Source organism: Bacillus sp. FF-1 (assembly GCF_028548245.1).
Classification (GTDB): domain Bacteria; phylum Bacillota; class Bacilli; order Bacillales; family Bacillaceae_G; genus Bacillus_A; species Bacillus_A paranthracis.
On record NZ_JAQQGG010000003.1, the window covers coordinates 1 to 57,671 of the forward strand.

Annotated in this window: 63 protein-coding genes and 2 pseudogenes (1 of these 65 running past the window's edge); 19 read left to right on the plus strand and 46 right to left on the minus strand. The window is 35.1% G+C overall.

The genetic code is table 11. The annotated features are described in order from the left end of the window. Positions 1-124: 124 nt before the first annotated feature. The 7 genes and pseudogenes from PQF83_RS10305 to ctaB all read right to left on the minus strand — a co-directional run. Positions 125-496 (minus strand): annotated as a pseudogene (locus tag PQF83_RS10305) (nitrilase-related carbon-nitrogen hydrolase); the annotation flags it as partial. A gap of 227 nt (positions 497-723) precedes the next feature. Further along, complete coding sequence (ctaG, locus tag PQF83_RS10310) at positions 724-1,629, minus strand: cytochrome c oxidase assembly factor CtaG (protein WP_000069012.1); 906 nt, start codon at positions 1,627-1,629, stop codon at positions 724-726. A gap of 85 nt (positions 1,630-1,714) precedes the next feature. Then, positions 1,715-2,047, minus strand: a complete 333-nt coding sequence (gene ctaF / locus PQF83_RS10315) for a cytochrome c oxidase subunit IVB (RefSeq protein ID WP_000985699.1) — start codon at positions 2,045-2,047, stop codon at positions 1,715-1,717. A 3-nt stretch (positions 2,048-2,050) separates the two neighbouring features. Continuing rightward, positions 2,051-2,674 (minus strand): cytochrome c oxidase subunit III, encoded by a 624-nt coding sequence (gene ctaE, locus PQF83_RS10320; RefSeq protein WP_000557861.1) that lies wholly within the window; start codon positions 2,672-2,674, stop codon positions 2,051-2,053. Further along, positions 2,674-4,509, minus strand: coding sequence for a cytochrome c oxidase subunit I (gene ctaD / locus PQF83_RS10325; protein ID WP_169509326.1), 1,836 nt, complete (start codon positions 4,507-4,509; stop codon positions 2,674-2,676). Before ctaD ends, ctaE begins: the two co-directional genes overlap by 1 nt. 60 nt (positions 4,510-4,569) lie before the next feature. After that, on the minus strand, positions 4,570-5,619 hold the full coding sequence (gene coxB / locus PQF83_RS10330; RefSeq protein ID WP_000745271.1) for a cytochrome c oxidase subunit II: 1,050 nt from the start codon (positions 5,617-5,619) through the stop codon (positions 4,570-4,572). A gap of 93 nt (positions 5,620-5,712) precedes the next feature. Then, a complete protein-coding gene (ctaB, locus tag PQF83_RS10335; RefSeq protein ID WP_001015058.1) occupies positions 5,713-6,636 on the minus strand; it encodes a protoheme IX farnesyltransferase in 924 nt (307 codons plus the stop codon). 498 nt (positions 6,637-7,134) lie between these two features. On the opposite strand from ctaB, the gene ctaA reads away from it, so the two are divergent. Beyond that, the gene (gene ctaA / locus PQF83_RS10340; protein ID WP_001188736.1) at positions 7,135-8,070 is read left to right on the plus strand and encodes a heme A synthase; all 936 of its coding nucleotides are present in this window, start codon (positions 7,135-7,137) and stop codon (positions 8,068-8,070) included. 79 nt (positions 8,071-8,149) lie between these two features. On the opposite strand, the gene pyc is transcribed toward ctaA, so the two are convergent. The 3 genes from pyc to PQF83_RS10355 all read right to left on the minus strand — a co-directional run bounded on the left by pyc (position 8,150) and on the right by PQF83_RS10355 (position 13,514). Then, positions 8,150-11,596 (minus strand): pyruvate carboxylase, encoded by a 3,447-nt coding sequence (gene pyc, locus PQF83_RS10345; protein WP_000164060.1) that lies wholly within the window; start codon positions 11,594-11,596, stop codon positions 8,150-8,152. Between the two features lie 323 nt (positions 11,597-11,919). Beyond that, positions 11,920-13,101, minus strand: coding sequence for a putative lipid II flippase FtsW (gene ftsW / locus PQF83_RS10350; protein WP_000832781.1), 1,182 nt, complete (start codon positions 13,099-13,101; stop codon positions 11,920-11,922). A 125-nt stretch (positions 13,102-13,226) separates the two neighbouring features. Beyond that, a complete protein-coding gene (locus PQF83_RS10355; RefSeq protein WP_000135695.1) occupies positions 13,227-13,514 on the minus strand; it encodes a YlaN family protein in 288 nt (95 codons plus the stop codon). A gap of 150 nt (positions 13,515-13,664) precedes the next feature. On the opposite strand from PQF83_RS10355, the gene PQF83_RS10360 reads away from it, so the two are divergent. Next, positions 13,665-14,162 carry a hypothetical protein gene (locus PQF83_RS10360; protein WP_001289788.1) on the plus strand — a complete coding sequence of 166 codons (498 nt, stop codon included), beginning with the start codon at positions 13,665-13,667 and terminating at the stop codon, positions 14,160-14,162. Between the two features lie 31 nt (positions 14,163-14,193). Here the strand turns inward: PQF83_RS10360 and PQF83_RS10365 are convergent, their stop codons facing one another. Next, positions 14,194-15,522 (minus strand): PhoH family protein, encoded by a 1,329-nt coding sequence (locus tag PQF83_RS10365; protein WP_000358084.1) that lies wholly within the window; start codon positions 15,520-15,522, stop codon positions 14,194-14,196. A gap of 246 nt (positions 15,523-15,768) precedes the next feature. Then, positions 15,769-16,224 (minus strand): pyridoxamine 5'-phosphate oxidase family protein, encoded by a 456-nt coding sequence (locus PQF83_RS10370; protein ID WP_000024588.1) that lies wholly within the window; start codon positions 16,222-16,224, stop codon positions 15,769-15,771. Positions 16,225-16,369: 145 nt separating this feature from the next. Between PQF83_RS10370 and PQF83_RS10375 the strand changes: the two genes are divergently transcribed. Beyond that, a complete protein-coding gene (locus PQF83_RS10375) occupies positions 16,370-16,570 on the plus strand; it encodes a YlaI family protein (RefSeq protein WP_001995040.1) in 201 nt (66 codons plus the stop codon). Positions 16,571-16,606: 36 nt separating this feature from the next. On the opposite strand, the gene PQF83_RS10380 is transcribed toward PQF83_RS10375, so the two are convergent. The 3 genes from PQF83_RS10380 to typA all read right to left on the minus strand — a co-directional run bounded on the left by PQF83_RS10380 (position 16,607) and on the right by typA (position 19,198). After that, the gene (locus PQF83_RS10380) at positions 16,607-16,882 is read right to left on the minus strand and encodes a hypothetical protein (RefSeq protein ID WP_001258148.1); all 276 of its coding nucleotides are present in this window, start codon (positions 16,880-16,882) and stop codon (positions 16,607-16,609) included. Between the two features lie 11 nt (positions 16,883-16,893). Continuing rightward, positions 16,894-17,196: a YlaH-like family protein gene (locus PQF83_RS10385; protein ID WP_000893666.1), complete on the minus strand. Its 303-nt coding sequence runs from the start codon at positions 17,194-17,196 to the stop codon at positions 16,894-16,896. A gap of 157 nt (positions 17,197-17,353) precedes the next feature. Next, the gene (gene typA / locus PQF83_RS10390; RefSeq protein WP_000914758.1) at positions 17,354-19,198 is read right to left on the minus strand and encodes a translational GTPase TypA; all 1,845 of its coding nucleotides are present in this window, start codon (positions 19,196-19,198) and stop codon (positions 17,354-17,356) included. Positions 19,199-19,338: 140 nt separating this feature from the next. Between typA and PQF83_RS10395 the strand changes: the two genes are divergently transcribed. Further along, positions 19,339-19,518, plus strand: a complete 180-nt coding sequence (locus tag PQF83_RS10395) for a DUF5325 family protein (RefSeq protein ID WP_000400127.1) — start codon at positions 19,339-19,341, stop codon at positions 19,516-19,518. A 104-nt stretch (positions 19,519-19,622) separates the two neighbouring features. On the opposite strand, the gene PQF83_RS10400 is transcribed toward PQF83_RS10395, so the two are convergent. Both PQF83_RS10400 and PQF83_RS10405 read right to left on the minus strand, forming a co-directional pair. Continuing rightward, positions 19,623-20,423 carry an inositol monophosphatase family protein gene (locus tag PQF83_RS10400; RefSeq protein WP_001158690.1) on the minus strand — a complete coding sequence of 267 codons (801 nt, stop codon included), beginning with the start codon at positions 20,421-20,423 and terminating at the stop codon, positions 19,623-19,625. Between the two features lie 88 nt (positions 20,424-20,511). Further along, a complete protein-coding gene (locus PQF83_RS10405) occupies positions 20,512-20,700 on the minus strand; it encodes a hypothetical protein (RefSeq protein ID WP_001250164.1) in 189 nt (62 codons plus the stop codon). 206 nt (positions 20,701-20,906) lie between these two features. On the opposite strand from PQF83_RS10405, the gene PQF83_RS10410 reads away from it, so the two are divergent. Further along, positions 20,907-21,533 (plus strand): YktB family protein, encoded by a 627-nt coding sequence (locus tag PQF83_RS10410; protein ID WP_000175082.1) that lies wholly within the window; start codon positions 20,907-20,909, stop codon positions 21,531-21,533. Positions 21,534-21,614: 81 nt separating this feature from the next. Here PQF83_RS10410 and PQF83_RS10415 read toward each other — a convergent pair whose 3' ends face one another. Beyond that, the gene (locus tag PQF83_RS10415) at positions 21,615-21,884 is read right to left on the minus strand and encodes a UPF0223 family protein (RefSeq protein WP_000456556.1); all 270 of its coding nucleotides are present in this window, start codon (positions 21,882-21,884) and stop codon (positions 21,615-21,617) included. 366 nt (positions 21,885-22,250) lie between these two features. Here PQF83_RS10415 and speA point away from each other — a divergent pair, with 366 nt between their 5' ends. Together speA and PQF83_RS10425 are read left to right on the plus strand one after the other, a co-directional pair. Continuing rightward, complete coding sequence (gene speA, locus PQF83_RS10420) at positions 22,251-23,723, plus strand: arginine decarboxylase (RefSeq protein WP_000084881.1); 1,473 nt, start codon at positions 22,251-22,253, stop codon at positions 23,721-23,723. 75 nt (positions 23,724-23,798) lie between these two features. Then, the gene (locus tag PQF83_RS10425) at positions 23,799-24,629 is read left to right on the plus strand and encodes a protein-glutamine gamma-glutamyltransferase (protein ID WP_000635351.1); all 831 of its coding nucleotides are present in this window, start codon (positions 23,799-23,801) and stop codon (positions 24,627-24,629) included. Between the two features lie 34 nt (positions 24,630-24,663). Here PQF83_RS10425 and PQF83_RS10430 read toward each other — a convergent pair whose 3' ends face one another. From PQF83_RS10430 to PQF83_RS10445, 4 genes are all read right to left on the minus strand, one after another. After that, entirely contained in the window at positions 24,664-24,792 is a 129-nt protein-coding gene (locus PQF83_RS10430) for a GapA-binding peptide SR1P (RefSeq protein WP_000536793.1), read from the minus strand. A 45-nt stretch (positions 24,793-24,837) separates the two neighbouring features. After that, positions 24,838-24,966 carry a GapA-binding peptide SR1P gene (locus PQF83_RS10435; RefSeq protein ID WP_000536805.1) on the minus strand — a complete coding sequence of 43 codons (129 nt, stop codon included), beginning with the start codon at positions 24,964-24,966 and terminating at the stop codon, positions 24,838-24,840. 59 nt (positions 24,967-25,025) lie between these two features. Continuing rightward, positions 25,026-25,154: a GapA-binding peptide SR1P gene (locus PQF83_RS10440; protein ID WP_000536778.1), complete on the minus strand. Its 129-nt coding sequence runs from the start codon at positions 25,152-25,154 to the stop codon at positions 25,026-25,028. Between the two features lie 195 nt (positions 25,155-25,349). Beyond that, entirely contained in the window at positions 25,350-25,646 is a 297-nt protein-coding gene (locus tag PQF83_RS10445) for a DUF3055 domain-containing protein (protein WP_001993838.1), read from the minus strand. A gap of 127 nt (positions 25,647-25,773) precedes the next feature. On the opposite strand from PQF83_RS10445, the gene PQF83_RS10450 reads away from it, so the two are divergent. Next, positions 25,774-26,166, plus strand: coding sequence for a DUF1885 family protein (locus tag PQF83_RS10450; RefSeq protein WP_001163309.1), 393 nt, complete (start codon positions 25,774-25,776; stop codon positions 26,164-26,166). A gap of 1 nt (position 26,167) precedes the next feature. Here PQF83_RS10450 and PQF83_RS10455 read toward each other — a convergent pair whose 3' ends face one another. The 5 genes from PQF83_RS10455 to pdhA form a co-directional block, all read right to left on the minus strand. Continuing rightward, entirely contained in the window at positions 26,168-26,395 is a 228-nt protein-coding gene (locus tag PQF83_RS10455) for a hypothetical protein (RefSeq protein ID WP_001221351.1), read from the minus strand. A 239-nt stretch (positions 26,396-26,634) separates the two neighbouring features. Then, positions 26,635-28,047 (minus strand): dihydrolipoyl dehydrogenase, encoded by a 1,413-nt coding sequence (lpdA, locus tag PQF83_RS10460; protein WP_000260111.1) that lies wholly within the window; start codon positions 28,045-28,047, stop codon positions 26,635-26,637. A gap of 5 nt (positions 28,048-28,052) precedes the next feature. Then, positions 28,053-29,342 carry a pyruvate dehydrogenase complex dihydrolipoyllysine-residue acetyltransferase gene (pdhC, locus tag PQF83_RS10465; RefSeq protein WP_000863427.1) on the minus strand — a complete coding sequence of 430 codons (1,290 nt, stop codon included), beginning with the start codon at positions 29,340-29,342 and terminating at the stop codon, positions 28,053-28,055. Between the two features lie 92 nt (positions 29,343-29,434). Next, complete coding sequence (gene pdhB, locus PQF83_RS10470; RefSeq protein ID WP_000068166.1) at positions 29,435-30,412, minus strand: pyruvate dehydrogenase complex E1 component subunit beta; 978 nt, start codon at positions 30,410-30,412, stop codon at positions 29,435-29,437. A 3-nt stretch (positions 30,413-30,415) separates the two neighbouring features. Continuing rightward, positions 30,416-31,531, minus strand: coding sequence for a pyruvate dehydrogenase E1 component subunit alpha (gene pdhA / locus PQF83_RS10475; RefSeq protein WP_000536893.1), 1,116 nt, complete (start codon positions 31,529-31,531; stop codon positions 30,416-30,418). Between the two features lie 513 nt (positions 31,532-32,044). Here pdhA and PQF83_RS10480 point away from each other — a divergent pair. Continuing rightward, a complete protein-coding gene (locus PQF83_RS10480) occupies positions 32,045-32,191 on the plus strand; it encodes a YjcZ family sporulation protein (RefSeq protein WP_000274562.1) in 147 nt (48 codons plus the stop codon). A gap of 146 nt (positions 32,192-32,337) precedes the next feature. Further along, on the plus strand, positions 32,338-32,892 hold the full coding sequence (def, locus tag PQF83_RS10485) for a peptide deformylase (RefSeq protein WP_000957059.1): 555 nt from the start codon (positions 32,338-32,340) through the stop codon (positions 32,890-32,892). Between the two features lie 60 nt (positions 32,893-32,952). Here def and PQF83_RS10490 read toward each other — a convergent pair whose 3' ends face one another. After that, on the minus strand, positions 32,953-33,726 hold the full coding sequence (locus tag PQF83_RS10490) for a Cof-type HAD-IIB family hydrolase (RefSeq protein WP_000998288.1): 774 nt from the start codon (positions 33,724-33,726) through the stop codon (positions 32,953-32,955). Positions 33,727-34,273: 547 nt separating this feature from the next. Between PQF83_RS10490 and PQF83_RS10495 the strand changes: the two genes are divergently transcribed. Together PQF83_RS10495 and rnjA are read left to right on the plus strand one after the other, a co-directional pair. Continuing rightward, a complete protein-coding gene (locus PQF83_RS10495; RefSeq protein WP_000576444.1) occupies positions 34,274-34,486 on the plus strand; it encodes a DNA-dependent RNA polymerase subunit epsilon in 213 nt (70 codons plus the stop codon). Positions 34,487-34,490: 4 nt separating this feature from the next. Next, on the plus strand, positions 34,491-36,158 hold the full coding sequence (gene rnjA, locus PQF83_RS10500; protein WP_000670368.1) for a ribonuclease J1: 1,668 nt from the start codon (positions 34,491-34,493) through the stop codon (positions 36,156-36,158). Positions 36,159-36,196: 38 nt separating this feature from the next. Here the strand turns inward: rnjA and PQF83_RS10505 are convergent, their stop codons facing one another. The 10 genes from PQF83_RS10505 to PQF83_RS10550 form a co-directional block, all read right to left on the minus strand. Further along, positions 36,197-36,862, minus strand: coding sequence for a potassium channel family protein (locus PQF83_RS10505; RefSeq protein WP_000504032.1), 666 nt, complete (start codon positions 36,860-36,862; stop codon positions 36,197-36,199). Between the two features lie 84 nt (positions 36,863-36,946). Beyond that, positions 36,947-37,813: a hypothetical protein gene (locus PQF83_RS10510; protein WP_001167329.1), complete on the minus strand. Its 867-nt coding sequence runs from the start codon at positions 37,811-37,813 to the stop codon at positions 36,947-36,949. A gap of 241 nt (positions 37,814-38,054) precedes the next feature. After that, positions 38,055-39,185, minus strand: coding sequence for an N-acetyldiaminopimelate deacetylase (locus PQF83_RS10515; RefSeq protein WP_000261642.1), 1,131 nt, complete (start codon positions 39,183-39,185; stop codon positions 38,055-38,057). 61 nt (positions 39,186-39,246) lie between these two features. Then, positions 39,247-39,969, minus strand: a complete 723-nt coding sequence (gene dapD, locus PQF83_RS10520) for a 2,3,4,5-tetrahydropyridine-2,6-dicarboxylate N-acetyltransferase (RefSeq protein WP_000783248.1) — start codon at positions 39,967-39,969, stop codon at positions 39,247-39,249. A 71-nt stretch (positions 39,970-40,040) separates the two neighbouring features. After that, the gene (locus tag PQF83_RS10525; RefSeq protein ID WP_001984809.1) at positions 40,041-40,925 is read right to left on the minus strand and encodes a LysR family transcriptional regulator; all 885 of its coding nucleotides are present in this window, start codon (positions 40,923-40,925) and stop codon (positions 40,041-40,043) included. Between the two features lie 142 nt (positions 40,926-41,067). Then, positions 41,068-41,511 carry a cyclic-di-AMP-binding protein CbpB gene (gene cbpB, locus PQF83_RS10530; protein WP_000623568.1) on the minus strand — a complete coding sequence of 148 codons (444 nt, stop codon included), beginning with the start codon at positions 41,509-41,511 and terminating at the stop codon, positions 41,068-41,070. Positions 41,512-41,681: 170 nt separating this feature from the next. Beyond that, complete coding sequence (gene abbA / locus PQF83_RS10535) at positions 41,682-41,873, minus strand: antirepressor AbbA (protein ID WP_000817428.1); 192 nt, start codon at positions 41,871-41,873, stop codon at positions 41,682-41,684. A 107-nt stretch (positions 41,874-41,980) separates the two neighbouring features. Continuing rightward, entirely contained in the window at positions 41,981-42,499 is a 519-nt protein-coding gene (locus PQF83_RS10540) for a ribonuclease H-like YkuK family protein (RefSeq protein WP_000896651.1), read from the minus strand. Positions 42,500-42,573: 74 nt separating this feature from the next. Then, on the minus strand, positions 42,574-42,723 hold the full coding sequence (locus PQF83_RS10545) for a hypothetical protein (RefSeq protein WP_000440537.1): 150 nt from the start codon (positions 42,721-42,723) through the stop codon (positions 42,574-42,576). Between the two features lie 211 nt (positions 42,724-42,934). Continuing rightward, positions 42,935-43,171 (minus strand): YkuJ family protein, encoded by a 237-nt coding sequence (locus PQF83_RS10550; protein ID WP_000055151.1) that lies wholly within the window; start codon positions 43,169-43,171, stop codon positions 42,935-42,937. 233 nt (positions 43,172-43,404) lie between these two features. Between PQF83_RS10550 and PQF83_RS10555 the strand changes: the two genes are divergently transcribed. After that, a complete protein-coding gene (locus PQF83_RS10555; protein WP_000717880.1) occupies positions 43,405-43,641 on the plus strand; it encodes a glutaredoxin family protein in 237 nt (78 codons plus the stop codon). A gap of 109 nt (positions 43,642-43,750) precedes the next feature. Here the strand turns inward: PQF83_RS10555 and PQF83_RS10560 are convergent, their stop codons facing one another. The 3 genes from PQF83_RS10560 to fadH form a co-directional block, all read right to left on the minus strand. Then, on the minus strand, positions 43,751-44,239 hold the full coding sequence (locus PQF83_RS10560; protein WP_001233820.1) for a DUF3993 domain-containing protein: 489 nt from the start codon (positions 44,237-44,239) through the stop codon (positions 43,751-43,753). A 182-nt stretch (positions 44,240-44,421) separates the two neighbouring features. After that, the gene (locus PQF83_RS10565; RefSeq protein ID WP_000564304.1) at positions 44,422-45,639 is read right to left on the minus strand and encodes an EAL domain-containing protein; all 1,218 of its coding nucleotides are present in this window, start codon (positions 45,637-45,639) and stop codon (positions 44,422-44,424) included. Positions 45,640-45,864: 225 nt separating this feature from the next. Beyond that, on the minus strand, positions 45,865-46,629 hold the full coding sequence (gene fadH, locus PQF83_RS10570) for a 2,4-dienoyl-CoA reductase (RefSeq protein WP_000660909.1): 765 nt from the start codon (positions 46,627-46,629) through the stop codon (positions 45,865-45,867). A 244-nt stretch (positions 46,630-46,873) separates the two neighbouring features. On the opposite strand from fadH, the gene PQF83_RS10575 reads away from it, so the two are divergent. Then, positions 46,874-47,731, plus strand: a complete 858-nt coding sequence (locus PQF83_RS10575; RefSeq protein WP_000724508.1) for a metallophosphoesterase — start codon at positions 46,874-46,876, stop codon at positions 47,729-47,731. A 97-nt stretch (positions 47,732-47,828) separates the two neighbouring features. After that, positions 47,829-48,065, plus strand: a complete 237-nt coding sequence (locus PQF83_RS10580; protein ID WP_000283743.1) for a hypothetical protein — start codon at positions 47,829-47,831, stop codon at positions 48,063-48,065. 173 nt (positions 48,066-48,238) lie between these two features. On the opposite strand, the gene PQF83_RS10585 is transcribed toward PQF83_RS10580, so the two are convergent. Further along, the gene (locus PQF83_RS10585; RefSeq protein WP_000423563.1) at positions 48,239-50,347 is read right to left on the minus strand and encodes a polyphosphate kinase; all 2,109 of its coding nucleotides are present in this window, start codon (positions 50,345-50,347) and stop codon (positions 48,239-48,241) included. A gap of 108 nt (positions 50,348-50,455) precedes the next feature. Continuing rightward, on the minus strand, positions 50,456-51,991 hold the full coding sequence (gene ppx, locus PQF83_RS10590; protein ID WP_000658867.1) for an exopolyphosphatase: 1,536 nt from the start codon (positions 51,989-51,991) through the stop codon (positions 50,456-50,458). Between the two features lie 177 nt (positions 51,992-52,168). On the opposite strand from ppx, the gene PQF83_RS10595 reads away from it, so the two are divergent. Further along, positions 52,169-52,627: a YkyB family protein gene (locus PQF83_RS10595; protein WP_000804868.1), complete on the plus strand. Its 459-nt coding sequence runs from the start codon at positions 52,169-52,171 to the stop codon at positions 52,625-52,627. A 31-nt stretch (positions 52,628-52,658) separates the two neighbouring features. Here the strand turns inward: PQF83_RS10595 and PQF83_RS10600 are convergent, their stop codons facing one another. Both PQF83_RS10600 and PQF83_RS10605 read right to left on the minus strand, forming a co-directional pair. Further along, positions 52,659-53,321: a YkyA family protein gene (locus PQF83_RS10600; protein WP_000922491.1), complete on the minus strand. Its 663-nt coding sequence runs from the start codon at positions 53,319-53,321 to the stop codon at positions 52,659-52,661. 649 nt (positions 53,322-53,970) lie between these two features. After that, positions 53,971-54,612 carry a diguanylate cyclase domain-containing protein gene (locus PQF83_RS10605; RefSeq protein WP_000680837.1) on the minus strand — a complete coding sequence of 214 codons (642 nt, stop codon included), beginning with the start codon at positions 54,610-54,612 and terminating at the stop codon, positions 53,971-53,973. A 164-nt stretch (positions 54,613-54,776) separates the two neighbouring features. On the opposite strand from PQF83_RS10605, the pseudogene PQF83_RS10610 reads away from it, so the two are divergent. Next, a pseudogene (locus tag PQF83_RS10610) lies at positions 54,777-55,022 on the plus strand (hypothetical protein). Here the strand turns inward: PQF83_RS10610 and PQF83_RS10615 are convergent. Beyond that, positions 54,962-55,462 carry a hypothetical protein gene (locus PQF83_RS10615; protein ID WP_000708168.1) on the minus strand — a complete coding sequence of 167 codons (501 nt, stop codon included), beginning with the start codon at positions 55,460-55,462 and terminating at the stop codon, positions 54,962-54,964. The pseudogene PQF83_RS10610 and the gene PQF83_RS10615 overlap by 61 nt on opposite strands. A 425-nt stretch (positions 55,463-55,887) precedes the next feature. On the opposite strand from PQF83_RS10615, the gene PQF83_RS10620 reads away from it, so the two are divergent. Both PQF83_RS10620 and PQF83_RS10625 read left to right on the plus strand, forming a co-directional pair. Beyond that, positions 55,888-57,429 (plus strand): MDR family MFS transporter, encoded by a 1,542-nt coding sequence (locus PQF83_RS10620; RefSeq protein WP_048557615.1) that lies wholly within the window; start codon positions 55,888-55,890, stop codon positions 57,427-57,429. Between the two features lie 199 nt (positions 57,430-57,628). Continuing rightward, positions 57,629-57,671: the beginning of an RNA-guided endonuclease TnpB family protein gene (locus PQF83_RS10625; RefSeq protein WP_002163529.1), read on the plus strand. It continues 746 nt past the right edge of the window; 43 of the gene's 789 nt are visible here — the first part of the coding sequence; the start codon lies at positions 57,629-57,631; its stop codon lies beyond the right edge, outside the window.

Sequence of the window (57,671 nt, forward strand, 5' to 3'; positions counted from 1 at the left end):
GTCGGAGTATTAAAGGAAGCCCTTCAAGGCGTTACCCTATCATTTGACTTCTTGGAATGACAGTTCACTGTTGAACTGTAAGTTCGACAATGCCTAAGCTTTTCACTTAGGAACGTGTCGCACCACCTTGTGGATCAATAATTATTGCTGTATTATACGGTTCTCCACCATCAGGATTTCTTTCCATTATAGAAAAAACACCATATACTTCAGACTCTTTACATGCCTCAGCAAACAAGTCTGTTTCTGGCCCAGGGACCGTACATAAAAACTCTTCTGTAGTCCATTTTTTTGTATTAAGCCCTTGCGTACTATATTCTGGAAATACTATCAATTCCAATCCAGGATACCCTGCTTTAGTTGAATGAATTGTTTTTATGATCTGTTTAATTTGTTTATCAATGTCTGCACGTGACTCTACTACCGGTACTGGATATTGTATTAATGCTGCTAAAAAACCACTAATTGGCTTTACCATACTTCCACTACTCCCCATTTAAATTCCCCCTTAAAATAGTCCTTGTTTTATTAAAGATAACAATATAAATTTGTAACTCTCTAAAAAACTTGTACTACACATGGAATTATTATGCATTAAAGCTAGTAGTAAATCTTATATCCACTTTAGTACATGCCTACACTAACTTAACATAAATAATTAGAAAATTCAATCTATTAAAGTTTAGTAAAACTAAAAAAGTGTATGGAAACCCATACACTTTTTTACTTCGTTTGTAAATACGGCGGCAATTGTTGTAACTGCTCTTTATCCTTTTCACGCTCTCGACGCGCCCATCGAAAGAACACATAACCAATAATTGTACCGTACACTATTTCCTGGACAATTTTCATAATGATGCCGCCTGTTTGTTGGTCTTGTACGATCGGCATCCAGTGTAAAAATTCTGGTCCAGTTATATTTAAATCAGATAAAGTTCCCGCCGGTACACATAGTTCCATCGCCTTCATCCAAGCAGCCGGATCCGTATACGTTGCAAACAACGGCGCCGTTGCAAAAATAATTAACGCGCAAGCTGGCGTTAATAATATACCGTTAGCAAACATATAACCAAGTTTCTTTATATCACTTAACGTTTGATATTCTGGTAATGGATTTAGCATCGGCCACCACATCATGATTGCCGTAAAGAACAATATAGCGAGACAGATAGGATGAGCAATTTGACTTTGTTTTACTGCATCAAAAACAACTGGTAAATGATAAAAAGAAAACAGGCCATTAAATACAAACAATGCAATAAGTGGCTTAGCAAATATCTTTAATATAATTTGAACGAACTTAAAAGAAGTAATATAACGATATAACCAAACTGGTATACCAAGCAACAACAAAGGCGGAACGGCAATATACATAACTGCCATTTCAAACATATGTGCACTAAATATAATATGACCAATTAAATCAATAGGCCCTCCCTTTACAAAATACAAAAGAACAATTCCAGTCGTAAAATAAAAAACTTGCTTCTTACTTACCTTTGTCGCATGTTCAAATCGCATTCTATACGGCCCAATAATTAAAAAATATCCAATGAGGATCGAAAGCATAAATAATAAAAAGATTGGACTCCATAGCGCTTGAAAACCAAATATCCACAAGTTACTCATTTTCACACCTACCTTCTTAAGGTTATCCGTTCACATAATATGAAGAGGGAGCTGTGTCAACACAAGCTCCCTTATTCGTCACTTTTCAAATCCACACAATTGTCATAAAAGCTAAAATTGTAATTAATCCGATCAACAGACCAGAATAAAGAAAGAAACTTGCCGCTTCATGTCCTTTATGACTCATATGCATAAAATAATACAATTGAAAAATTACTTGTACCACCGCTAATAGTAAAATAAATGGTACTGAAAAAGTCGGACTAAAAGTTTTCGGATATGCTACCGCTGCAAATGCAACTAATGTTAAAAAAATCATTAATGCAAATGTAATAACTTGATGCTTCATTTCCTCCGCACTTTTTCTTTTCCGATAAACAAGATCAACTTTAGGATTATTCGTTTGCTTTATCGCCATTGTTTATCCCACCATTCCCATTAAATATACTACAGTGAAAATAAACACCCAAACTACGTCAATAAAGTGCCAATAAATCGATGCAACATAAAACTTCGGTGCATTGTATAAATTTAGACCTCTCTTCGCATTCCTAAAGATTAATGTTAAAATCCAACACAATCCAAACAATACGTGGAGTCCATGTGTACCAACAAGAGCATAAAACGCGGAACCAAATGCGCTACTTCTCATAGTATGCTTAAATTCATGCGTATAATGATAAAACTCATATATCTCAAATCCTAAAAACCCTAAACCTAGCAGCACTGTTACTAGTAGCCAAAGTTGCATTTTCTTAAAATTAAAGTTTTTCATATGATACATCGCATATACGCTCGTTAAGCTACTCGTTAATAAAAGCATCGTCATAATGAAAACGAGTGGCATTTGAAACATCTCTTGAGATGTTGGTCCGCCATTTGTAGAATTCTTTAACGCTAAATATGTGCCAAATAAGGAAGCGAACAATACTGTTTCGCCTCCAAGAAATAACCAAAAACCGACAAACTTATTTTTCCCCTCAAGGGTTGCTTTTTCAGGCTCTGCTGGAAATGTTTCATTCGTTAATTTTTCATCTACATGCATTACGCCTTGCCCCCCTTATCCTCTAAATCTTCTTTATGAATATGATACCCATGATCATCAATTACTGAACGTAGGAACATTGCGCCAAATGTAATGATTAAACCAATAATTGCTACTAATAACCAGAACTTATCTTTTCCGCCCTGCATATACATCGCACCAAATGCCGCTATAAACAATCCGAAAGAAATGACAAATGGTGAAAACGAAGGATTTGGCATATGAATATCACCAACTGGTTCCGCTGCTGTCATCTCTTTATTCCCTTCACGTTTTTCAATCCAAAACGGATCTAATCCACGAACAAATGGTAATTGTTTAAAGTTATATTCTGGTGTCGGTGCTGGCATTGTCCATTCTAATGTACGTGCATCCCACGGATCACGACCAGCTTTTTCTTTTGATACTGTCGTTTTAATTACATTGAATAGAAGAACAATCGTTCCAAGAGCCATAAACACCGCTCCGATGGAACTAATCATATTCCCCATTTCCAACCCTTGCCCTTCAAGATATGTGTAGTAACGGCGTGGCATACCAATCAAGCCAAGGAAATGCTGAATAAAGAACGTTAAATGGAAGCCGATAAAGAATAGCCAGAACGTTATCTTTCCTAATGTTTCATTTAATACTTTATTAAACATCAGTGGCCAATAATAATGAGCTCCTGCAAGTAAACCAAATACAACACCGCCAACGATTACATAATGAAAATGCGCTACTACGAAATAGTTATCATGAAATTGATAATCAGCTGGTGCAGATGCTAGCATAACCCCTGTAACTCCACCCATTACGAATGATGGAATGAAAGCTACTGCCCACATCATTGGTGTCGTAAAACGAATACTTCCGCCCCACATTGTAAAGAGCCAGTTGAATATTTTGATACCAGTTGGAACCGCAATCGCCATTGTTGCGACCGAGAAAATAGCATTAGCAACTGGACCAAGTCCAACAGTAAACATATGGTGCGCCCATACCATAAATCCTAAAAATCCAATTAATACAGTCGCAAACACCATCGATGAATAACCAAACAATCGTTTTTTCGAAAATGTCGCGAAGATTTCTGAGAATATTCCGAAAGCTGGGAGTATAAGAATGTATACTTCTGGATGACCGAAAATCCAGAATAAATGCTCCCATATAATTGTATTCCCGCCCAATGCCGGATTAAAGAAACTTGTTCCAAATAAACGATCTAACATTAAAAGTCCTAATCCTACAGTTAACGGCGGAAAAGCGAATAATATAAGCGAAGATGTTACAAATGTCGTCCATGTAAACATCGGCATACGCATGTACGTCATTCCTGGCGCCCGCATATTAATAATGGTTACAAGGAAGTTAATACCTCCAATTAATGTACCAATACCTGAGATTTGCAAGCCGAGTACATAGAAATCAACACCATGACCTTTAGAGGCTAAAGCTAAAGATGCATAAGATGTCCATCCTGCATCAGGTGCTCCACCTAAAAACCAACTTAAATTTAAAAATACTCCACCAAAGAAAAATAACCAAAATCCGAGTGAATTCAAAAACGGGAACGCTACATCACGTGCACCAATTTGAAGTGGTACAGCGGCGTTCATAAATGCAAACACGAGTGGCATAGCTGCGAGGAAAATCATTGTTGTACCGTGCATCGTTAATACTTGATTATAAGCATCCCCAACAAGAAAAGCGTTGTTAGGAATCGCTAATTGAAGGCGAATAAATAGAGCTTCTATTCCGCCTATTATAAAAAACAATCCACCTGCAATTAAATAGAGAATGGCAATCTTTTTATGGTCTACTGTCGTTAAATAATCCCATATGACAGCACCCATCCCCTGTTTTTTTGCTACAGAACTCACGTTTTCAACCTCCCCTTCGCGAATAATCCCTCTTTACTTTTCAACTTTTAACGTTTGTAAGTATGCATTTAATGCATCAATTTGATCGTCTGTTAAGTTGCCATATTTACCAGTCATTTTATTTCCTGGTTTCATATTTTCAGGATCTTTCAGCCATTTTTTTAAGTTTTCTTCATTGTTTTCAGCAATGCCGGCAACTGTATCGCGATCCGCAAAGTTTGCTAAGTTTGGTGCGATACGAGCGGAAGGTGGTCTACTATCATTAGATCCAACTGCGTGACAACCAATACAGCTTTTATTAAATATTTCTTGGCCTTCTTGCGCCTTTGTTGAAGCTACTTCTTTCTTCCCATCAATTTTCTTCATATCAGCAAGCCACTTTTTGTACTCGCTTTCATCTAAAGCTTTCACTTTAAATTGCATTAAAGAATGTGATGGGCCGCAAAATTCTGTACAAAAACCATTATAAGTGCCCGATTTATCTGCCTTTAACCACATTTTGTTCACATTGTCTGTATTTGTATCCATTTTCCCTGCTAAAGATGGAACCCAAAATGAGTGTTTAATATCGGCACCCTTCAAATTTAAATACACTTTCTTACCTGTGGGGATGACCAAATCTTGCGAAGTTACTATCTTTTCTGATTTATAAGAAAATTCCCACCAATAAAGATTCGCTGTTACATCAACAACGATAGTATCTTTATCAATATTCTTTTTCTCCATCGCACTTACATCAGCAAGTTTGAATGTATATGTAACCGTCGGAACAGCTAAGATTAGCAAAAGAATAATCGGAATAACTGTCCATATAATTTCTAGTTTGTGATTCCCTTCAACTTGCTCCGGAATATAATCTTCCTGACCTTTCTTTTGTCGGAAACGCACAATTACATATAAGAAAATAATAGTAACTACTAGTACTACTCCTACCATGATTGCACTCGCCAGTAGAAGTAGATCATATTGCATTTTTGCTACTTCTCCTTGCGGAATTAAAGTAGATTGAAAGGCTTTACCGCATCCCCCTAACAGTAAAGCCAGCAGTGAAACGAACGAAAGCAGTCGCCACTGTTTCTTCATACAAACAACCCCCACTTTCCTTGTGAATTAGATTGTACTTTATAGTTAAGTAAAGTAAATCTCAACGTAAAGAAATCCAATTATGTCGTTGTCTTAGAAGAATGTAACTACAATCATTGATACAAATAAGATTGTTAAATAATTTAGGGAATAAACAAACATTTGCACAGACCATTTGATGTCATCTTTCTTACGGAAGCCATAAAAACCTAAAACGATCCATCCGATGTTAAGCAGTGTTGCAATTACCATAAATGTTATCCCTAGTCCACTCATATAAAATGGTAGTGGTAATAAACATACTGTCCAAATCATAATTTGGCGTTTCGTAATTTCAAATCCATGAACTACAGGAAGCATTGGAATTCCTGCGTTTCGATATTCATCAACACGTTTCATTGCTAATGCAAGGAAATGTGGGATTTGCCAAATAAACATAATTAAAAATAACATCCAAGCAATTGGATGGCCTAAAGATGGATCGATTGCTGCCCATCCAATTAAAGGTGGAACTGCACCAGATATACTACCTACAACAGTATTTAGTGTATACTTTCTCTTTGTCCATAAACTATATAGAACAACATATGTGAAAGCACCAATAAATCCCATTAAGACTGCCATTGGTGTTGTTAATAATAAAAATACAAAACCAAGAAGTAATATAACTAGTCCAAATGTAAGTGCAAATCCTGGTTTATACTTTCCAGTAACCGTTGGACGGGTCTTTGTTCTTTCCATTAATGGATCGATGTCTCGATCAATGTAGTTGTTTAAACAACATACCCCTGCCATAACTAATCCAGAACCAACGATTGTAAAGAATAACTTATCCAGATTGTCCATTACACTTAATCCATTAAAGTGTAATGCCAACCAAAATCCTGTAAATACAGTAAGTGTATTTGAGTTTACAATCCCCATTTTAACGAGCGCTTTTAAATCTTGTAACCGAGTTGTTTCCGGTACGCTTGTAACAGCAGACTCATCATGCAGCTCACTTGTTGCATGGTTCATCACTTTAACCCCCTCTTAAAACTTTCGTCTTTCTTTTTGCGCCTATTTCAAATTGAAATATTTCGCTTCTATATAGCAATATTATTACAGTAGAAACATTGTTAACCCATTCTACTACTAATCTACGCCCATACTCCAATATATTAAATCATATTTCCCGAACATTTTGTGAAGAAAACATGAACTTTTTGTGTCGAACATAAAAAACTTAATTGTTACTTATCCATATCATAACATGATGTTACCTTCTATAATAAACTTTTTTGTCATATTTAACACGTATTCTTCCCATTTCTTTTCAAAATAGCCTATTTTTCACCTAAAAATTTCCTTATAAACCTTATTTCCACACCCGTTTTCTCTTCCCTGTCTTCCCCCTCCATTTCTTTGCTATTTTATTATTTTTTATATATCATAGGAACTAGCGCGTTTTATTCTATACATAATGGAATGAAAATATTTCGCAATAACTTCATAGCAGAAAGATGGTGAAAGAGATTGCAACGCTTTATTAAATGGTTAGCAGTCATTACGAGTCTTGATTTATTAATAGTTTTATTAGGAGGCGCCTTAGTTACAAAAACAGGCTCTGGCCAAGGATGCGGTAAATCATGGCCACTTTGTAACGGTGAATTTGTTCCATCTAATTTATCAATGGAAACTATTATTGAACTAAGTCATCGCCTTACATCAGGATCAGCAGGAATTCTTGTCACTCTCCTTTGTATTTTGTCCTGGAAATATTATAAACATGTGCGCGAAACAAAAACGTTAGCAATTTTATCCTTCGTATTTTTAGTTGCACAAGCATTAATGGGAGCCGCAGCGGTTGTTTGGGGGCAAATGCCAGCTGTACTTGCTATCCATTTCGGTATTTCCTTAATTTCATTTGCTTCTGTCATTTTATTAACGTGTCTTATCTTTGAAATTGACCAAAAATTCGATGCACGTTCACTTATTATGGACAAAAAAATGAAATTTCATATTTATGGTGTAACAATTTACAGTTATATTGTCGTCTACACAGGGGCTTTAGTACGTCACGAACGAGCTAGCTTAGCCTGTCCAGACTTTCCTTTATGCAGCAAAAATAGACCTATGCCAACTCAATTACATGAATGGGTTCAAATGGGACATAGAGTTGCAGCGATGTTAATTTTCGCTTGGATACTATACGCGATGATTCTCGCTATCCGCCATTACAAACAGCAGCCTGTCGTATACTGGGGATGGATCATCTCATTTATCCTTGTTACACTTCAAGCTATCGTAGGAATTTTAGTCGTATTTACAAATGCTAGTTTATCAATGGCATTATTACATTCCCTATTCATTTCTTGCTTGTTTGCTGTACTATGCTATTTAGTTATGTTAGGTACAAGAAGTAAAGTGAATGCAAAAGAAGCTGCATCAATTTCTAAACAAACAAAATAAATGAAAATACCTTGCCCGAATTGGCAAGGTATTTTTTTCGTAATAAAAAAGAGTTGTGTTTCCACAACTCTTTTTTATTTTAGTGATCTAATTCAATGAGTAAGTCACCCGTTTGAATTGCATCTCCATCGTTAACATATACTTTTTTCACTTTACCATTAAACGGCGCTTGAACTGTCGTTTCCATTTTCATCGCTTCTGTAATTGCCATAGAATCGCCTTTTTTCACTTCATCGCCTTCTTTTACAACTACTTTAATAACCGTTCCTGGCATTGTTGCGCTAATGTGGTTTGGATTTTCACGGTTTCCTTTCACACGTTGTGCAACTGTCGCTTTCACACTTTCGTCTTTCACAACAATCTCACGTGGTTGACCATTAAACTCCAAGTAAAGCACACGATTTCCATCCGGCTGAGGCTCTCCAATTGATACTAGTTTAACCATCAATGTTTTACCTTGTTCAATTTCCACATCGATTTCTTCACCAAGTCTCATACCATAGAAGAATGTCGGTGTATCGAGCACAGATACATTTCCATAAATCTCAGCAACTTTTTCGTAATCCATAAATACTTTTGGATATAATGCATATGCAACTACATCAAACATCGTCACTTCGCGTCCAAGTTTATGGAATAGCTCTTCTTTTAACGCGTCGAAATCTACTGGTTCTAATAATTCACCTGGTCTTACTGTTAATGGTTCTTTCCCTTTTAAAATAATTTCTTGTAACTTTTTCGGGAAACCACCATATGGTTGTCCTAAATCTCCAGAGAACATTTCAACAACAGATCCTGGGAAGTCCATAGAATGTCCACGCTCTAAAACATCTTGTTCTGTTAAGTGATTTTGAACCATGAATAATGCCATATCACCAACAACTTTAGATGATGGTGTTACTTTAACAATATCACCAAACATGTCATTCACACGGCGGTACATTACTTTCACTTCATCGAAACGATCGCCTAAGCCAACCGCTTTCGCTTGTTGTTGTAAATTACTATACTGTCCGCCTGGCATTTCGTGCATATATACCTCTGTATGAGGAGCATTCATACCACTTTCAAACGGTGCGTAGTATTTACGTACATCTTCCCAGTAATGAGATAATTTTTCTAATGAATCTATATTAACATCTGGCTGTCTTTCGTTTCCACCTAACGCATAGTATAGCGTGTTCGCACTTGGTTGTGATGTTTGACCAGCCATAGAACTTACTGCTACATCGACAATGTCAACACCTGCTTCAATTGCCTTCATATACGTTAATATACCATTTCCACTCGTATCGTGTGTGTGCAGGTGAATCGGAATCGATACCGTCTCTTTTAATGCTGAAACTAAATCATATGCTGCATTTGGTTTTAGTAAGCCCGCCATATCTTTAATACCTAAAATGTGAGCTCCTGATGCTTCTAATTCTTTTGCTAAATTTTTATAGTAATTTAAATCATATTTACTACGCAGTGGATCATGAATATCCCCTGTGTAACACATCGTTGCTTCTGCAATTTTACCAGTATCTCGTACAGCATCAATCGCAACTCTCATACCTTCTACCCAGTTTAAGCTATCAAAAATACGGAACACATCAATTCCAGCTTGGGCAGAACACTCCACAAACTTTTGAATTAAATTATCCGGATAGTTTTTGTAACCAACCGCGTTTGAAGAACGAAGTAACATTTGGAATAAAACATTTGGCATTTTTTCACGAAGATCTAGTAATCGTTCCCACGGATCTTCTTTTAAGAAACGATATGCAACATCAAACGTTGCACCGCCCCACATTTCTGCTGAGAATAAGTTCGGTAACATTCTCGCTGTCGGCTCTGCAATTTGGTGTAAATCTTTTGTGCGAATACGCGTTGCAAGTAATGACTGATGCGCATCACGGAACGTTGTATCCGTTAAAAGTACACGTTTTTGATCTTGTACCCATTTTACTAATCCGTCTGCCCCACGCTCATCCAAAATTTGTTTCGTTCCATTTTGGATTGGCTCTGAGTGTAATACATTCGGTATACGAGCATCTGGGAAAATTGGTTTCTCTTTTTTCCCTACCCCCGGGAAGCCATTTACTGTTACTGTCCCGATGTAATTTAACATTTTCGTTCCGCGGTCTTTACGTTTCGGGAACAAGAATAGTTCAGGTGACGCATCAATAAATGAAGTGTCATATTCCCCTGATAAGAAGTTTTTATGTTTTACTACATTCTCTAGGAATGGAATATTCGTTTTAATACCACGGATACGGAATTCCTTTAAGTTACGTTCCATTTTTGCAGCAGCTTGTTCAAAAGTAAGCGCCCATGTTGTAACTTTTACGAGTAAAGAATCATAGTACGGTGTAATAACAGCACCTTGGAAACTATTACCTGTATCAAGACGAACCCCAAATCCACCACCTGATCGATATGCCATAATTTTTCCTGTATCCGGCATGAAATTATTTAGTGGATCCTCGGTCGTTACACGAGATTGTATTGCAAATCCATGTACAACAACTTCCTCTTGCTTTGGAACACCTACCATTTTACTATGTAATGCATGTCCATCAGCTATTAAAATTTGTGATTGAACGATATCGACTCCTGTAATCATTTCTGTAATTGTATGTTCTACTTGAACACGCGGATTCACTTCAATGAAATAGAAATTATCATCTTTTACAAGAAATTCAACTGTTCCTGCGTTTAAATAATTTACATTTTTCGTTAACTTTACAGCAGCATCACAAATACGCTGACGCAAATCATCTGAAAGCGACACACTAGGTGCAATTTCTACTACTTTTTGATGACGACGTTGTACAGAACAGTCTCGCTCGTATAAATGAACAACATTGCCCTCTTCATCTGCTAAAATTTGAACTTCTATATGTTTAGGTTTTTCAACGAATTTTTCTACGTATACTTCATCATTACCAAAGGCTGCTTTTGCTTCTGACTTTGCTCGATTATACGATTCTCTTAATTCTTCACTAGTACGTACAATACGCATACCACGACCGCCCCCGCCAAGGGAAGCTTTAATAATAATCGGGTAATCATACTTTTCAGCAAATTTTTCGACTTCTTCTAATGAATCTACTGGCCCATCACTACCAGGAATAACTGGAATTTGTGCTAGCTGCGCTTGTGTTCTTGCTTTTACTTTATCTCCAAACATATCTAAATGCTTACTTTTTGGACCGATAAAGATAATCCCTTCTTCTTCACAACGTTTTGCGAATTGAATATTTTCTGACAAGAAACCATATCCAGGGTGAATTGCATCTACATGATTACTTTTCGCAATCTCAATAATGCCCTCAATATCTAGATAAGCATCAATTGGCTTTTTTCCTTCCCCAACTAAATAGGATTCATCGGCTTTATAACGATGATAAGAACCACTATCCTCTTTAGAATAGATTGCAACTGTTTTTAATCCCAGTTCCGAACAAGCTCGAAACACACGAATTGCAATCTCTCCACGGTTAGCTACCAATACTTTTTGAATACGTTGCAGCTTTGTCATGATTTTCCCCCTCTACTTTCCTACCACTCTAGAGATAAAATATATACACACCATAAAGAGCGTGAAGTTCTTCACTTTCCACATTATATTATACTTAGAAAGCTTCACTTTATTTTTATCCATCATACCTTATTTTTTAACAAATGATAAGTTTTCTGAGCAATTTGTCTCACAAAAATAGTATAGCATACCTCTTCCTTATGTAACAACCTAATTGTATATCACATTAATTTAAATGTGATATATTTTTTTCGTTAAAAAACAAAATGGTATATCCTATTTAAAAACAAAAAACACATCGCGCTCTAAAGCACAATGTGTTTTTATTTTACAACTACAAGACGTGGTCCATCTTGTTCTCTTTCTTTCATTATCGTATTTTGCTCTTTCTCTTGTCGTTTTACATTGCTGGCTACATTTAACAATATACCCATCGCAATTAAATTAGCCAATAAAGAACTACCACCATAACTAATAAACGGTAAAGGTACCCCTGTAAGCGGTATTAATCCAGACATACCACCGACATTAACAAAAGTTTGTATTCCAATTAAACTTGCAATTCCGATTGCAATTAAACTTCCAAATGGATCTTTACATTTTTGTGCTACTCTAAACGAACGAATAATAATAAGTAATAAACAGATTAAAATAATAGCTACCCCTATAAAACCTAGTTCTTCAGATATAATTGCCATAATAAAATCTGTTTGCGGCTCTGGTAAGTAGCCATACTTTTGTATACTATTCCCTAATCCTCTACCATTTAACCCACCTGAGGCAATTCCAATAAAAGAATTAACTAATTGGAATCCATCATTTTGAGGATCGTTAAACGGGTCAAGAAAAACTGAAAATCGGGCTTTTTGGTAATTATTCAATTTATAATTCCCAATAAAATACAATGCAGGAACCCATACGATAGATGTTAATATAAACCTTTTTATCCACAGGTTAACATTAACTCCTGAACAGAAGAACATAATTAACACTGTTCCACCTATTAATATGTCAGTCCCTAAGTCATTTTGTAATAAAATTAATACCATCGATCCACCCACCACAAATAAGGGGGGGATTATCCCTTGTAAAAAAGGGGTTTGCCTCTCTTGTTTCTTAGCAAAAAAACTTGCTAACGTAATAATTACTGCTATTTTTACAAACTCAGCTGGTTGTATACCTAGTATCCATCCTTTTGCACCATTGATTACCTTACCGAAAAGGAAGGCTGCTGTTAGTAAGCCAATCCCCCCTAACCCCATAGCTGCAAGAACTATTTTCTTCCTCCAAAATTTGTAAGGTACTACAGCGACAATCACTAGCATTACCGTTCCAATAGCAAGAGAAACTAATTGTTTTTTAAAAAAGTGATCTGCCGGCCAGTTATATTTCGATGAAATCGCAACAATGGAACTAGAACTATATACCATTATAACTCCCAGCACACATAAGATAACAAGAGGAAGTAATAATGAATAATCCATTGATTTCCATACTCTTTTCATTTCATTTCCTCTCTCTGTTTCAATTTAATTATTGTTGTATTCCATATGTACATTGATTCTTCCTGCTTTATTATACAAATAAAAAGCTCAAACTTTTTCAGTTTGAGCCCCCTTATTTGAACCCGTTATTGTTGTTTGTTTGTAAATGCTTCATGAAGTGCAGATAACTCACGTTCAAGCTCTCCTAACATTGCTTTCCCTTGTTCTTCTGCAATAAGACCAAGGCGAACTGCAAAATCGACTTCGCGGGATAGTCCAAACATTTGTGTGTCTAACACTTCTTCATATAATGGACATTGCGGCATTGTAAGATGGTCCATTTGCACCTTAATAAGTCTTAAAATCTTCTCCGCATCCGCTTGTAGAAGGGCTAGTGCCTTTTCCTGATGATTTGATACTGTCTCAGACGCCAAATTGATTCCCTCCGTTTCCGTCCTACTCTCTCCTATCTATTAATATTAGCGATAGTTTTAATAAATTGCAATAGAAACATTTTTTGTGACAATAGTGTCTAATACTATTATACTGAAAAGTGGGAGTATAACACAAATGGGGGAACAACAATGAGCGAAATTTTATTTATTAATGGAAAAGTTCGTTTTCCAATCACTATCGATCCAACCGTTTGGATCTTTGATGATCGAAAAGTAGATTTGACAACTTACTTTGATGAAACGAGAGAAAACACTTCAGAACTAGAAGCTTATTTAAAAAACACTTCGGAACATTGGGATCGCGAAATCCGTGATGGTGCTGCTTTCCCGCCGATACAACAAAGTGTAAAGAAATTTAAAAAAGAACAGCTAATTACTGGAACGTTCGGTATACCATTTCAACCTTTTCTTGCTAATGCCGAAATTTCAGATGACGCTACGCAAGTCGAGATCGAAACAGTAGATGATACGATAACGCTTCCATTAGAAACTGTCAAACATGCTATTCTTGGTTTTTCAAAAGAAGGAAAACCATTAAAAGAAGATGGACCTGTTCATTTATATTACAATGATGGATCTAATAGACAAAATCCAATCCGTAACATCCGCAAATTTACAATTATTTAAAGAAAAGGAGTGAGCTTTTGCTCACTCCTTTTTATAGTAAATCTGCGGCTAGTTGAGCTAAATTAGATCGCTCCCCTTTAACAAACTTTACATGACCACTAATACGTTGCTCTTTAAACTTCTCTACAACGTATGTTAAACCGTTATTATATTCATCCAAATACGGATGATCAATTTGCTGAGGATCTCCCATTAATACGATTTTACTTTTTTCTCCTACTCTCGTTAGTATCGTTTTCACTTCATGCTTCGTTAAATTTTGTGCTTCGTCAATTATAATGAATTGATCTGGAATACTTCTCCCGCGTATATACGTAAGAGCTTCTACTTCTATCGAACCCATTCCAGCTAAAATAGCATCTAACTCTCCTGGTTTTTTCGTATTAAATAAATACTCTAGATTATCAAAAATCGGTTGCATCCACGGTCTTAACTTTTCTTCTTTTTCTCCCGGTAAATAACCGATATCTTTCCCAACTGGAACAATTGGCCGTGCAACGAGTAGTTTTTTATATAACCCTAAATCTTCCGTTTGCATGAGCCCCGAAGCTAAAGCTAGTAATGTCTTTCCTGTACCAGCTTTCCCTGTTAGCGTAACTAGTGGAATATCTTCACGAAGCAACAATTCTAATCCCATAATTTGCTGCACATTTCGTGGTCGTATTCCCCATACTTGTTCATTTGGAAAAATAAGTTTCTTTACCTTCTTACCTAAATGATCCACAATGCCTAGTGCTGAACTAGATCCACCTAACGCATCTTTCATTACTACAAACTGATTTGGATAAAAAGGATGATTTGCAATTTCGGATAAAGGCAATTCGCCTTTTTCATAAAAATAATCCAATTGTTCTTTTGATATATATCCTTCTAAAAATCCTGAATATATATTTTCCACTTCAATAACCCGATCACTTAAATAATCTTCCGCCTTTAAACCTATTGCATCTGCTTTTACCCTTACGAGCACGTCTTTACTTACTAAAATAACAGACTTCCCGTCCTCTTTTTCTTGTTCTTCTAAAGATAGATTTTTTGCTACAGCTAAAATTCGATTATCATTTGTTTTTTCTACAAAAATATCTTGTAGTTGGACAAACGAACGATGATTTAATTCAATACGAAATGTACCGCCGTTTTCTAGCGGAATACTTTCATGCAGTTTTCCTATTTCACGAAATTTGTCTATTAACTTAGATACATAACGAGCGTTTCGTCCTACTTCATCCATATAACGTTTTTTCGAATCAACCTCTTCTAATACAACTGCTGGAATCACTACTTCATTGGTTTCAAATGAAAAAATAGATAAAGGATCCTGCAAAAGTACATTCGTATCTAACACATAAATTTTATCCAACCTGTTACCCCCTGACTCCACTTTTAAATTTGTAGAACAAGGGTTTCATCCATAAAATATGGACGAACCATTGTTATAATTATATGTACCGTATAAACGAGGTAGAATCGAAATTTATAGCCATTAAACCTTTTATTTATTTTTTATTCATTTCTATTCAATATATTACTTTTAATTATAATTATTAACATAAAATCACAATAAGTGATTACAAAAGTTAATAACTGACTTTCTTATTTATCACATTTATAATTCTTTCATTCCTGCTAGTACTTGGTTATCGAGCTTTTTAGCTGCACGAAGATCATACGTTTTTTCATATGTTGGCTCAATTGCAAGTTTTGCACCATAAAACATAACATCACGTACTTCTTGTACATTTACTTCTATTACAGTTAATTTTAGAGGAATGCCTTCCATTCTATCAGTCAAAATTTCACCTGCACCACTTATGGAAAATACGGACTCATTCGCCATTATAGTCAATACCACTCCAGTACTATGTCTTATATTTTCCACAATACGTGAACGTTGATCTACTGCAAATCGAATACTAGTTTTACTCACTGCATACACCCAAGAAATAGCACTTACGTTAGGAACTTGTTTTTCAAAATCTGTTGTTGCTACCATAACAATACACTCTTTACGTAACGTTTGTACTAAATCATCTGTTAATGTGGGCTCTACTACATTCGCCATATTTCCACCTCCAAATATACTTCATATATCCTTATCATAACCTATTTTTTGAATTGCGAAAATATTATTTTTTCCCACTATTATTCAAAAACATTACACTTCCATGATATACTTATACTGATAGAATTCGTATTGAGGTGACGAAATGAGAGTCAAATGTATGATTTGTGATAAAAAAGATATGTTAGATGATGAAAATCCTATGGCAAAAAAGCTGCGTAATCGCCCTATTCATACATATATGTGCATGGAATGTTCGGAACGAATTGCTGAACGTACGATGGAACGTCATGCAAGTGGTAATTTCCGATTATATCGTGATAAAAAAGTCGAAGACGATTGGTAAAATATAAATAAGTCCTTTATCAATATGATAAAGGACTTATTTATATTTTTCAGGTTCGCGATTCATTTGATCCAAAAAACAATCAATAGCTTCTAATGGAAACCTTGCAGATTTTCTTTCTCCATTTATTTCATATGTAACTAAATACATTTCCTCGTTCTTCTTAACTTCCACATTTCTCAATTTATGTTCTTCATATATCATATTTTGAAATAACAAATACGTTTCTTTTGCAGCACTATCATCCGGACGTGCTTCGGCAACTGTTTTAATTGTTAACCAATTATATAACGCATCTTGTACGGAACGCATAAAACTCCCCCTCATCCTGCTTTTTGTTGTCTTGCTTGACGTAATCGCAACCTATAAATCCCAAGTACAATTGCTGCTACAACAAGCCCCTCTCCAACAGGTAAAAAAACTGCAAAGAAAGTTAATACTGTACACCCAATCGCTAACGATATATATATCACTATATTTTTTATTATAGATAGTTTTCTTGCAAAACCTAAATTATACACAAGTGCACTTAATATAATAATGACGCCATACAGTAACCACATCCCTAGCTCTGGATTTTCATCGACTTTACATAACTTCGCAAAAAACGACATTCTTTCTAACACCATTTATCCCCCTTCCTCATAAATCAAACCATTTTTCTTTATGTACTTAATACAAGAGTAACCTGTGAAAAAAATACTGTCCACAAAAAGAGTAAATATTCTAAAAAATAAACATAAAAAAACAGCTACCTTAATTAAAGGTAGCTGTTTTACTATTTTACGCTTCTACAGATTTCTTTTTCTTAGCAGCTCTTTCACGTTCGCTCTTATCAAGAATCTTTTTACGTAAACGAATTGATTCTGGAGTTACTTCACAGAACTCGTCATCGTTTAAGTACTCTAATGATTCTTCTAAAGTCATTAAGCGTGGTTTTTTCATTGTTGAAGTTTGATCTTTCGTCGCAGAACGAATGTTAGTTTGTTGTTTCATTTTCACAACGTTAACTGTTAAGTCATTCTCACGAGTGTGTTCTCCGACAATCATACCAGCATATACTTCTGTACCTGGTTCAACGAAGATTACACCACGATCTTCAACTTGCATAATACCGTATTGTGATGCTTTTCCTGTTTCAAGTGAAACTAGAACACCTTGACGACGTCCACCAACTTGTCCAGCGTGTACTGGTTGGTAGCAATCGAATGTATGGTTTAAAATACCGTAACCACGAGTTAATGTTAAGAATTCTGTTGTGTAACCAATTAAACCACGTGCTGGAACCATGAAAGTAAGGCGAACTTGACCGTTTCCGTTATTCACCATATCTAACATTTCACCTTTACGAGCACCCATAGATTCCATAATAGAACCAGTGTATTCTTCAGGTACATCGATTTGTACACGCTCTACAGGCTCACATCTTACGCCATCAACTTCTTTAATAATTACTTCTGGCTTAGATACTTGTAGTTCATAACCTTCACGACGCATGTTTTCAATTAAGATAGATAAATGTAGTTCCCCACGTCCAGATACGATCCATGCATCAGGAGACTCTGTATTATCTACACGTAAACTTACATCTGTTTCTAATTGTGAACGAAGACGCTCTTCGATTTTACGAGATGTAATGTATTTACCTTCACGACCTGCAAATGGACTGTTATTTACAAGGAACGTCATTTGTAGTGTTGGCTCATCAATACGTAATAATGGTAACGCATCTTGATGTTCAACTGGACATACTGTTTCACCAACGTTAATGTCTTCCATACCAGAAACAGCTACTAAGTCTCCAGCTTTTGCTTCTTCAATTTCTTGGCGTTTTAATCCCATGTAACCAAATAATTTTGTTACGCGGAATTGTTTTACGCTTCCGTCTACTTTCATTAAAGCAACTTGTTGTCCAACCTTCATTGTACCGCGGAATACGCGTCCAACTCCAATACGTCCAACATAGTCGTTGTAATCAAGAAGTGCTACTTGGAATTGAAGTGGCTCTTCGCTGTTATCAATTGGTGCAGGAATATGTTCAATAATTGTATCAAATAATGATTTCATATTCTCTTCTTGATTTGCTGGGTTTGAATCTAAGCTTGCTGTTCCGTTCATTGCTGATGCAAATACAACTGGGAACTCTAATTGATCTTCGTTTGCACCAAGTTCGATGAATAAGTCGATTACTTCATCAACTACTTCATCAGGGCGAGCGAAGTCACGGTCAATTTTATTTACTACTACGATTGGAGTTAAGTTTTGATCAAGAGCTTTCTTTAAAACAAATCGTGTTTGTGGCATACAACCTTCATATGCATCAACAACAAGTAAAACACCATCAACCATTTTCATAATACGTTCTACTTCTCCACCGAAGTCAGCGTGACCTGGTGTATCTAAAATGTTAATTCTTTTATCTTCATAGTGAATCGCAGTATTTTTCGCTAAAATTGTAATACCGCGCTCTCTTTCTAGATCATTTGAATCCATTGCGCGCTCTTCAACGTGTTCGTTCGCACGGAAAGTCCCCGCTTGACGTAATAACTGGTCAACAAGTGTTGTTTTACCATGGTCAACGTGGGCAATAATTGCTATATTACGTAAATCTTGTCGTTTTTTCAACATGTCCAACTCCTAATGTCTTTTTAATCCTTCTCTATTATAAGAGCGAAGGGGATACAATAGCAATTAAAATAAAATCAAGAATGAAAATATAGTTGTATTCTTACTTTTGTGAAAGTAAAATGAGATTGGAGGGTGAAGAAATGGAACACATTCAATATCGCTTTTTATTAACTGCAATTATCGGTGTTATTTTCTTAATTGGTATCGGCATTATGATTGCTGAAAATAGTCCAATCGGTATTATTATTTGCATTATCGGCACATTTGTTACAGTTGGATACGGTTTTGTAACAAAAAGAAAAATGCGTAAATCGCAATAACGTCAAAAAGTAAGAAGCCTGTATACAGCCTCTTACTTTTTTTGTTACTTGGATATAAAGTGAAACTTTAATCAGTGGTTTTTTTCTTCATCCCCCACTGATTATCAGCCCTCACCAATCGGGATAAACGATAACACTTCTTCATACACCCCTGGCTTCGCAACTAATACGCTACTCTTCTCTACGATAGAAAGTGGCGCTCCGGAGAATGTTGTTACCTTGCCTCCAACTTCCTCTACAATTATCTGTCCCCCACCAAAGTCCCATGGTGATAATCTAGGTGTTACATATGCATCGATTCTTCCAGTTGCAACGTATACCATCTCTAATGCTGCACAGCCATATGATCTCGTGCCTCTTGCTTTCTTAACAAGTGCCATCATACTTTCCATATTAAGCAATGGATTGTCGGTAAGCCATATCGCATTTAAAGCTACAATACCTTGCTCTACATTACCTTTTTCTAATAAAGGTATCGGTACTTCATTACAAAATGCTCCAGCCCCTTTTAACGCATGATATAATTCATCATGAACTGGATCATAAATAAGTCCAATCTTTCCGATACCGTTCTCATAAATTCCAATTGAAATTGCAAAATTTCTTTTTTGGTGAACAAAGTTCATCGTGCCGTCAATTGGATCAATTAACCAAACAACCCCGTCAGAAGAAGTTACCTCGTCTCCATAGCCCTCTTCACCTAAAATATGATGATGTGGGAATGTTTCTTTAATTTTCCCAATTAAAAACTGTTCTATTTCTCGGTCCATATTTGTTACTAAATCAGCTGCATTTGATTTTGTTTCTATAATAAGTGCTTTTTTCATTGATGCCATTAAATGCTCTCCCGCATCCCGAATCCACTGTTTGGCGTGTGCATCGATGTCTTTCCATACTTCTTGCATGTTTAAACACTCCGATCTATACTGTTCACAGAAAAAACGAACCCTTTATAAGGTTCGCACCAACTAATTTTTTATACATATACTATTATTACGCTTCTAAACGAATCATTTCAAGTCTTAACACTTCTAACTTTTGTACACACTCTTCTTTTTTCTGTTTATCATCTTCCATCATCGCATCATATAAAGTTGCTAATTCATAATCTAGCTCCAAACGTAGCACCGGTATTCTCTTTTCAGCATCTGTTCTCTTTAACGCATTAATCACCTGTCTCATATTATTTGCCTCCTCCCAATATTCGTCTGCCCTCGGACTAGAATTAATTAAATTTTCTGATTTTTTGTTTTATACTATACTATGTTGGATAAATCATCTATGCAACAAAATTATATTTTTTTATTTAAATTTTTTTGTGCTGTTTTTTTTATGAATAGTACAAGCTATGCTAAAATAAAAGCAAAATAGGAGTTGGAGGAACAATCATGACACTACAAACATTCAAATCAACTGATTTTGAGGTCTTTACAGTTGATGGTCTCGAAGAACGAATGAGTGCAATTAAAACGAACATTCATCCTAAGCTAGAAGCTTTAGGGGAACAGTTTGCAGCGTATTTATCCAAACAAACTGATGAGAACTTTTTTTATCATGTAGCAAAACACGCACGTCGCAAAGTCAATCCACCAAACGATACTTGGGTTGCTTTTTCAACAAATAAACGCGGATATAAAATGCTACCACATTTCCAAATTGGATTATGGGGTACTCATGCCTTCATATACTTTGGTTTAATCTATGAGTGTCCACAAAAAGTGGAGACGGCTCACGCCTTCTTAGAACATATAAATGATTTAAAAACAAATATTCCAAATGACTTCGTTTGGTCCATTGACCATACTAAACCAAGTGTAAAATTACATAAAACACTTGAAACAAATGATTTACAAAAGATGATTGAACGTCTAGCTACTGTAAAAAAAGCAGAATTATTAGTTGGTATTCATATATCACCAGAGGAGTTTTCAGCAATGACCAACGAACAATTCCTTGCTAAGATTGAATCTACGATGCAATCACTCCTTCCTTTATATGCACTTTGTAATCGATAGTAGAAAACGGACAATTTATATTGTCCGTTTTTAGTTGTTATCACATTATATCACTTCAGTTTTTATTTTTCAAAATATTTTTTACATTTTCACAAGCTTTTCTTCTTCAATTTCTTTAGCCTTCTGAATCGCACGGTATATAGAATATCCACTTACTTCTTGAAACTCTTTATCAATTTTCTTTTCTTCTGCTTTCGATGGAACAATCTCTTTAAAACGACGATATAAACCCATTAATTCTTCTCTTACAATTCCTTTTTCATATGCTTTCTCAATCGCTTCATAAAACTTCACAATTGTAACCATTTCCTCATTTGACCAATCATAATCTAACGGATATTGATATTCCATTTCGCACCTCATTTATCATTTCTTCTTATTTCAATACGCTATCTTAAAGTGATTTTTTCTACTTCACTATAGTCACTTTGCATTATACACTATTTATTCATTTTAATGGAATTGCCTTCCACTAGAAGTTAGTAGGCAGCTACTATTTAACATACTCACCGTAAAAATATTTTTTGCTATACATCTATAATTATTGGTGATATAATGCTTTTGTTTTATAGGAAATAAAGTGAAGCTCCCATCTCAAAAAAGCTTTTGTGAATGGCAGAAAAACAAGTCTCATTCTAAAAAAGAACTTAACTTTTTTAGAACAAGATTATATAAAACAAACTCTAATAAATATAAAAAAAAGAAGGGGTGTATAGATTGTCCCAATACGAAACACCATTGTTTACCGCTTTAGTTGAGCACAGTAAGCGAAATCCAATTCAATTCCATATTCCAGGTCATAAAAAAGGGCAAGGCATGGATCCTGAATTTCGCGAATTTATTGGGCATAATGCATTAGCAATTGATTTAATTAACATTGCGCCGCTCGATGATTTACATCATCCAAAAGGTATGATTAAAGAAGCACAAGATTTAGCAGCCGCTGCATTTGGTGCGGATCATACTTTCTTTTCTATTCAAGGTACAAGTGGCGCAATAATGACAATGGTGATGAGCGTTTGCGGTCCTGGTGACAAAATACTAGTGCCACGAAACGTGCATAAATCAGTAATGTCAGCTATTATTTTCTCAGGTGCAAAACCTATTTTCATGCATCCTGAAATCGATCCAAAACTTGGTATTTCACATGGAATCACAATCCAATCTGTCAAAAAAGCACTTGAAGAGCACTCAGATGCGAAAGGCTTACTTGTTATTAATCCAACATACTTTGGCTTTGCTGCGGACTTAGAACAGATTGTACAATTAGCACATTCTTACGATATCCCTGTACTCGTTGATGAGGCTCATGGTGTTCATATTCATTTTCACGATGAACTGCCGATGTCAGCGATGCAAGCCGGTGCAGATATGGCAGCAACGAGTGTTCACAAATTAGGTGGATCTTTAACGCAAAGTTCTATTCTTAATGTAAAAGAAGGCCTTGTGAACGTAAAACATGTTCAATCTATTATTAGCATGCTTACGACTACATCAACGTCTTACATCTTGTTAGCCTCCCTAGATGTTGCTAGAAAACGTCTTGCTACAGAAGGAAAGGCGCTCATAGAACAAACAATACAATTAGCGGAACAAGTTCGTAATGCTATAAATGATATTGAACATCTTTACTGTCCAGGGAAAGAAATGCTAGGTACGGATGCTACTTTTAACTATGATCCTACAAAGATAATTGTATCTGTAAAAGATTTAGGTATTACAGGCCATCAGGCTGAAGTATGGCTTAGAGAGCAATATAACATTGAAGTAGAACTCTCAGATTTATACAACATACTATGTCTTGTCACTTTTGGGGATACAGAAAGTGAAACGAATACACTTATTGCGGCATTACAAGATTTATCAGCAACATTTAAAAATAAAGCTGATAAAGGTGTTCAAGTGCAAGTAGAAATTCCAGAAATACCTGTGTTAGCACTTTCTCCTCGAGATGCTTTTTATTCGGAAACAGAAGTCATCCCATTTGAAAATGCAGCAGGTCGTATTATAGCTGATTTCGTTATGGTTTATCCGCCAGGGATTCCAATCTTTACTCCGGGGGAAATTATTACACAAGATAACTTAGATTATATTCGTAAAAACTTAGAAGCAGGTTTACCTGTACAAGGTCCTGAAGATATGACATTACAAACATTACGCGTGATTAAAGAGTACAAGCCTATCAGTTGATAGGCTTTTCTTTCACCCTTTTGGCCTTTTCTCATACGATATTATGTAATGTAACGTATAGGTGGGGATACTATTATGATTGTAATAGGCCGTTCTATTGTACATCCTTATATCACAAATGAATATGAGCCATTTGCAAATGAGAAACAACAAATTTTATCTATAATGGCAGGAAATCAAGAAATCTATTCCTTCCGAACATCTGGTGAACTCAGCTTTGATCTAAATTTGCGTGTTAATATTATTACTTCTGCATTAGAACTTTTTCAAAGTGGTTTTCAGTTTCGTACATTTCAACAATCTTTTTGTAACCCTCAGTATTGGAAAAGAACATCTCTTGGAGGATTCGAGCTCCTTCCAAACATACCCCCTTCCATTGCCATACAAGATATTTTCAAAAACGGAAAACTATATGGAACTGAATGTGCCACCGCTATGATCATTATTTTTTACAAAGCTTTACTAGCATTATATGAGGAAGAAACTTTCAACCGTCTCTTTGCAAACCTTTTACTTTATACGTGGGACTACGATCAAGATTTAAAGCTCATAACAAAGACAGGTGGTGATCTTGTCCCAGGTGATCTCGTTTACTTTAAAAATCCACAAGTGAATCCAGCTACAATCGAGTGGCAAGGAGAAAATACTATCTATCTAGGAAATTTCTTTTTTTATGGGCATGGCGTAGGTGTAAAAACAAAAGAAGAAATTATATACGCATTAAATGAGCGACGAGTCCCTTACGCTTTCATTTCCGCTTTCTTAACCGATACTATTACCCGTATTGATAGCCGTCTCATGAGCTACCATGCTTCTCCTAGCACACCACAGACATCCATAGGATTTATTCCGATTAGAGATGATGCAATTGTTGCAACAGTTGGCAACACAACTACAGTTTATTAAAAAAAGCACCTACATATGTAGGCGCTTTTTTTATTTAAGCTTTTGAATGTTCTTTATGGTCACAGTCGCAATGAGATCCACATTTCCCGTATAGTACTGTTGATTTTTCATCTTCAAAATGTCCGATTGTTCCTTCACATACTTGGCATACGATTGTTCCCATTTTTCATTTCCCCCTGAGTTTTAATAGTAATCTATTTATTTATCATTAAGCTTTCGCATTATCTCTACTAGCACAGTCACAATTTGTTCCGCATTTTCCGTAAAGCACTGTCGTTTTTTCATCTTCAAAATGTCCGATTGTTCCTTCACATACTTGGCATACGATTGTTCCCATTTTTCATTTCCCCCTAAGTTTATGGTCCTAAAAACTTTCAGCTGTCCATTTCCTATCAATTATTGGGCTTTTGTATGCTCTGTGTGATCACATCCGCAAGATCCACATTTCCCGTAAAGTACTGTTACTTTCTCATCCTCGAAGTGTGCAATTGTACCTTCACAATCTTGACATACGATTGTTCCCATTTTTCATTTCCCCCTAAGTTTATAATCCCAAAAACTTTTTGTAACCGCTTAACTTTCTGTCTTTATTTTAATATGTTATACTTTTTACGTCAATAGGTTTTTAGTATAACACATTAAATATTTTAAATTTAAATTAGTATGCGATATTCAAATAAAAAAACAGCCATATTTATACGTACGACTGTTTTACATTATTTATTCTTCGTATTCCGCATGCAAAGATGTAGATGGAACTAGAAATGAGAAAAACTGAGATAACTCAGCTGCTTCCTCTTCTGAGCCTAATTTGAAAACTTCCTGTAAATGTTGAACATTCTCGACATCATCTCGTCCAAGTAAAGTAGACCTTCCTGTTTGCATGCAAACAATAAGTGGCTTTCCAAAGAACATATTTGTATAAATAACACCAAAATCATAACGATTATCATGTGTCATAAACCCCAAAAATCGTACCTTCACACTTTCATGCTCATCATACAATTTTTCAAACATCGGTTTCCACCTTTCTACATCACCTTTCATTAGTATATTAAACAAAAAAAGGAATACTCCTTTTAATTGTCAAAAAATTCAGTAGGATGTAGAATGAGAGTATTCTACTAAGTTAGGGGGAACTTATATGCAACATGCCTTTATTACGCTTGTACCTAAATCCAATCAACAATCTGTTTCAATAGATGATATAAAACAACTTTTTCATTATTATAAAACAGTTACTTCCAAAACCGGTGTTCAAATTAATTACGCTTATACAAATACCGCTTTTCCGTATGAAATTTTAGATACATCAGCAACAACATTCAAACTACAATCTACTCACGATCGATATGACTCCATTTATGTTGGTGTCGGTATAGAAAAGGAACAAACTTATATTCAAGTTTCTTTACCACCTAATGCAACATTTGGTGATAAAGGAAAAGCAAATGAATTTTGCCGTTTTCTAGCGAAGAAATTAGAAGGAGAGTTAAAATTATTTAATGGAAGAACAATGTATTTCTATAAACGTTAATTTAAAAAATAGAAAATATAATTAAGAAAAGTATGCAATTTGAACACGTAAGGAATAATGCCTGCTTTCTAATTTGCAATACAAAATATGCGATCACATATGCTAAATAAAGAAATACAAAAAATAGAATAACTTTATAATGCAACTTATCACCATTTGACAATGATAATACAACGGAAAAACCACTCCATAATAAAAAATGATAAAATATAACATGTAATATTCTCATGGAACCTTCTCCTTTGACATGCTCTATTTTATTAATATATGGTATTAAGTTTGAATCAATTACATATTACACGAAAGCATATATATGGCTTTTGGATTTATATATGTTTTAACAATTCAATTAAATTATTATATATTCATTCGACAAGTACGTATAAAGACCTTGCAAGCCACTTTTATTATAAAATAAAAAATAGCCCCTCTCTTTAAATAAGAGAGGGGCTATTTTCATTACTTAAATTATTTTACAATGTGAATTGGCATTCCAAGAGCAACTTCAGCTGCTTCCATTGTGATTTCACCTAATGTTGGGTGAGCGTGGATTGTTTGAGCGATATCTTCTGCTGTCATTCCAGCTTCGATAGCTAAACCAATCTCAGAAATAATATCAGAAGCGCCTGCACCTGCAACTTGAGCACCTACAAGAAGACCATCTTCTTTACGTGTTACAAGTTGTAAGAAACCGTCAGTGCTGTTTAATGATAATGCACGACCGTTAGCAGCGAATGGGAACTTAGATACAGTTACAGTCATTCCAGCTTCTTCAGCTTGTTTCTTAGTGTAACCAACAGATGCTAATTCTGGATCAGTGAAGCATACTGCAGGAATTCCGATGTAATCGATAGCTGACGCATGACCACTAATTGCTTCTACAGCTACTTTACCTTCGTAAGAAGCTTTGTGAGCTAATGGTGGTCCAGGAACGATATCACCGATTGCATAGATGTTTGGTACATTTGTACGACATTGCTCATCGATTTCGATGATGCCGCGGTCAGTCATTTTAACTCCAACTTGCTCAAGACCGATTTCTTGAGTGTTTGGACGACGACCTACAGTTACTAATACGTAATCTGCTTCTACAGTTTGGATTTCACCTTTAACTTCGAAGCTAACTTTTACGCCAGTTTCTGTTTCTTCAACGCCTTTAGCCATAGCTTTTGTATGGATTGTTACGTTACCTTTTTTCTGTAGAGCACGTTTAACAACAGAGCTCATAGCTTTTTCGAAACCAGCTAAGATTTCGTCGCCAGCTTCTACTACAGTAACTTCTGTACCGAAGTTAGCATATGCAGTACCTAATTCCATACCGATGTAACCGCCGCCGATTACAACAAGTTTTTTAGGAATTTCAGGTAAGCTTAAAGCACCTGTAGAGTTGATAACACGTTTAGAGTATTTGAATCCTGGAATTTCGATTGGTGTAGAACCAGTTGCAAGAACAGCATTTTTAAACGTATAAGTTTGAGCTGCATCTTCAGTCATTACGCGTAATGTGTTAGCATCTACGAAGTAAGCTTCACCGCGAATGATTTCAACTTTGTTACCTTTAAGAAGGCCTTCAACACCGCCAGTTAATTTCTTAACTACGCCGTTTTTCCATTCTTGAACTTTTGTAAAGTCAACTTTTACGTTCTCTGCAGTGATACCCATGTCATCAGAATGCATTGCATTCTCATAACGATGACCTGCATTGATTAACGCTTTTGAAGGAATACATCCAACGTTTAAGCATACGCCACCAAGGTTAGCTTTTTCAATAATCGCTACCTTTTGACCTAATTGTGCTGCACGAATTGCCGCAACGTATCCACCAGGACCTGCACCAACAACGACTGTATCTAATTCAATTGGGAAATCTCCTACTACCATTGTTATTACGCCTCCATTACTAATAATTGTGGGTCATTCAATAGACGTTTAATTTGGTTTAATGCTTTTTGAGCAGTTGCGCCGTCAATTAAACGATGGTCAAAGCTTAGAGATAATGCTAATACTGGAGCTGCAACGATCTCACCGTTTTTCACAACTGGTTTCTCAGCGATACGGCCGATACCAAGGATTGCTACTTCTGGGTGGTTGATAACTGGAGTGAACCATTGTCCACCTGCAGAACCAATGTTTGTAATTGTGCAAGAAGCGCCTTTCATTTCAGCAGGAGCTAAACGACCTTCACGTGCTTTACCAGCAAGATCATTGATCTCGTTAGAAATTGTGAAGATAGACTTGCGATCTGTATCTTTAACAACTGGTACTAATAGACCTTTGTCTGTATCAGCTGCGATACCGATGTTGAAGTAATGTTTATGAACTACTTCTTGAGAAGCATCATCTAAAGAAGTGTTTAACATTGGGTATTCACGTAATGCAGATGTTAAAGCTTTAACAACGTATGGAAGGTAAGTTAATTTAATACCTTTGTCAGCTGCCACAGCTTTGAACTTCTTACGATGAGCAACAAGTTCAGTTACATCTACTTCATCCATTAATGTTACGTGAGGAGCTGTATGTTTAGAGTTAACCATTGCTTTCGCAATTGCTTTACGGATACCACTCATTTTCTCACGAGTTTCTGGATATTCACCAGCTGGGATTGGTTGTGCTTTTGGTGCTTCTTCTTTCGCTGCTGCTGGAGTAGCTTCTACTGCTGCTGGAGCCTCAGTTGCTGCTACTGCTTGTCCACCATTTGCAAATGCATCGATGTCAGCTTTTACGATACGACCGTTCTTACCAGAACCAGCTACTTTATGAATGTCTACGCCGTTTTCACGAGCATATTTACGAACAGATGGCATAGCGATTACGCGCTCATTTACTACTTCTGCAGTTGCTGCTGGAGTAGCTTCAGCTTTAGGAGCTTCTTCTTTTGCTTCTTCAGCTTTAGGAGCTTCGTCATGATCGTCGCCTTTAAATTTAAGGTTTTCGTATCCAGGAGCATCAAATTTAATTAATGTATCTCCAACTACTGCAACCGTACCTTCTTCTACAAGTACTTCAAGTACTTTACCTTTAACAGGAGAAGGAATTTCTACTACTGCTTTATCATTTTGTACTTCAAGAAGTACGTCGTCTTCGTTTACTTCGTCGCCTGGTTTAATAAACCATTTTACGATTTCACCTTCGTGGATACCTTCACCGATATCTGGTAGTTTAAATTCAAATGCCACGGAATTCAGCCCCCTGATTCATTTCTTTATTATGGAATATGGCAAAAGAAATCAGCATGTGCTGATTTCTTTTGCACATGAATAAGTAAAAATTAGAAGTTCATTACTTTGTTAACAGCTTCAACAATATCTTTATGGTTTGGTAACCATACGCTCTCAGCTTGAGAGAATGGGAATACTGTATCAGCAGCTGCAACACGTACAACTGGAGCTTCTAAGTTTAAAATTGCACGGTCGTTAATTTCCGCTACAACGTTAGCTGCAATACCAGCTTGTTTTTGAGCTTCTTGAACTACAACTACGCGGCCTGTTTTTTCAACAGAAGCGATGATTGTTTCGATATCTAATGGTTGAACTGTACGTAAGTCAACAACTTCTAAAGAGATACCTTCTTTTTCAAGTTCTTCAGCAGCTTTTAATGCAGCGTGAACCATAGCACCGTAAGCGATAACAGATACATCTGTACCTTCACGTTTGATGTCAGCTTTGCCTAAATCAATTGTGTATTCACCTTCTGGTACATCTTGACGGAATGAACGGTACAATTTCATATGCTCTAAGTAGATAACTGGATCGTTGTCACGAATCGCAGAGATTAAAAGACCTTTTGCATCGTATGGAGTAGATGGAATAACAACTTTTAGACCAGGTTGTTGAGCCACTAAACCTTCTAAGCTATCAGCATGTAGTTCAGGAGTATGAACACCACCACCGAATGGAGAACGAACTGTTACTGGAGCAGTCCAACGTCCACCAGAACGGTAACGCATACGAGCTAATTGACCAGAAATTGAATCCATTACTTCATAAACGAAACCGAAGAATTGGATTTCTGGAACTGGACGGAATCCTTCAAGTGCAAGTCCAACTGCAAGTCCACCAATACCAGACTCTGCAAGTGGAGTATCCATTACACGGTCTTCACCGAATTCAGCTTGTAAACCTTCAGTAGCACGGAATACACCGCCGTTTACACCAACGTCTTCACCAAACACAAGTACGTTAGGGTCATTTTTCATTTCAACGCGTAAAGCATCAGTGATTGCTTGAATCATTGTCATTTGAGCCATGGCTTACTTCGACTCCTTTTCTTTGTAAATTTCATATTGTTCAGCTAAGTTGTAAGGCATTTTTTCGTACATGATTTCCATTAAATCAGTAACTTTTTGTTTTGGAGCTTGGTCAGCCTTAGCAATTGCTTGTTTGATATCTTCTTTTGCTTCTTCGATTACTTTCTCTTCAACTTCTTGAGACCATAGGCCTTTGTTTTCTAAGAATGCACGGAAGCGTACGATTGGATCTTTTTGTTCCCATTCGTTCTCGATATCTTTTGTACGGTAACGAGTTGGGTCATCACCAGCCATTGTATGTGGACCGTAACGGAATGTTAAAGTCTCGATTAAAGTAGGACCTTCACCATTTACTGCACGCTCACGAGCGAAAGCAGTTGCTGCGTATACAGCTAATGGATCCATACCGTCTACTTGAATTCCGTAAATACCTGCTGCTACTGCTTTTTGTGCTACAGTTTTAGCTGCAGATTGCTTTTCTACTGGAGTAGAGATTGCATAACGGTTGTTTTGTACAACGAAGATTGCTGGAGCTTTGAATGCACCCGCAAAGTTCATACCTTCGTAGAAGTCACCTTGTGAAGCACCACCGTCACCAGTGTAAGTAATTGCAACAGATTTTTTACCACGTAATTTCATACCTAACGCAACACCAGCAGTTTGGATGATTTGCGCACCGATGATGATTTGTGGAGCAAGTGCATTTACGTTCTCAGGCATTTGGTTACCCATGAAATGTCCACGAGAGAATAAGAATGCTTGGTATAATGGTAAACCGTGCCATACTAATTGTGGCACATCACGATATCCTGGTAAGATGAAATCTTCTGCTTCAAGTGCGAAATGACTTGCTAATTGAGAAGCCTCTTGTCCAGCTGTTGGTGCGTAGAAACCTAAACGTCCTTGACGGTTTAAAGAAATAGAACGTTGATCTAGTACGCGAGTATACACCATACGGCGCATTAATTCTTTTAATTGATCATCAGATAATTCAGGCATAGCTGCTTCATTCACAACTTCGCCTTTTTCATTTAAAATTTGTAATGTTTCAAATTGAGCTGCGATAGCTTTCATTTGCTCATCAACATTAAATAGGGTCTTTTTTGTTTTAGTACCCATTCCGTTCACCTCTTCCTCTCTTGAACCATATTCTGAAACGCTTTCACTATCTATTAGCTAGATGGAAACCGCAACAATGTAAACCAACAAATTTATTTGTCGGTTGAGAATAATTTTGTGTACCTAACAATCTGTACTAATGTTTTTTCAGAAACATATTAATACAATCTTGATCACGTTTTTTAGTTTACAACTATTCTAATTACGATGTCAATTACTTTGAATACGTTTTTTTATAAATAATCTGCAGGTTTCTCCTACACAAACGTGTTTTTATTTTTCACATCTGTATTAGTAAGCATTAACCTACTGTTATATTATTCCCTTTTTAACTTGTTTTTTCTCTTAGAATAATATGTAAACGATTTAATTCCCTTTAGTTTTTCTCTCTTCTTAGCAAAAATATACAAACTCTTCTTCCTTTTATAGGTAATTACCCATACATTTCTACTCTTCCCTCCATACATTATAGTAACCGCAGTATTAGCGGGAAATGATAAAGGAGGTCATCTCATGTACGGATATTCATATTGCTATCCAACTTGTTCATATCCTTCCTACGGTTATGGCGGTTCTTGTGGTGGGTCTGGACGCGGCTTCGCCTTAATCGTTGTGTTGTTTATTCTTTTAATTATCGTTGGTGCTGCTTGCATTCGCTAATGTAAAATGAAACAACTATGGAAAGAAAGAGACGGCTCTGCCGTCTCTTTCTTTTTATTCCTACATAACCGATCTATCTTCCCCTTACTTGCCGATGACTTTTTCCATCTCCTTTGGTAGACTAAAAAGGAAAGGAGAGATTACATATGCTTACAATGAAAGATGTAATTCGCGAAGGAGATCCTATTTTGCGAAACGTTGCAGAAGAGGTAGTACTACCAGCGAGCGAAGAAGATACAAATACTCTTAAGGAAATGATTGAATTTGTAATAAATAGCCAAGATCCTGAAATGGCTGAAAAATATAGTTTACGCCCTGGAATCGGATTAGCGGCTCCGCAAATCGGTATTTCAAAAAGAATGATTGCGGTTCATGTAACAGATACGGACGGTACGTTATATAGTCATGCATTATTTAATCCAAAAATCATTAGCCATTCTGTTGAACGTACATATTTACAAAGTGGTGAAGGCTGTCTATCAGTAGACCGTGAAGTACCTGGTTATGTCCCTCGTTATACAAGAATTACAGTGAAAGCAACTTCTATTAACGGCGAAGAAGTAAAGTTACGTTTAAAAGGGTTACCAGCAATTGTATTTCAACATGAAATTGACCATTTAAATGGTGTTATGTTCTATGATCACATTAATAAAGAAAATCCATTTGCCGCTCCTGACGATTCAAAACCTCTAGAGCGATAGTAAAAAAGGCGGAATATACTCCTCCGCCTTTTTACTATATGAAATAGATTCCATATTCACTTATAGCAATCCAGCCCATTTTAAACCATGATATATACCGTCTTCACTAACATCCTTTGTCACATGATTTGCAAGTTTTTTCAAGTCTTCATGACCATTCCCCATCACAATACCTGTCCCAACTGCTTCAATCATTTCTAAATCATTTAAGCCATCCCCAAATGCATACACTTGTTCACGGTTAAATCCTAGCTTTTCAATGAATTTCTCAATCCCTTTTGCCTTAGAACCACCATTTGGAATAATATCCATTGAATACGCATGCCAGCGAATAAAATGAAAGTCTGGGTACTGATTTATAAACTTTTCTTCTTCATTTACTTCACAGAAAAGAAGTGTTTGATAAATATTACGCTTCTCATAAAAATCAGGTTCATATGCCGGATGCTCAAAATGTAAACTGCCAAACCCTTCTTTCACATAATCATGATATTCCACTGATGCTCTCATTTCTTGATGATCAAGATATACAAGTGGATATCCTTCTTGTTTTGCAAACTGAGTAAACTTATGTAGAGCAGCTGGATGTAATGGGTTATTAAATACTACCTCATCTTCAAATACAACGTACTGTCCATTAAAGCTAACATAATTGTGGATATTAAGTTCCTTACGAATATCTTCGAACATAAATGGCGCACGTCCTGTCGCAATTGCTACATGCACGCCTTTTTCTTGTAACTGCCTTACTGCGTCTCGCGTAGATTGCGGAATCTTCTTATCATGATCTAATAATGTCCCATCAATATCAAAAAAGACAATTTTATCATTCATTTGTCAAAATCCTTTCTGTTACTCTATATTCCTATTTTGATTATCGCTTTTCAAATACTAAAAAAAAGTATAACATATTAAACATCTGTGAAGAAAGCGTTCACTTTCTGACCTTATTTATGAAACCTGCATATATATATTAGTAAAAAATGTGGATACTTGTTCGTATGAATTTTCTTTTCTATTCTTTCTCATACTATAGCTATAACTAACGGCTACTAATCGTTACTATAGAATAACTTTCTCTGTATGAGAAAAGACAAGATTCAACATTCACTTTTGTCCTCTTTCTTATATCAGAGACGGCGTTTTCACTAGTAATATGCATGTTTAAAATAAGGAAAGGAAGGAGTAATCATGCTGAAGAAGCTGAAGAAAAAGCTGAAGCGTTATTTAAAAGATCTAGTCCGTAAAAAGACGATCGCTTAAATTGTGCCCATTTCGGGCTTTTTCTTCATTCTCATTCGAAAAAACATGAAAATCGTGACTGTTTGCTTTATAATAAGTAACAGATAATGCAAAACATAGACAAGGAGAGGTTTTCCAAATGATTTTTAAAGTATTTTATCAAGAAAAAATGACTGAGGTTCCAGTACGTGAAAATACAAAAGTTTTATATTTAGAGGCTACGTCTGAGAAGGATGTTCGTACAAAATTAAATAAGTTCGCATATAATATCGAATTCGTTCAGTCTGTGACTGGCAATCATCTTGAATATGAAAAAGAAAACGCTGATTTAACATTAGCGGAAATCGTATAGTCATATGAAATTTCTAAAGAATGATCAAGCAGCCGTTTTTGCTTTAGGTGGTCTTGGTGAAATCGGTAAAAATACATATGCTGTTCAATTTCAAGATGAAATTATTATAATTGACGCTGGAATTAAGTTTCCAGAAGACGAACTCCTCGGAATCGATTATGTAATACCAGATTACACTTATTTTGTGCGAAACGAAGATAAAATTAAAGGGCTATTCATTACACATGGTCACGAAGATCATATCGGTGGAATTCCTTACTTATTACGTCAAGTGAACATTCCGATTTATGGCGGAAAATTAGCAATTGCACTAATCAAAAACAAATTAGAAGAGCACGGATTACTTCGTAAAGCAAAGCTTTATGAAATTCAAGAAGATGATGTTATTAAATTTAAAAAGACATCTGTTTCCTTCTTCCGTACAACTCACAGTATCCCAGATTCATACGGAGTTGTTGTGAAAACACCTCAAGGACAAGTGGTTCATACTGGAGATTTCAAATTTGACTTCACACCGGTTGGTGAACCAGCGGACTTAACAAAAATGGCTGAAATCGGAAAAGACGGTGTACTTTGTCTCTTATCTGACAGTACAAACAGTGAAGTTCCAAACTTTACAATGTCTGAGCGCCGTGTTGGTGATAGTATTCAAGATATTTTCCGCAAAGTAGAAGGTCGTATTATCTTCGCAACCTTTGCATCAAATATCCATCGCTTGCAACAAGTCGTTGAAGCGGCTGTTGAAAACAATCGTAAAGTGGCTGTATTTGGCCGAAGTATGGAGGCAGCGATTGAAATCGGACAAAACCTCGGTTATATTCGCTGTCCGAAAGATACATTCATAGATGCATCTCAATTAAATCGTCTACCGGCTAATAAAGTTGTTATTTTATGTACAGGTAGTCAAGGGGAGCCAATGGCAGCACTTTCACGTATTGCTAATGGTACCCATCGTCAAATTCAAATTATTCCTGGCGACACAGTTGTGTTCTCTTCTTCACCAATCCCTGGTAATACAATTAGTGTAAGCCGTACAATTAATATGTTGTACCGTGCTGGTGCTGATGTAATCCACGGAAAACTGTCAAACATTCATACGAGTGGACACGGTGGACAAGAAGAACAAAAACTAATGCTTCGTCTAATTAAACCGAAGTATTTCATGCCAATTCATGGTGAATATCGTATGCAACGTATGCATATGAAATTAGCAAATGATTGTGGTATTCCAGAAGAAAACTGTTTCATTATGGATAATGGTGATGTTCTTGCCTTACGTTCAGATGAAGCAAGTGTAGCTGGTAAAATACCATCTGGATCTGTTTATATTGACGGAAATGGTATTGGAGATATCGGTAATATCGTATTACGCGATCGTCGTATCCTTTCTGAAGAAGGACTTGTTATTGTCGTTGTAAGCATTGATATGAAAGAATTTAAAGTTGCAGCAGGGCCTGATATTATCTCACGTGGTTTCGTTTATATGCGCGAAAGTAGTGATTTAATTAATGATGCTCAAACATTAATTACAACTCATTTAGAAAAAGTAATGGAACGTAAAACAACGCAATGGTCTGAAATTAAAAATGAAATTACAGATACATTAGCACCATTCCTATATGAGAAAACGAAACGTCGCCCAATGATTTTACCAATCATTATGGAGATATAAGAAAAAGGACAATACCTTTATGGTATTGTCCTTTTCTCTTATCTTAAAAAGTGCTTGAAACGATCTACTTCATCGTCATGACCAATTACAATTAATATATCTCCCGCTTGAATGTTTTCCGTAGCTCGAGGAGATACAATAACTTCTTTACCACGTTTAATCGCTACAATATTCAATCCAAACTTCGCACGAATATCTAATTCGATTAAAGAATGACCATCGATTTTTTTATTTGCAATAATCTCTACAATACTATGCTCATCTGAAAGCTCAAGATAGTCTAATACATTACTTGATGCAATATTATTAGCAATCCTTTTTCCCATATCACGCTCTGGGTGCACAATGTGATCTGCTCCTATTTTACTTAATACTTTTTCATGGTAATCATTTTGAGCTTTTACAGTAATATTTTTTACACCTAACTCTTTCAGAATTAACGTTGTTAAAATACTTGAATTCAAATTGTCCCCAATCGCAACGACTACATGATCAAAATTACGAATACCAAGACTTTTTAATACCATCTCATCTGTTGAATCTGCAATTACAGCATGTGAAGCTATATTTGCAAACTCATTAATTTTATCCTCATCTGAGTCAATTGCCATTACTTCCATACCTAATTGAGCAAGTTCCCGGCAAATACTTCCACCAAAACGCCCAAGCCCAATGACAGCAAATTCTTTCTCTTTTTCACCCACAGGAATTCCTCCAATAACATCGAATACTATGTATTTTTATTGTAACATACTTTAGATTTGCTACAAAAACCTGTATATCATTCTTTATTTTTGTTTTTGCATATAAAAATACTGTTGTAAATAAAATGCGATACTGAAAATTAACATACCAAATACAAATATGTTTCCAAATGAACTAAACGTTTCAAAAACGAATAATAACGTTTCTTGTCCGAAGAAAGCAAATAATAGTTGTGTGAATGCGAATAGCAATGCCAATATATAATGGTGTTGATGAAATAAATAATGCGTTGCACCTAAAAAAGCGATAAACGAAAGAATGAAAATCCACCAATTTTCTAAAAACAGTTGCCAATTCGTAAATTGATACCCATTTACTAATATCGCAATAATTGCTATAACCGCCATCGTTGGCACACTCCATAACAATGCACGACCTCTAAAGAAATGCGTACCTTTTACATCTCCCTTTTCATTTGCAATGTATGTTAGCACAACAGTACTTATATACAACACAGAGAGAATTGTTAAAACAATTATGAGCCAAAAATGCAACTGATAATATTCATGTTCTATATTTGTCACGATAGCAGCTAGCATACACGGTATTAGCATTCCCGTCCAACCATCTACTTTTCTCTCATTCCAAAATACCGTATTACCAATACGAATTCCTAATAGCATAAAAATAATGATACCTAGTACAAATAATGTAGTCTTATTTCCTACTAAGCTCGTTGAAAAAGCAATTAATCCAATAAATAAAAAAAGAACAAACCCATTCATAATTTCTAGTACAGGTGATAAATACCTTTTCACCCAGTTGTATGTCTCTTCATATTCATTATTATTCGCTAAACGGTAGGCATAAAAACTTATCCCAAAATAAACCGCCGCAATAATAACATATGTATATAAAACAAAACATAAAATCGCACTGCTAATCTGCACGTAATTCCCCACCCTTTTTTCTACGTTTCACCTTGATTTTACACACTTTCCACACGAATTGTAAACATATATAAGCTAGTTAACTAATCATCTTCTCAATAAGCGATAATGAATAATGAGCAGCGGCTCAAAACCACTGCTCATTATTTTATCCATTTGTATGCCGATGTGTATTCAAAACAAATATGAAAGATGTTTTCACCTTGGAACTAACGAATACCCACCAAGTTGGCGAGCAAATTTACTTTCTAGTTCCCTTCCATTTTACATATTGATCTAAAAATACGATAGCTTTCTCAATAGCCTCTTCATCTGGCTTTAATTTTGCATGATGTAAACCATATTCTGAATTTACCCCAAGCCAAAACATAAATCCAGGAATCTCTTGAAGCATATAACCAAAATCTTCACCTGTCATTGCCTCAGTACATGTAATTACTTTCATATCAGTTTGTTCACTTACAAATTGCATAAACTCTCTCGTTAATGCTTCATGATTGTATACTTGATGATACATCGCTCCGTAGTCAATAACGGCTTCACATTGGAAGGAAGCTTCTATACCTGCAACAATTGCCTCAATCCTACTTTTAACACGGCTCATCGATTCCACTGATAACGTTCGGATCGTTCCCTCTAATCGAGACTTTTCTGCTATGATATTTTGAACTGTACCGCCTGTTATTTTTCCGATTGTAATTACTGCACTATCAAGTGGGTTTACATTACGACTAATAACAGACTGAAGCTGTGTAACAAGGTGACTAGCTGCGACAATCATATCATTTGCAGTATGAGGATAAGCTGCATGTCCACCTTTCCCCTTTAAATCAACATATAACTCTGATGTATTTGCAAATAATAGCCCCTCTTTTGTAGCAATTGTCCCTACAGGGTATTCAGGTGCAATATGAAGGCCGAGAATAATATTTGGCTTCCATTCTTTTAACTCTTCACTCTCTAACATAGGAAGAGCCCCTCCAGGCCCTTCTTCAGCTGGTTGGAATAGAAATACAAGGTCATCATCTATTCTTTCTGTTACAGCTGCTGTTAGGAGGCCTAAACCGATTGTCGTATGTAAGTCATGTCCACATGCATGCATCATTCCTTCATGAACAGAAGCGAACTCATATCCAGTTTCCTCTGTAATTGGTAAACCGTCTATATCTGCGCGATAACCTATAACTTTTTCTGGATTCCTTCCCTTTACTTTAACAATAACACCTGTTCTCCACACTTTCACTTCCACATGTTCATTCAAAAGCGTTCCTATGTAATCTAAAATATACTGTTGTGTTTTCCACTCTTTAAATCCAATTTCCGGTATTTTATGTAAGTCTCTACGAATTTGAACGAATTTGCTTACTACCATTTTTGCACCTCTATCTATAAAAAGCGTAAGAGCCTGTTTATGCTCTTACGCTTTTTTGTTTTTATTTCTCTGGGTTTAATTGACGAAGTTCTTGTTTAATTTCAGTTTTTGCTTTTGTCTTCTCATCAATCTCTTTAATTACACGTGCTGGAGTACCTGCTACAACTGTATATGGAGGTACATCTTCTGTTACAACAGCTCCTGCTGCTACAACTGCACCTTTACCTACTGTAACTCCCTCTAACACAACTACGTTAGCACCAATAACAACATCGTCTTCAACGATAACTGGTTTTGCTGAAGGTGGCTCAATAACACCTGCAAGTACTGCGCCTGCACCTACGTGACAGTTCTTACCAACAGTTGCACGTCCACCAAGTACCGCGTTCATGTCGATCATAGACCCTTCACCAATTACAGCACCGATATTAATTGTTGCATTCATCATAATAACAGCGTTGTCGCCGATTTCAACGTGGTCACGAATAATCGCACCTGGCTCAATACGAGCTTTAATACCTTTTAAATCAAGCATTGGAATTGCAGAATTACGACGGTCATTTTCAACAACGTAATCAACAATGTACTTGCTATTTTCATCTAGAATTGTCTTAATTTCAGACCATTCTCCAAATAATACACCAGACTTTTTATTTACAAATGCTTGTACCGTTTCAGGGAATGTTACTTCTTTTAAATCCCCTTTTATGTATACCTTTACAGGAGTTTTCTTTTCACTTTTTTGAATAAACGAAATAATTTCGTTAGCGTCCATCATTTTCATTCTTGTTGCCTCCTAAATCCATTTATAATGTTACTCTACCAAACGATAGGGCGAGTAGCAAGATAATAATCCTATTTTTCCATTTGAATTTCTTCTATAATTTCTAAAAATGCTTGTACTTGCTTCAATTGTCTAGCTGATTCACTCGTCAATAACCATGTTTCTCTCGTTAATTGGACAGGTGTTTTATACATATTTTCCTGTACTTCTTTTAGAACAGTAGAAGGTAAAAGAGCATAACCTATACCATTTAAAACGAGTTGTTTGCAAGTCTCAATTTGATCAACGACAATCGTTCTCTTAGGTGGATTAGAAAATAAACCATACCACCAATTTTGTATTTGTCCATAATAAGTCGAATCACTTTTAAATTGAATAAATGGTCTATTTGTTTCTTTTAACATCGAAATATCTTTTATTTCTTTATCCACTAAATAAAGTTCATCTTCAAATAATTGTTGCTTCTGGCCTTTATATTCTTGTGTTCCTCTCAATATAGCAACATGCACGTCTCCTTCATAAAATTGCTTTTGCACCTCACTACTCCAGCCAGTAAACAGCGATATTTTTACAGAAGGATATTTATGTACAAACTTCTTCAAAACAGGAGGAAGCCAATATTGACCAATAACTGATGCGACAGCTATTTTTAACGTCCCGTGAGTTTCTGTTCTAAAAACAGCTAGTTCACTTTTAATATCCTCTTCCCTTTGTAGCATTTCTTTTGCGTAATTTGCAACTTTTTCCCCTTCAGGTGTAATTGTCAATCCTTTTTGCGAGCGAATAAAAAACTTCATTCCCCATTGTTTCTCCATAGATTGTAATCGTTGACTAAGCGCAGGTTGTGAAACAAATAAACGTTCCGCCGCTTTTCTCATATTTGATTCCTGTGCTAACACAACCATCATTTGAAAATCATCAATTTGCAACTTTCTCCCTCTTTCCTTAGCTTCCATACACCTTATCTCAATAAGCTTTTCATCCGTAATTTAACTACATACGCTTATATTTTTTATCTTTTTAAATATAATACATACACAACTGATATGCACGAAAAAAAAGTGACTTCTTCGGTTCTATGAAGTCACTTTTCTCACATTATCGATTATGTTGCCTTACTTTTTTATTCAACAATTTTAAAATCGCTCGACGTGTTAAAATCCCCTCAAAATACCCATCTTCATTGACAGCGCAAATAAATGGATGATCAATAGTCATTTCTAATGCTTTTGCAAACGAATCTTCTAACTTAAGAACCGGAATATCTTTCTTCATTACTTGCTCTACTTTCATCTCTTCAAGTCTTTCAAACTCAATGCGTTCTAGCCCTAACATACCGTCTAAAATCATAGCAGTACTAATTAACCCGTGCAATTTGTACATCGGGTCCAAAACAGGTATCGCCGAATATCCAGATTTCACAAGTACGAGTAAAGCATGCTCTAAACCATTCCCTATTTGAACGTGTGCTACTTTTTCTGATGAAATCATTAAATCTTTTACAAAAATTTGTTGAAACTCGTCTTTTGGAATACTAATCATATTACATCCCCCATTTTCCCTTTTTCCTGCTTATAATCACCGGCTCTATTCACATTTTATGACAGCGTTTTCATATTATTATTTTGTCCTTACATTCTTTCAGTAAAAAACAAAATTACACAGCTATTTTAGCATATAACACAAAAAAAAGACTACCATTCCGGTAGCGCTTAATACCCTTTATTTTTTAATCTGTAAAATAACCTTGTGATTTTTTTATATTGCATCACGTCTGTCTTTTTTAAACCATTCTCGATATCTGTAAGTTCCACAGCTAAAATTTCACTCGCATAATTTTGCTGAAATAAAATATCTAGTAACAAACTTTCCTCTTCTTCCGTTAAAACAAAATCCCTTTTCATATACCCCTCTCCTTATACTCACATCGTTACCATTATTATATAAAATTTTCAGCCTATTTAATAGATGTAATATTCAGTTTTTAGTAGAAGAAATATATAAATTGTTTTTATTTCGTATATCGATTCGCATAACTAAACGCCGCATAAGCATCTGGCTTAATTTTTGCAGTTAATCCCATCGCTTGAATTTTCGCTGTCATATCTAGAATAAATTCTTTTGTTAAACCATCATTTCCGATATCTAAGTGAATCTCCATTATAAAACCAGCCCCATCTTGAGCATATGGATGCAATAAATCCCATATTGTTTGTATATGATTTGGAGTAAATAGGCATGCAATTTCTTGACTAAACTGCGTCTCTAAATATATTTTCTCACGTAAAGTTTCTGGCTTATCTTTTACTGATTGATGGTGTAAACACCCCCAGGCTCCTTTTCCAACGCGATGAATATGAATTGCCGTAATAAACCTCGTATCCTTTTGATGTGCTTGTGAGTCTGTCCCAATGGATAAACGATATAAATTTCGCGGATCCTTTTCAATAAAGTTACAAATACGGGTAAAGACCATATCAAAATTTAAATGTCTCTCTGAAACATTATAAAATTTATGTTCACCGGCCACATAGTCACGTCCTTTCAATTAGACAGACTTTTCGTATTCTCATTGTATGGGACAAAAACAAAAATTATAACTCCCTACCCTTTATTCGTTTCAATATTCCGAATTACATAATGGCAAACTTGGCACGTATAAATTACGTTTTGATTCGATTGAGCCGTTAGTACATGAATAATCTCAGCAGAATTGTGACAATTAGGACAAATCACAACTGGTAAACGTTCCATATAACACACCTCCTCACTATTTTCATCCCGCTATTTACTATCCGTCCTCAATTGGTGATGGATAATAAGCTGTATAGGACGAAGAAACCCTACTAATTACACTTTCACTTTATTACCATTGTAGGAAAAATGAAAAATCCTTATACATATATACTAAAAGTAATAGAACTAAAAAAGGTGTTGCCCCATGGCAACACCTTTTTTATATGTATCAAGAAATGATATCGTAAATCTCAATTGCAACCATGTCGATATTATCGAATTGATACACTTGAGGTTTTTCACCTTGTTGATACACTTCTAACTCATACATTTCACTTTTATCGAAAAATTTCACGCTACATTTGCGCTCACCGTTCACTTCAAAATAGCGTTGTGCTACTTCACCGCTTTCAGCTTGTTCTTGTAGACTAACAAGTCGAGTTAAAATTCCTTGGAGTAGAGACATGAAATCTCTCCTTTCTCTGATCTTCCTACCAATAGGTTTTACAGCTATACTCATTCTATCCGTCATAACAGAAAAAATGTTCCACACTCTAGGATAAAGGTTATTGGCCAGAAACTCAACTAAAAATTTGTCGAAATACGAAGGAAAAAACAGAAAGAACATCTTTTCCCTTCTTTATTGCGATTTTTATACTGGAAGAATATAATAAAAAACAATAAAAAGGAGGAATTGCAATGAAAAAAATTGAGGTTTACACACAACCTGATTGTCCGCCATGTGTTATTGTGAAAGAATTTTTAAAGCATAATAACGTTGTATACGAAGAGTTTGACGTAAAAAAAGACGCCGCTGCTCGCAATCGTCTTTTATATGACTATGATTCTTATTCAACTCCGACGGTTGTAATTGATGGAGAAGTTGTTGCTGGTTTTCAAATTGAAAAATTACAACAACTTCTTAATATAGAATAGGAATAGGTAAAGACCTATTCCTATTTTTATCCTGATATATTTTGGAAGTATGCATCTGATTGTGGCAAGTTCATATTAAACGGGATATGCCCCTGATTAAAGTTTCACTTTATAATTGTTGTAACCTTTTTATTTCAGTTAAAAGTTCTTGACTTTCATGATATCCAGCCAATTTCCACTTCCCTTGATCTCTTTGCAATGTTACAATTTGATATTGTCCACTTTTCGCCCGCTCATAAACATATAAAATTTTATGCTCTTCATCATATGACATTTTCGTTTCTGAATTAAAAGAAAATGGCGCTTCTTTTGCTGGAAGTAAATATTCACCACTTTGTTTATCACTTCTACTATTTTCATCTGTAAATACTTGAAGGAAATTCTCTGTAAAATATGGTGATAACGTTTCTATCATCTTATTCATCGGCAAACGCTTCCCACGAATTGAAAATTGGCTTTCATAGCCTTTTTGTATCGTTACAAACACTTCTTTCCGATCGACTTTCACTTCCTCTTTTCCTAAAACAGTTGTAACACTATAACCAACTAGAAAGGCAACGCATACAAATAGAACTAACCATATTCCATATTTTCTCATTTTTTCACCTTCCTTTTAAGAAAACTTGTCTTTGTAGTATTCATTGTAACAATGATTATGCAAAGAAAGGGCTGGTTTCGTTCGTAAAATCTTTACAACGATAGACAGCATTTTCGGCACCATTTTCACTATTACCAATTTATGATAAAAACAAACAAAAAATGCACGAATCTCTTCGTGCATTAAAATAAAACATCTTCTTCATATAAATATTCATACGATAAATCTATAAATAAAAAGTTTTCATCATCAATCGGGAAAGAAAATGTTCGTACCATCTCACCGGTTTCAATATCAGCATATAAATCTGAAAGTCTTGCCTTATTCTCAAAACGCATTTTCATAATATTCTCTAGAAAATACGGGCGCCAACTCCAGTTCTTCATATAATACTCAGGCATCACAATCCATTCCCCATCTTTTTTCATAACGTTTCCTGATTGTTGGAAACCATCTTCGTTACAAATAAATATACGAAAACTACATTGTGATACACTTTGGCTAAATTGTAATAACCAATCATTTATATCTTCATTCTTTTTCTGTTTGGCTAAAACATCGCCAATTCGATCACGTAACATTTCTGTTAAATTATAAATCTTTTGTAGTTTTTTCTTCTCATGTTGAATAAATTGATGACACTCATTACCAAGTCGTTCTTTCAAAACGTTCGTTTCAATAAAATCAGGTAAGCATTCTTTCAAATAATTCCCTTGATAGTACCTACCACCGTTTTTCCATGCATATTGTAATTGATAAAAAGCATCTATTTCTTCATATAACAATGTCGCACCAATTCTTCTAGCAAGTAATGATAAAGAATATAAAATATCTTGATAAGATTGTAAAAGTGCAGTTTGCCTTAAATTTGTTAAATCTACTTTTAAAATATCAGGTGCTAACACGCTAATACGTTCTAAATTACTTGTACCTGTTCCGACTTTATTAATCGAAATTTGAATACCATATGTACGATAATACATAAGCAAATGATTAAATTGCTCTATATCTTCTTTACATTCATGTTCTGTAATCTCTAAAACAATGTTTTTCAAATTTAAACCTTGTTTTTCATACATCAATAAAAGTTGAAGCAAACTTTCATCATCATCGTTCATTAATACGTTAGCATTTCGATGTATAAATAATAATAGTTTTTGATCACTTTCTAAATAACGATTTAAAGCTTTTTCTACTATAATGTTATCCGCTTCTAGTTGAAACTCACTTGGAATAGAGTCATCATGAAAGAAAGAAGCTAAACTTTGTATGCCCTCTTCTGTTTGAATACGCCCTACTACTTCATATCCAATTACAGTATGTTCATCAGCACTAAAAATTGCTTGATAATAAGGAAGGACTTTATCCAAGTTACTCATTACATCTAATGCATCTATCAACGTGCTTCCCTCCCTTTACTTTTCAAAAATTATAACATGATATTTACGGAAAAATAATAAAAAATCCCTTCAGTTTTCCTGAAGGGATTAGAGGGGTAAAATGCTAAGGGGAATTAGCAATTCTACTATGAAGAAAAAAGAGGTCTTAAATATAACGTATATATGACCTCTTGTAAACACTTTTCTTTCATATGTCACAATTCCGTCACATTTTTCTTATCCCTTTTAAAATGGATATTGATGTAAATGTTGTCCTCCATCCATTGTCATGCACGTTCCATTTATGTACGCAGCTTCATCTGAACATAAATAATAAGCTAGACCTGCAATTTCTTCTGGCGTACCCAGTCTTCCAAGCGGAACACTTTGTATCGTACGCTTAGCCATTTCTTCTGAAATCCATAATTTATCAGCACCGCCCGTACGTTCAATTGGTCCTGGCGCAATAGCGTTAACTCGGATTCCATATTTACGTCCCCACTCAACAGCGAGTGTTTTCGTCATTGCTAATACTCCAGCCTTCGCTGCAGCCGAATGAATAACTCCCGGACCTGCATCCCACGCATATGTTGCTACCATGTTAATGATATTTCCTTTTATACCTTTTTCAATCCAATATTTTCCGACAGCCTGGCTACAGTAAAATGTACCGTTTAACACAATATTAATAACCGAATTCCAGCCGTTCACGGATAAATCTTCTGCTGGACAAATAAAGTTTCCAGCTGCATTATTTATTAAAATATCAATTCGTCCAAACTTCTCATCAATCTGTTCAATCATTTTCTGAATATCATCCGTATTTCTTACATCCATTTGTACCGGTAATATTTGTCCTGGAAATTGTTCAATTTCCAATTTTGTTTCCTCTAGTTTTTCCTTTGTACGTCCTGTAATAACAACTCGTGCCCCTTCTTTTGCAAAACGAGTCGCCATTCCTTTTCCCATTCCACTCGATCCACCTGTTATAATAACTACTTTTTCTTTCATATATATCCCCTCCAAAAAATGAATACACATTCATTTTATCATTTTATTTAATAGAAATCTTTATATTTTTAAACTTTTCTGATATTTTAACGTAAAGAGATTTCTTTTCATTCGTTTTTTCGTAATCAATACTACTTTTTTATTATTTAAAATATATTTCAAATAAACTGAAAAGGAGGTTTGAGTAACCTGTAAATAGAGCGAACATATATGATATAAGTCAAATAGGTATACTCATATTTTTATGAAGAAAATTACAAGAAGAGATTTTTTAAAAACTGGAATGCGAACTTGTCTATATTCATTTATAACGACTAGCATCGGATACTATTACGCTAAATATATTGAGCCTCATCTACTCTCTTTTACAGAACATACACTGAAATCACAACTCATACCAAAAAGTTTTCATGGTATGAAGATTCTTCAATTCAGCGATTTACATCTCGGATACTATTTCTCTCTCCACCATTTATCTAAAATCGTTTCTAAAATTAATGCTGTAAAACCCGACATTGTTCTTTTTACTGGCGATCTCATTGATAATTATCAAACATATACTGACACTCCTTTCGTTGCATCCATTTTAAAAAATATACAAGCTCCCTTCGGTAAATTTTCTATTTATGGTAACCATGATCACGGCGGATATGGAACGGAGTACTACGAACACATCATGCGTGAATCTGGATTTGAACTATTACTAAATAGCGAAAAGAAAATCCGTCTGCTGGATAATAGTGAGATTTCCATTTTCGGTCTTGATGATATACTATTAGGCAAACCAAAAATAAAGGAGACACTACAGCGCGCTCGGAAAAACACTTATAACATTGTTCTTGTTCACGAACCAGATATTGCACCGCAAATCGCTAACTATCCAGTTAACTTACAGCTTTCTGGTCATAGTCATGGCGGACAAGTACAAATTCCTTTTTTGGGCGCTATTATTACCCCAGCACTTGCTAAAAACTATGTAGAAGGTTTCTATACGATCCAAGATTTAGCTCTCTATGTCAACCGAGGCCTCGGAAGAACTCGTGTCCCCTTCCGATTTATGTCAAAACCTGAAATTACGATTTTCACGCTCCAACATTCGTAATCATTCGCCTATTTTCTTACATATCCTTTCTTGTACGCGCTCATCCACGTTTCATTTACCATATGATAAAAGTGAGTCCAATAAAGGAGGTTTGTTCATGTATCCATATTATCAACCAATCCCAGTCCGTTCAGCACCTATTGGTCCAGTAGGCGACTCACGCTTCTTTCCATTTTTTGGAGTTCCATTTCTAGCTGGTATTGCTGGTGGACTGCTTGGCGGGGCATTAGCTTTCGGTCCTAGACCATATTACCCACCATATCCACCACCTTTTCCACCGCCAGCACCTTACCCTTGTTATGGTGGACCTTGTCAACAGCCATACTATTATTAATGTACCGCAACAATTCTACCAATGTTATTCCCTCTCTTAACCGATTCATAATCCATTAACATGCTTACAATAAAAACTATTCTCTCTACGCATGCTTCTATTTTGAGAACATACAATAAGTAGAGAACAAAGTAAAAACCTCTTTTTAAAAAGAGGTTTTTACTTTGTTCTCATTATTCGGCATCTGTGTTTTGATACGCCATCTTAAATAACTTCACTTGGCTATCAATCTCTTCTGCCCCATTATTAATAACATAATAATAGTCACCGTCTTTATTTTGTTCACGTGTTTTCACATTATCAGCTAAAGTAAGCTGTAAAATCGCCTTAATTCGTGCCTTCATTTCAATATCTAATATCGGGAAAGATATTTCTACACGTTTCTCCATATTTCTTGTCATCCAGTCAGCTGAAGATAAATATATTTTCTCTTCTCCATTATGATGGAAATAATAAATACGGCTATGTTCTAAATATCTCCCGACAACACTAACTACCCGAATATTTTCACTTACATTTGGAATACCAGGTCGTAGGCAGCATGTTCCTCGAACGATGAGCTCTACCTTTACTCCAGCTTGTGATGCTTCATACATTTTTTTAATGAGTGGTTTATCAGTTAACGAATTCATTTTAGCAATGATATATCCATTTCCATATTGCCTATGATAACGAATTTCTTCATCTATTAAATCGATAAATTGCTCTCTTATATCAAATGGCGCAACCGATAAATGATGAAAATGCGGTTTTGTTGTATAACCACTCAAATAATTAAAGAAATTTGTTGCATCGACCCCAAAGTCTTTTCGCGATGTAATATAGCCAAAATCGGTATATAGCTTTGCGGTTGCATCATTATAATTTCCAGTCCCAAGATGTACGAACCTTTCGATTTTTCCGTTTTTTCTTCTTACAACTAGTGTAATTTTACTATGTGTTTTCAAATGACTTACACCGTAAATAACATGACATCCCGCCTGTTCTAATTCTTTAGCCCAATGCACATTATTTTCTTCATCAAATCTTGCCTTTAATTCAACTAATACTGTCACTTGCTTCCCTTTTTCAGCCGCTACCTTTAGCGCCTGAATAATTGGAGAATCACCACTTACTCGATATAATGTTTGTTTAATTGCAAGTACATTCGGATCGTCTGCCGCATCACGAACAAAATCAACTACTGGCTGAAACGATTCAAAGGGATGATGTAATAAAATATCATGCTCAATCGCTTTTTCAAATACATCTTCTGCATCCCCTAAGTCTTGAGGCCGTTGCGGAATAAGAGCCGGATATACTAGATGCTCATATAAAGGAGCTAGTTTTTTATATAAAGAAAATAGACATGTTAAATCTAACGGTCCATCCATTATATACACATCTTCATCCTTTACTTCCAACACCTCATATAATAATGCTAATACTCTTTCATCAATATGCTCTTTGCCAACTTCTAAACGTACAGCAGCTCCCCACTTACGCTTTTTTAATTCTTTTTCAATTACCTTTAATAAATCTCTCGCACCTTCTTCGTGAATTGTTAAATCCGCATTGCGTGTAATACGGAAACGAGTAACAGATGATACTTTATATCCTGTAAATAATTTATGAGTAAAACTACTAATTACGTCTTCTAATAAAATAAATTTATGCTTTTGTCCTTCACTCGGTAAAAATATAAAACGTTCCAGTAGTGAAGGAACTTGTACAATTCCTAACTTCGTGCGGTTTTCTTCTTCCACTTGTTTCTCATCATATAAAAGAGTAGCTAAATTTAAACTTTTATTTAATAACATCGGAAATGGACGATATGCATCGATAGCAACAGGTGTTAAGACTGGGAAAATTTGTTCATCAAAATACTCTTCTATAAATTCTCTCTGTTCTTTCGTCAAATCATGGAATGTTAAACGCTCAATCCCCTCTAACTCCAGCGCTGGCAACACATAATTTTTAAACGTACCATACTGTACGGTCATTAATTCATGTGCTTTTATCGCAATTTTATTTAGTTGCTTTTTTGGTGTTAAGCCGGCCTTATTTTCTGGTTGGTTAAAACCGGCACTCACTTGATCCTTCAATCCTGCCACGCGTACCATAAAGAATTCATCTAAATTTGAGCTAAAAATGCTAATAAACTTTAATCTTTCTAAGAGTGGATTCGTTTCATCTTGTGCTTCTTGTAGTACACGTTCATTAAATGCTAACCAACTTAACTCTCGATTGTTGTAATAAGCTGTATCATTTAAATTTACTATATTCCCCTTCGATAATTCCATTCTCTTCACACTTCCCCTTGAAACTTTTTTACTATAATTTAGTTACTTTCATTTTAGCAAATTACAATATTATAAAGTGTAAATTTTTTGTAAAGACATCCGTACAACTCAATGCTTTAATTTAAATAATAAGTTAATATTTGTTTTCAATACTCTTTCTAGCTGTTTCTTCTGCTTTTCAGCTTGCACTTTTTCCGCTAACGCCGATTGTTCACATACAATTTCAAATGTTAATCCTTCTTTACTTTCTGTTATAGATATTGATTCAACAAGCGATCTTTGTCTTATATTTAAAGCTGCTGAAAATTGTAAAACAGCCCCTAAAAGGCGAATTTTCTTTTGTTCATTTTTATCAAACCATCCTTCAAATGGTGACAAATGTTGTTTGAATAACATTTTTGATTTATAAGACGCAATAAGCGCTAATCTTACTCGCTCTTTGTGCATCATACCATCAATTGTTTTATTCGCTAATAAATAAAACGTATGTAAGCGGCTCGCTTCTTCGTCTATATATTTGCCTATATTAAATACTTTCGCTGCTTGATGGAATACTTCCCAGTCTTTTACTGACATAGAAATCAGCCCTGTTTGTTCAAGTTGTTGACAAATCAATCTTCCATGTTTAATAAGCTGCATTACAAATTCCATATCCATTTCATATTCATGTGATAATAAATACAAACTTTCTTCGACCACGTTCGGATAATATGAAATCCCCAAATCTTTTGTCAACTCTTCATAGAAAACACCTTCTCGTAATCCTTTTCTACTTAATACAAATGATGGCGCCTCTATAACATTAACAAGCGTATGAAATACTTCGACTGCTGGAACAATTGTATCTGCTCGATCTTTTGCCAATCCTTCCAATTTTTGAAGTTCTATGAACGACAATGCTTCTAATTCTTCTTTCACATTTTTAATATCTTCTTCTTTCATCTTATATAAATGTACCCCTGCTATAGGATAACAAATTAAATTTTGATGAATTTTCACTAAGTTCCTCGCACTACCACCAATTGCAATAAGAGGCAACTTCTTATCAATTAACCATGGTAATGTTCGAAATTGATATTCTAAGTACGTTCGAATCTTTTCCAACTCTTCTTCAGTAGGTATGTCCTCTTTAATAAACTGCTTTAAAGAAAGTGCTCCAAAAGGAAAGCTATGATACTCTAAAATCTCTCTATTTCGAAAGTATGTAACTTCCGTACTTCCTCCACCAATATCTACTGTAATTCCTTCAGAGAACGAAGTTGAATTCATAACTGCTAAATAGCCGTAACGTGCTTCTTCATATTCTGATAATACTCTAAGAGTAAAGTCTGTTTGTCCTTCAACAAGTTTTTTAATTTCCTCTTGATTCTCAGCCTGCCTAATTGTTGCTGTTGCAACACAAAGTACATGGCGCAACTGATGGAATCGTGTACTTTCTTGAAATTGAAATAATGTTTGTAACAATACCTCTATTCCTTCTTCAATCAACACACCATCGACTAAGTAATTCCTTAACCTTGCAACCACTTTCGTATTTTCAATCTCTTTATAAAAACCTCCGTTTTGCTTTTCATAAATAACTAAACGCATTGTATTAGATCCAATATCTATAATGGCATATTGCTGTTTTAATATTTCTTTCAAACTTCTCACTCTTTCATTATCAAATTTCTAAAACACATTCTATTACTATTATACAAAATAGTTGTTTTTTGTAACAATATTGCTTTAATATTGAAAATATATACAATCACTTTTTGCATATAATAAAAATCGCTTTTACTTATGGTATAATAATGAAAAATTGAAAGGAGATTTAATATGAAACCTTCACAACCACAATCTCAATTACAAAACCAACATTCTATTAATCGACTAGCTCAATCTATTTTCGTTGTGAATCGTCATGCTAAAGCTGCAACTAATCCGAAGTATTTATACTGGTTAAAAAAGACAGCTTTAGAACGCTTAATTACTGAAAAAAAAGCTATTAAAGAAGGATTACATTTCTCTAGAAATCCACGTTTTAGCCAACAACAATCTGATGTTCTTATACGTTTAGGTGATTACTTTTTCCATATTCCTCCTACAAAAGAAGATTTTCGAATCCTACCACATCTCGGTCATCTTGAATCCTCCTATCGAAATCCGAAAACAACCTTATCTTTAACAGTAGCAAAAAAAACACTTCAAGATTATATTGGTCCTGAAGCGCTAAAACAAGAAAAGAAATTAAGTGAACCTGTCCCATGGTATAGTCGTACCTATACAAAAAAATAAAACAGTTTGGCCAATTGTAGGCCAAACTGTTTTATTTTTTCTCTTCTTTAATTTTAATATTTGCTTGTTTATAAAAAGCAATTTTTTCTGTATTATAAGACTTCGTAAATTCATTAAACTTGTCTTTTTCTGATTCAATATCTTTATAAGACTGATTTACTACTTTTACTTTTTCACTAATATCTTTTAATTTCGTACCTTTATCTTGTAACATTGTATATAATTCTTTTTCTTGTTTTAACGATTTATTATAGCTATCATACATTTTGTTAAATGAATCATGTCGTTTCTCATATGTGCTTTTCACTTTATCCGCTTGATCTTTCAATTTCTTATCTTCAATTTTCTTCACATATTTATCTGCCGATTTCACTTCTTCTTGTGCCTTATTTAAAGATTCTTTTTCTTTTTTAAGCACTTTTTCTCGTTCATCTGTATTTTTCACTGCTTGGTTTAGTTTTTCCTTAACAGTTTGATTATTATCTTTTCCTTCTTGAACAATCTGGTTATATAATTCTTGTCCCTCTTTCTCTAAAGTTTCAAGTTTTTTTGCATCTTCAAACATTGTTTTTTCTTGCTTTGCAGCATTTTCAAATGCAACATATAATTCCTCTTCTGGTTTCGGTCCGAAACAACCCGCTAGTAAAGTCATTGATAATGCAGTTACAATTGCTAATTTACTATATTTCAACATCTTTTTCCTCCTACTTATATACGATCATCGTGTAAAAAGCTATGAAATTATATAACCTTCTATAAACTCCACACTCGCACCTTTTTCACGAAAATCATTCATATTGTTTATAATGCTTGTACAAATTGTATTACTTGAAATTACATTTTCCGTTTTTGAACTAAATAGTAGTTCCATATCCATCTTTTACTTGGCACTTTTTAAAACCTATTGATATTATGTATTACACAAAAGTACAACGGAATTCATCACAACCATAATAATTTGAAGAACAACAGTAATCATTCACCTGATAAAAGATGTTCGTTGTTCTCACACGTCTATCATTCTATCATTCCCTTTCCCGCTTTCTATCAAATAATCTCTTCGTTCATTTTACACAGTATAAATGCTATCTTGCAACAACTTACAATTATTCTTGCCATTCCCTAAAAAGGAAAAGTGTAGAGTATACTTTCCTCTACACTTTTAAAATGAAACACATTGTGCAAAATGCATTGACACATCCATCATAATTATATGCCTATTTCATATATTTTTAAAGACTTTTATTACAAAAAAAGTTCTTTTTGTAATAAAAGTCAAAAAAATGTTACAATAAAAACTTCTTCATATCATATTTCTTCAAATCAAAATTTCACTTATTTTTTTACAAATTTCTATGCTGGTACAATTGATTTTGTGCCTTTCTTAACAATTCTTCAAACGTTTTTCCTTCTATAGGATAACTAGCAGCCCCAAATAATAGAGTCATACTTACCAAACCATTTTCTATTTCACTTTCAATATTTTTCATTAATCGGTTTGTTATTGTCGACTTTTCATGTCCGTTATCAATCGCCACAATCACATACTTATTTTCATCCCACTTCGTAACGACATCGCCTTTACGAATTGTCTTTACAATCGTGCTCTCCAATTTTTGTACTAACACCTCCAATTTTTTTTCTTGCACTGTTTCTTTTAGTCCTTTCCATTCTTTCACAGAAAGAATGTACACTGTAATATTATGAGAATCTCGTTCTGATAAAGCAGCTACTTTCTCAAAAAAATCAACTACAAAATCATTACTTGCCATTCCTCCTACTTCCGTATCCATACGCCCACTCGCTTTTTTATCATACCAATGTCCAAAATAATAGCTGAGTATCATTTGCAATATATAAATAATAAAGACGGTATAAAATGATCGCGAATCCAGTTTTGTAATTACATCCTGAAGCGCAATCCATTCTGTAACTGCCACTGTATTCCCAAGTAATAATCCACTAATTTTCCCTTTATGTTTCATACTTCACCTCCCTTCTATACCAATATATGTTTCTATAACAATTATGTTTTTCTACAAAATAAAAAATGTACATATTGAGTGTACATTTCCGCTTAAGCTTGTCTACCATTTCTATTCTATTTCATATATATGCCATGCATCATTTTAGAAATATGGTGACCTACATGCTACAAAAGAAAAATCTATCAGATATTATACGTTTACTATCGGGGTTTCTGTAGTCGCTAAAATTACTATTTAATTCTTTCGGAGTAAACTTCATTACATACAATCAAATCGACGCTATTGTAAATATGGATCGAACAAAAAAGGGAATCAAAAAGGAACCTTTCATACAGGTTCCTTTTTATCATTGCCGTACAACAACTTCATTTGTTTGCAACGGACCATATGATACTCCGTTATATTGAAATGTATATGTAGCCTGAAATAGTGTGTTTTTGAGTTCTTTATCTTTATTTGCTTTTATTTTACAAATTAATTCTACCTTCTCATTTGGTAATAAATTATCAATTCTCCACCTTACAAGCTGGAACAGAAACTCGCTCATCCCCTTATCAACCTTTAATGAATTTGGAATATAGGCAAAATAATCTCGAATCATATGACTTACTACAACTCGTGAAATCATTTCCATTCCTTTATTTTCAACTTCAATTCGAATAATAAGTATGTCGTTTACATCATAGGTCAGTTCATATGAAAATTTTTCTTTATACATACTACGGATTTGTAATGTAACTGCTACGTTAGGACATTCATTTTCCTTTTTTGAGCCATCAATCCATAATACCGGTTGTAGCGGTATTGAACGCCTTCCTTGATCCGGAATTCGTTTCCATATTTTCATAATAATATTCACCCCATTTCAGATGCATCATATCCATACGACCTTATTCTGCCTCTCTACACAATATTAATAAAGCTCGTTACAAACGATATATAGTTATTACTCTTCCTTTTATCCTATTCGACAAAGTAAAGAAAAAACCATTTTTCATCTGTTAACAGCAGGTATTCTTACTGAAATATTTTTTTACAATTTCCTTCATTGACTTTTTACCAATACTAAGTATTACTCACTCTTTCGCTGTCCATACAACAGAATATTTTGACGGAAGAAAAAGTTTGCCTTTTAGTCAAACTTGACTATAATATTCTTTATGGCTTTGTCAGTGCACTTGTGTAAATTGATTTTTAAAAATATATTTATAATTTTTATGCGCTGCACTCAAAACTTAATATAGTTTACTTATTATTAAAGGAGGGTTATCTTTGGAATCTCAATTATCAAAAAAAGACTCCAGCAAGACAAAATTTGTTGTTGCGGGTTTACTACTTGGTATTTTAATGGCGGCAATGGATAATACAATCGTTGCAACAGCAATGGCAACAATCGTTGGAGACCTAGGAGGATTTGACAAGTTCGTTTGGGTCACGTCTGCATATATGGTAGCAACAATGGCAGGAATGCCTATCTTCGGAAAACTTTCTGATATGTACGGACGGAAACGCTTTTATATTGGTGGCCTTATTCTTTTCTTGTTCGGTTCTGCACTTTGTGGAACAGCATCTAGTATTGAGCAATTAAGTATTTATAGAGCAATTCAAGGAATTGGTGGCGGAGCTCTTATGCCTATCGCCTTCACTATTATGTACGACATATTCCCACCAGAAAAGCGCGGAAAAATGACAGGGCTATTCGGTGCTGTTTTCGGAACATCTAGTGTATTCGGCCCTTTATTAGGTGCTTATATTACAGACTATATAAGTTGGCACTGGGTCTTCTATATTAATATTCCATTAGGACTTATCTCCTTCTTCTTCATTACGAAATATTATAGTGAATCTCTAGAATTTAGAAAACAAAAAATTGATTGGGCTGGCGCTATTACACTTGTTATTAGTATCGTTTGCTTAATGTTCGCATTAGAACTTGGTGGTAAAGAATACGCATGGGATTCCACTGTAATTATCGGCTTATTTACAACAGTTGTTATTATGCTTATTATTTTCTTCTTCGTAGAACGAAAAGCAACCGAGCCTATCATTTCTTTCCATCTATTTAAAAAACCTTTATTCGCAGCTAGCCAAGGTGTTGCCTTTTTCTATGGTGCCGCTTTTATCATCTGTACAGTTTATATCCCAATCTTCGTTCAAGGTGTTCTCGGTGGTTCAGCCTCAAATGCTGGATTAATTTTAACACCTATGATGATTGGCTCTGTAATTGGAAGTCAAACGGGTGGACAGTTAGCTTCTCGAACAAGTTATCGTAACATTATGATGGCATCTGGAGTTTTCTTCGTTCTTGGCATTTATTTACTAAGCACTTTAACAATGGACACACCTCGCCTACTCGTAACACTATTTATGGTTCTCGCTGGACTTGGTGTTGGTTTCTCATTCTCAGTTTTAAGTATGTCTTCGATTCACAAATTAGAAATGAGAGACCGTGGTTCTGCTACATCAACAAACTCATTTTTCCGTTCACTCGGTATGACTCTTGGTGTAACGATTTTCGGTACAATTCAAAATCATATTTTTACAGATAAACTAAACACTCTCTTCCCACCCGAACTAGCAAAATTAGCTCCAAAGGGTGGAGACACAAGTTTCTTATTATCACCAAGTGCTACCGATAAAATACCAACTGAAATATTAACTGGTATTAAAGAAGCTCTAGCTACATCTATTGCCAGTACATTCTTCTGGGCACTGATCCCGGCTGTACTAAGTATTATTTGCATTTTACTTATGGGAAATGAGCGTCTTTTTACAGGACCAAAAACGAAACAAAAACAAAAGCAGGTAAGTTAGTATAGAAAAAAGAAACGGCATACCCTTTATGAAAAAGGGTATGCCGTTTATAATATATAAAGTAAATCTTTGATCAGTAAGGAACCATTCCTACTGGTTATTATCCCTCACCAATCGGGATCAAGTTTCTATATACAGGAGAAAGAAACAGTAAACAAAAACATAGACAAAAGTGTGCATATATAGCAAAAAAGTAATTATGAAACAATATAAACCAAAAGAATTTTCAGAAATGCTTAATG

Bases quoted from the DNA above. Each gene is read 5' to 3' on its own strand.
- ctaG (WP_000069012.1), bottom strand. From the start codon at position 1,629: ATGAGTAACTTGTGGATATTTGGTTTTCAAGCGCTATGGAGTCCAATC.
- ctaF (WP_000985699.1), bottom strand. From the start codon at position 2,047: ATGGCGATAAAGCAAACGAATAATCCTAAAGTTGATCTTGTTTATCGG.
- ctaE (WP_000557861.1), bottom strand. From the start codon at position 2,674: ATGCATGTAGATGAAAAATTAACGAATGAAACATTTCCAGCAGAGCCT.
- ctaD (WP_169509326.1), bottom strand. From the start codon at position 4,509: ATGGGTGCTGTCATATGGGATTATTTAACGACAGTAGACCATAAAAAG.
- coxB (WP_000745271.1), bottom strand. From the start codon at position 5,619: ATGAAGAAACAGTGGCGACTGCTTTCGTTCGTTTCACTGCTGGCTTTA.
- ctaB (WP_001015058.1), bottom strand. From the start codon at position 6,636: ATGAACCATGCAACAAGTGAGCTGCATGATGAGTCTGCTGTTACAAGC.
- pyc (WP_000164060.1), bottom strand. From the start codon at position 11,596: ATGACAAAGCTGCAACGTATTCAAAAAGTATTGGTAGCTAACCGTGGA.
- ftsW (WP_000832781.1), bottom strand. From the start codon at position 13,101: ATGAAAAGAGTATGGAAATCAATGGATTATTCATTATTACTTCCTCTT.
- PQF83_RS10360 (WP_001289788.1), top strand. From the start codon at position 13,665: ATGAGCGAAATTTTATTTATTAATGGAAAAGTTCGTTTTCCAATCACT.
- PQF83_RS10370 (WP_000024588.1), bottom strand. From the start codon at position 16,224: ATGGCGAATGTAGTAGAGCCCACATTAACAGATGATTTAGTACAAACG.
- PQF83_RS10375 (WP_001995040.1), top strand. From the start codon at position 16,370: ATGAGAGTCAAATGTATGATTTGTGATAAAAAAGATATGTTAGATGAT.
- PQF83_RS10380 (WP_001258148.1), bottom strand. From the start codon at position 16,882: ATGCGTTCCGTACAAGATGCGTTATATAATTGGTTAACAATTAAAACA.
- typA (WP_000914758.1), bottom strand. From the start codon at position 19,198: ATGTTGAAAAAACGACAAGATTTACGTAATATAGCAATTATTGCCCAC.
- PQF83_RS10395 (WP_000400127.1), top strand. From the start codon at position 19,339: ATGGAACACATTCAATATCGCTTTTTATTAACTGCAATTATCGGTGTT.
- PQF83_RS10400 (WP_001158690.1), bottom strand. From the start codon at position 20,423: ATGCAAGAAGTATGGAAAGACATCGATGCACACGCCAAACAGTGGATT.
- PQF83_RS10405 (WP_001250164.1), bottom strand. From the start codon at position 20,700: ATGAGACAGGTGATTAATGCGTTAAAGAGAACAGATGCTGAAAAGAGA.
- PQF83_RS10410 (WP_000175082.1), top strand. From the start codon at position 20,907: ATGACACTACAAACATTCAAATCAACTGATTTTGAGGTCTTTACAGTT.
- PQF83_RS10415 (WP_000456556.1), bottom strand. From the start codon at position 21,884: ATGGAATATCAATATCCGTTAGATTATGATTGGTCAAATGAGGAAATG.
- PQF83_RS10425 (WP_000635351.1), top strand. From the start codon at position 23,799: ATGATTGTAATAGGCCGTTCTATTGTACATCCTTATATCACAAATGAA.
- PQF83_RS10430 (WP_000536793.1), bottom strand. From the start codon at position 24,792: ATGGGAACAATCGTATGCCAAGTATGTGAAGGAACAATCGGACATTTT.
- PQF83_RS10435 (WP_000536805.1), bottom strand. From the start codon at position 24,966: ATGGGAACAATCGTATGCCAAGTATGTGAAGGAACAATCGGACATTTT.
- PQF83_RS10440 (WP_000536778.1), bottom strand. From the start codon at position 25,154: ATGGGAACAATCGTATGTCAAGATTGTGAAGGTACAATTGCACACTTC.
- PQF83_RS10445 (WP_001993838.1), bottom strand. From the start codon at position 25,646: ATGTTTGAAAAATTGTATGATGAGCATGAAAGTGTGAAGGTACGATTT.
- PQF83_RS10450 (WP_001163309.1), top strand. From the start codon at position 25,774: ATGCAACATGCCTTTATTACGCTTGTACCTAAATCCAATCAACAATCT.
- PQF83_RS10455 (WP_001221351.1), bottom strand. From the start codon at position 26,395: ATGAGAATATTACATGTTATATTTTATCATTTTTTATTATGGAGTGGT.
- lpdA (WP_000260111.1), bottom strand. From the start codon at position 28,047: ATGGTAGTAGGAGATTTCCCAATTGAATTAGATACAGTCGTTGTTGGT.
- pdhB (WP_000068166.1), bottom strand. From the start codon at position 30,412: ATGGCTCAAATGACAATGATTCAAGCAATCACTGATGCTTTACGCGTT.
- pdhA (WP_000536893.1), bottom strand. From the start codon at position 31,531: ATGGGTACTAAAACAAAAAAGACCCTATTTAATGTTGATGAGCAAATG.
- PQF83_RS10480 (WP_000274562.1), top strand. From the start codon at position 32,045: ATGTACGGATATTCATATTGCTATCCAACTTGTTCATATCCTTCCTAC.
- def (WP_000957059.1), top strand. From the start codon at position 32,338: ATGCTTACAATGAAAGATGTAATTCGCGAAGGAGATCCTATTTTGCGA.
- PQF83_RS10490 (WP_000998288.1), bottom strand. From the start codon at position 33,726: ATGAATGATAAAATTGTCTTTTTTGATATTGATGGGACATTATTAGAT.
- PQF83_RS10495 (WP_000576444.1), top strand. From the start codon at position 34,274: ATGATTTTTAAAGTATTTTATCAAGAAAAAATGACTGAGGTTCCAGTA.
- rnjA (WP_000670368.1), top strand. From the start codon at position 34,491: ATGAAATTTCTAAAGAATGATCAAGCAGCCGTTTTTGCTTTAGGTGGT.
- PQF83_RS10515 (WP_000261642.1), bottom strand. From the start codon at position 39,185: ATGGTAGTAAGCAAATTCGTTCAAATTCGTAGAGACTTACATAAAATA.
- dapD (WP_000783248.1), bottom strand. From the start codon at position 39,969: ATGAAAATGATGGACGCTAACGAAATTATTTCGTTTATTCAAAAAAGT.
- PQF83_RS10525 (WP_001984809.1), bottom strand. From the start codon at position 40,925: ATGGAAGCTAAGGAAAGAGGGAGAAAGTTGCAAATTGATGATTTTCAA.
- cbpB (WP_000623568.1), bottom strand. From the start codon at position 41,511: ATGATTAGTATTCCAAAAGACGAGTTTCAACAAATTTTTGTAAAAGAT.
- abbA (WP_000817428.1), bottom strand. From the start codon at position 41,873: ATGAAAAGGGATTTTGTTTTAACGGAAGAAGAGGAAAGTTTGTTACTA.
- PQF83_RS10545 (WP_000440537.1), bottom strand. From the start codon at position 42,723: ATGGAACGTTTACCAGTTGTGATTTGTCCTAATTGTCACAATTCTGCT.
- PQF83_RS10550 (WP_000055151.1), bottom strand. From the start codon at position 43,171: ATGTCTCTACTCCAAGGAATTTTAACTCGACTTGTTAGTCTACAAGAA.
- PQF83_RS10555 (WP_000717880.1), top strand. From the start codon at position 43,405: ATGAAAAAAATTGAGGTTTACACACAACCTGATTGTCCGCCATGTGTT.
- PQF83_RS10560 (WP_001233820.1), bottom strand. From the start codon at position 44,239: ATGAGAAAATATGGAATATGGTTAGTTCTATTTGTATGCGTTGCCTTT.
- fadH (WP_000660909.1), bottom strand. From the start codon at position 46,629: ATGAAAGAAAAAGTAGTTATTATAACAGGTGGATCGAGTGGAATGGGA.
- PQF83_RS10575 (WP_000724508.1), top strand. From the start codon at position 46,874: ATGAAGAAAATTACAAGAAGAGATTTTTTAAAAACTGGAATGCGAACT.
- PQF83_RS10580 (WP_000283743.1), top strand. From the start codon at position 47,829: ATGTATCCATATTATCAACCAATCCCAGTCCGTTCAGCACCTATTGGT.
- PQF83_RS10585 (WP_000423563.1), bottom strand. From the start codon at position 50,347: ATGGAATTATCGAAGGGGAATATAGTAAATTTAAATGATACAGCTTAT.
- PQF83_RS10595 (WP_000804868.1), top strand. From the start codon at position 52,169: ATGAAACCTTCACAACCACAATCTCAATTACAAAACCAACATTCTATT.
- PQF83_RS10600 (WP_000922491.1), bottom strand. From the start codon at position 53,321: ATGTTGAAATATAGTAAATTAGCAATTGTAACTGCATTATCAATGACT.
- PQF83_RS10605 (WP_000680837.1), bottom strand. From the start codon at position 54,612: ATGAAACATAAAGGGAAAATTAGTGGATTATTACTTGGGAATACAGTG.
- PQF83_RS10615 (WP_000708168.1), bottom strand. From the start codon at position 55,462: ATGAAAATATGGAAACGAATTCCGGATCAAGGAAGGCGTTCAATACCG.